The organism is Thalassoglobus sp., assembly GCF_048270125.1.
In the GTDB taxonomy this organism is placed as follows: Bacteria; Planctomycetota; Planctomycetia; order Planctomycetales; family Planctomycetaceae; genus Thalassoglobus.
On sequence record NZ_JBLWTN010000007.1, the window covers coordinates 115344 to 173014 of the forward strand.

General features: G+C 51.1%; 31 protein-coding genes and 1 tRNA gene (2 of these 32 cut by a window edge). 17 read left to right on the plus strand and 15 right to left on the minus strand.

All coding sequences use genetic code 11. The features are described from left to right. From ACN0YR_RS10740 to ACN0YR_RS10750, 3 genes are all read right to left on the minus strand, one after another. Nucleotides 1-228 carry the beginning of a DUF1501 domain-containing protein gene (locus ACN0YR_RS10740; RefSeq protein ID WP_417849215.1) on the minus strand. The gene continues 1293 nt to the left of window position 1, outside the view, so the window shows 228 of its 1521 coding nt (coding positions 1-228); it begins with the start codon at nt 226-228; the stop codon falls past the left edge of the window. 236 nt (nt 229-464) lie between these two features. After that, nucleotides 465-1904 (minus strand): DUF1501 domain-containing protein, encoded by a 1440-nt coding sequence (locus ACN0YR_RS10745; RefSeq protein ID WP_417849216.1) that lies wholly within the window; start codon nt 1902-1904, stop codon nt 465-467. Further along, a complete protein-coding gene (locus ACN0YR_RS10750) occupies nt 1901-4948 on the minus strand; it encodes a PSD1 and planctomycete cytochrome C domain-containing protein (protein ID WP_417849217.1) in 3048 nt (1015 codons plus the stop codon). Before ACN0YR_RS10750 ends, ACN0YR_RS10745 begins: the two co-directional genes overlap by 4 nt. Nucleotides 4949-5254: 306 nt before the next feature. Here ACN0YR_RS10750 and ACN0YR_RS10755 point away from each other — a divergent pair, with 306 nt between their 5' ends. The 6 genes from ACN0YR_RS10755 to ACN0YR_RS10780 all read left to right on the plus strand — a co-directional run bounded on the left by ACN0YR_RS10755 (nt 5255) and on the right by ACN0YR_RS10780 (nt 16483). Further along, nucleotides 5255-6613 (plus strand): neutral/alkaline non-lysosomal ceramidase N-terminal domain-containing protein, encoded by a 1359-nt coding sequence (locus tag ACN0YR_RS10755; RefSeq protein WP_417849218.1) that lies wholly within the window; start codon nt 5255-5257, stop codon nt 6611-6613. Nucleotides 6614-6848: 235 nt separating this feature from the next. After that, the gene (locus ACN0YR_RS10760) at nt 6849-8318 is read left to right on the plus strand and encodes a circularly permuted type 2 ATP-grasp protein (RefSeq protein WP_417849219.1); all 1470 of its coding nucleotides are present in this window, start codon (nt 6849-6851) and stop codon (nt 8316-8318) included. A gap of 110 nt (nt 8319-8428) precedes the next feature. Continuing rightward, nucleotides 8429-9421, plus strand: coding sequence for an alpha-E domain-containing protein (locus tag ACN0YR_RS10765; RefSeq protein WP_417849220.1), 993 nt, complete (start codon nt 8429-8431; stop codon nt 9419-9421). Between the two features lie 249 nt (nt 9422-9670). Continuing rightward, nucleotides 9671-13021 carry a DUF2126 domain-containing protein gene (locus tag ACN0YR_RS10770; RefSeq protein WP_417849221.1) on the plus strand — a complete coding sequence of 1117 codons (3351 nt, stop codon included), beginning with the start codon at nt 9671-9673 and terminating at the stop codon, nt 13019-13021. 58 nt (nt 13022-13079) lie between these two features. Then, the gene (locus tag ACN0YR_RS10775) at nt 13080-15608 is read left to right on the plus strand and encodes a circularly permuted type 2 ATP-grasp protein (protein ID WP_417849222.1); all 2529 of its coding nucleotides are present in this window, start codon (nt 13080-13082) and stop codon (nt 15606-15608) included. Further along, complete coding sequence (locus tag ACN0YR_RS10780) at nt 15605-16483, plus strand: transglutaminase family protein (protein WP_417849223.1); 879 nt, start codon at nt 15605-15607, stop codon at nt 16481-16483. Before ACN0YR_RS10775 ends, ACN0YR_RS10780 begins: the two co-directional genes overlap by 4 nt. A 389-nt stretch (nt 16484-16872) precedes the next feature. On the opposite strand, the gene ACN0YR_RS10785 is transcribed toward ACN0YR_RS10780, so the two are convergent. Next, a tRNA-Leu gene (locus ACN0YR_RS10785) sits at nt 16873-16954 on the minus strand. Nucleotides 16955-17180: 226 nt separating this feature from the next. On the opposite strand from ACN0YR_RS10785, the gene ACN0YR_RS10790 reads away from it, so the two are divergent. Beyond that, nucleotides 17181-19169, plus strand: a complete 1989-nt coding sequence (locus ACN0YR_RS10790; RefSeq protein ID WP_417849224.1) for a sigma-70 family RNA polymerase sigma factor — start codon at nt 17181-17183, stop codon at nt 19167-19169. A gap of 109 nt (nt 19170-19278) precedes the next feature. On the opposite strand, the gene clpB is transcribed toward ACN0YR_RS10790, so the two are convergent. From clpB to ACN0YR_RS10805, 3 genes are all read right to left on the minus strand, one after another. After that, a complete protein-coding gene (gene clpB / locus ACN0YR_RS10795) occupies nt 19279-21918 on the minus strand; it encodes an ATP-dependent chaperone ClpB (RefSeq protein ID WP_417849225.1) in 2640 nt (879 codons plus the stop codon). A 237-nt stretch (nt 21919-22155) separates the two neighbouring features. Further along, nucleotides 22156-24090 carry a polysaccharide biosynthesis/export family protein gene (locus ACN0YR_RS10800; protein ID WP_417849226.1) on the minus strand — a complete coding sequence of 645 codons (1935 nt, stop codon included), beginning with the start codon at nt 24088-24090 and terminating at the stop codon, nt 22156-22158. A gap of 158 nt (nt 24091-24248) precedes the next feature. Continuing rightward, nucleotides 24249-24731 carry a hypothetical protein gene (locus ACN0YR_RS10805; protein ID WP_417849227.1) on the minus strand — a complete coding sequence of 161 codons (483 nt, stop codon included), beginning with the start codon at nt 24729-24731 and terminating at the stop codon, nt 24249-24251. 460 nt (nt 24732-25191) lie between these two features. Between ACN0YR_RS10805 and ACN0YR_RS10810 the strand changes: the two genes are divergently transcribed. Then, nucleotides 25192-27486 carry a serine/threonine protein kinase gene (locus tag ACN0YR_RS10810; protein WP_417849228.1) on the plus strand — a complete coding sequence of 765 codons (2295 nt, stop codon included), beginning with the start codon at nt 25192-25194 and terminating at the stop codon, nt 27484-27486. A 234-nt stretch (nt 27487-27720) separates the two neighbouring features. Continuing rightward, on the plus strand, nt 27721-30567 hold the full coding sequence (gene gyrA, locus ACN0YR_RS10815; RefSeq protein WP_417849229.1) for a DNA gyrase subunit A: 2847 nt from the start codon (nt 27721-27723) through the stop codon (nt 30565-30567). A gap of 417 nt (nt 30568-30984) precedes the next feature. Here the strand turns inward: gyrA and acs are convergent, their stop codons facing one another. Further along, on the minus strand, nt 30985-32931 hold the full coding sequence (acs, locus tag ACN0YR_RS10820) for an acetate--CoA ligase (RefSeq protein ID WP_417849230.1): 1947 nt from the start codon (nt 32929-32931) through the stop codon (nt 30985-30987). 367 nt (nt 32932-33298) lie between these two features. On the opposite strand from acs, the gene ACN0YR_RS10825 reads away from it, so the two are divergent. Together ACN0YR_RS10825 and ACN0YR_RS10830 are read left to right on the plus strand one after the other, a co-directional pair. After that, complete coding sequence (locus ACN0YR_RS10825; RefSeq protein WP_417849231.1) at nt 33299-35401, plus strand: hypothetical protein; 2103 nt, start codon at nt 33299-33301, stop codon at nt 35399-35401. 93 nt (nt 35402-35494) lie between these two features. After that, on the plus strand, nt 35495-36649 hold the full coding sequence (locus tag ACN0YR_RS10830) for a right-handed parallel beta-helix repeat-containing protein (protein WP_417849232.1): 1155 nt from the start codon (nt 35495-35497) through the stop codon (nt 36647-36649). Nucleotides 36650-36736: 87 nt separating this feature from the next. Here ACN0YR_RS10830 and ACN0YR_RS10835 read toward each other — a convergent pair whose 3' ends face one another. Further along, complete coding sequence (locus ACN0YR_RS10835; protein WP_417849234.1) at nt 36737-38296, minus strand: nitrilase-related carbon-nitrogen hydrolase; 1560 nt, start codon at nt 38294-38296, stop codon at nt 36737-36739. Nucleotides 38297-39031: 735 nt separating this feature from the next. Here ACN0YR_RS10835 and ACN0YR_RS10840 point away from each other — a divergent pair. Further along, on the plus strand, nt 39032-39430 hold the full coding sequence (locus ACN0YR_RS10840; protein WP_417849235.1) for a hypothetical protein: 399 nt from the start codon (nt 39032-39034) through the stop codon (nt 39428-39430). Between the two features lie 297 nt (nt 39431-39727). Here ACN0YR_RS10840 and ACN0YR_RS10845 read toward each other — a convergent pair whose 3' ends face one another. Together ACN0YR_RS10845 and ACN0YR_RS10850 are read right to left on the minus strand one after the other, a co-directional pair. Then, nucleotides 39728-41239: a sulfatase gene (locus ACN0YR_RS10845; RefSeq protein ID WP_417849236.1), complete on the minus strand. Its 1512-nt coding sequence runs from the start codon at nt 41237-41239 to the stop codon at nt 39728-39730. A gap of 108 nt (nt 41240-41347) precedes the next feature. Beyond that, a complete protein-coding gene (locus tag ACN0YR_RS10850; RefSeq protein WP_417849237.1) occupies nt 41348-42826 on the minus strand; it encodes an aldehyde dehydrogenase family protein in 1479 nt (492 codons plus the stop codon). Between the two features lie 345 nt (nt 42827-43171). On the opposite strand from ACN0YR_RS10850, the gene ACN0YR_RS10855 reads away from it, so the two are divergent. Then, nucleotides 43172-43513 (plus strand): hypothetical protein, encoded by a 342-nt coding sequence (locus ACN0YR_RS10855; RefSeq protein ID WP_417849238.1) that lies wholly within the window; start codon nt 43172-43174, stop codon nt 43511-43513. Nucleotides 43514-43686: 173 nt separating this feature from the next. Here the strand turns inward: ACN0YR_RS10855 and polA are convergent, their stop codons facing one another. Both polA and ACN0YR_RS10865 read right to left on the minus strand, forming a co-directional pair. After that, nucleotides 43687-46377 (minus strand): DNA polymerase I, encoded by a 2691-nt coding sequence (gene polA / locus ACN0YR_RS10860; RefSeq protein ID WP_417849239.1) that lies wholly within the window; start codon nt 46375-46377, stop codon nt 43687-43689. Between the two features lie 123 nt (nt 46378-46500). Further along, complete coding sequence (locus tag ACN0YR_RS10865; RefSeq protein WP_417849240.1) at nt 46501-47301, minus strand: TerC family protein; 801 nt, start codon at nt 47299-47301, stop codon at nt 46501-46503. Nucleotides 47302-47498: 197 nt separating this feature from the next. On the opposite strand from ACN0YR_RS10865, the gene ACN0YR_RS10870 reads away from it, so the two are divergent. Beyond that, the gene (locus tag ACN0YR_RS10870) at nt 47499-48731 is read left to right on the plus strand and encodes a lactate racemase domain-containing protein (RefSeq protein WP_417849241.1); all 1233 of its coding nucleotides are present in this window, start codon (nt 47499-47501) and stop codon (nt 48729-48731) included. 69 nt (nt 48732-48800) lie between these two features. Here the strand turns inward: ACN0YR_RS10870 and ACN0YR_RS10875 are convergent, their stop codons facing one another. Beyond that, nucleotides 48801-50804, minus strand: a complete 2004-nt coding sequence (locus ACN0YR_RS10875) for a BPSS1187 family protein (RefSeq protein ID WP_417849242.1) — start codon at nt 50802-50804, stop codon at nt 48801-48803. A 251-nt stretch (nt 50805-51055) separates the two neighbouring features. On the opposite strand from ACN0YR_RS10875, the gene ACN0YR_RS10880 reads away from it, so the two are divergent. The 3 genes from ACN0YR_RS10880 (at nt 51056) to ACN0YR_RS10890 (ending at nt 57128) form a co-directional block, all read left to right on the plus strand. Then, nucleotides 51056-52951 carry a DUF1592 domain-containing protein gene (locus ACN0YR_RS10880; RefSeq protein ID WP_417849243.1) on the plus strand — a complete coding sequence of 632 codons (1896 nt, stop codon included), beginning with the start codon at nt 51056-51058 and terminating at the stop codon, nt 52949-52951. Further along, the gene (locus tag ACN0YR_RS10885) at nt 52948-54303 is read left to right on the plus strand and encodes a DUF1552 domain-containing protein (RefSeq protein WP_417849244.1); all 1356 of its coding nucleotides are present in this window, start codon (nt 52948-52950) and stop codon (nt 54301-54303) included. The genes ACN0YR_RS10880 and ACN0YR_RS10885 overlap by 4 nt, the downstream gene beginning before the upstream one ends. Before the next feature lie 452 nt (nt 54304-54755). Next, the gene (locus ACN0YR_RS10890; RefSeq protein ID WP_417849245.1) at nt 54756-57128 is read left to right on the plus strand and encodes a HEAT repeat domain-containing protein; all 2373 of its coding nucleotides are present in this window, start codon (nt 54756-54758) and stop codon (nt 57126-57128) included. Between the two features lie 27 nt (nt 57129-57155). Here ACN0YR_RS10890 and ACN0YR_RS10895 read toward each other — a convergent pair whose 3' ends face one another. Further along, on the minus strand, nt 57156-57671 hold the final stretch of the coding sequence (locus tag ACN0YR_RS10895) for a sulfatase (RefSeq protein ID WP_417849246.1). The gene runs 948 nt beyond the window's last position; only the last 516 of its 1464 coding nucleotides appear in the window; the start codon falls outside the window, past its right edge; the stop codon is at nt 57156-57158.

A 57671-nucleotide genomic window follows, 5' to 3' on the forward strand; every position in this document is an offset into this window, starting at 1 on the left:
GAAGATGCACGCTTTGGCTGGCCCTTCGAAGTGCGGTTTCTTCGCTGCCAGTGGAGAGGAGAACTCTGGTTCAGCAGCAGCGAGAGTTGCAGGCCCTAACAGGCCGTCTTGTGCCAGCATCGACCCGAGACCGATTGCACCGATGCCTGATGCTGACGAGAGCAGGAAATCCCTACGGGTTCGGGAGACGATTTGCTGTTGAAGATTGGCAACTTCTGAAGGTCTCATTTCTGTTCACCTGAGTTTGCGAAACGTGCGATATCAGCGCTGAGACCGCGACGTCGTTTCTAGAACACTTTCGTGTTTCTTGTGTCCGCGAATCGAGCGTCTTGTCAGGTGATTGGCTGTGTGCCACGAGACAGGACTGCTACATCTTTATCAAAACCGCTCTAGTCAATCATTCATCGAGCAACTGCTGCTCACGAACCGGTGTTCACCTACTCATGATTCTCTACGACTGATCATCAGCCCAATATCTTATCAATTCGATGTCCATGCACATCTGTCAGCCGGAATGGGCGACCCTGGTATGTGAATGTCAGTCGTTCATGATCGATGCCGAGCAGGTGTAATATCGTAGCCTGAACATCGTGAACATGCACGGGATCTTCAACGACTGAGAAGCCGAGTTCGTCGGTTTTTCCAACAATGGCCCCCTGTTTGATCCCTCCCCCCGCAAACCACATCGTGAAGGCTTGAGGATGGTGGTCACGACCGTTTGTCCGACCCAGAGCGGCGCTCGCTTCGACCATCGGCGTTCGACCAAATTCCCCGCCCCAGACGACGAGCGTATCTTCTAACAGCCCTCGTTGCTTCAAGTCCTGGATGAGTGCTGCTGCTGGTTGATCCGTCATCCCGGCGAGCCGTTTGACTCCCCCTTCCACATTCGAGTGGTGATCCCAGCCAGATTGGTAAACCTGAATGAAGCGAACTCCACGCTCAGCGAGTCGGCGAGCAAGTAAACAGTTACGGGCGAATTCGTTCGGTTTCTTCTCGTCAATTCCATACAGATTCAGCGTCTCTTCTGTTTCTTTTGAGAAGTCCATTAACTCGGGGGCAGCGGACTGCATTCTCCAAGCCATTTCATAGGCACTGATGCGTGTCTGAATTTCGGGGTCGCCGACTTTTTGAAACTGCTTCTGGTTGAGTTTTTCGATCAAATCGAGAGAGGCTCGTTGTGCTTGGTCATCGATACCGGCGGGATTCGAAACGTGAAGAATGGGGTCTCCCTGACTCCGAAATGGAACACCTTGATGAGAAGAGGGCAAGAATCCGGGGCTCCACATTGAGGCTCCCCCGCTGAGGTTTCCGCCACTTTTGAGGACGACAAAAGCTGGCAAGTCTTTCGATTCGTTTCCAATTCCGTAGCTCAGCCATGCTCCAATGGCAGGACGTCCTGGAATCGGGCTACCGGTGTTTAAGAAGAGTTGAGCGGGGGAATGGTTAAACTGCTCGGTATGAACTGAGCGAACCATCGCAATCTCATCGACAACTTTCGACAGATGCGGCAGGACCTCTGAGAGCTCAGCGCCGCTGCTTCCATGTTTTTGAAACTTGAACCGGGGTGCCAGGATGGCTGCGTTCGATTGAATGAATGCGTATCGCTGTCCTTTGATGACCTCGGGGGGAATCGGTTTACCTTCGAGTTCAACCAGTTTTGGTTTGTAATCAAACAGTTCCAATTGGCTGGGAGCTCCCGCCATGAAGAGGTAGATCACGCGTTTGGCTTTTGCGGGATATCGATACGTTCCAGCACTCGCAGCGTTTAATGTGTTCGCTACGGCAGTCCCCTGCCCCGTAGCCTGTTGTGCGAGCAATGAACTGAGTGCAATCTTTCCCAGCCCGACTCCACAATCGGAGAAGAATTGTCGGCGTGTTTGCGAGACGAGGTGTTGATTGATCATGGCTTTGTCACCGTTTCATCGAGATTCAGAATCACGCGTGCGGTCATCATCCAGGCAGCCAACTCGGGAGTTGCCGTCTTAAGTTGAGTCCACTGTTTTGGGTCGAGTGCTCCGCTTTCAAATCTCTCTTTCTGTTCTTTTTTAAATGTCACCAGTGCGGTCACTTCCTCGTCGGTTGGCGGTCGAGTCAGAATCCTGAGAAACATCTCCGAGACAATTTCTCGATCGTTTTTAGGCTCGGACAATTCTTCTTGCGCGATTGCTCGAGCTGCATCGAGAAACATCTCGTCGTTGAGCAAAGTCAATGCTTGAAGCGGGGTGTTGCTGCGGTCTCGACGGACGATGCAATTTTCGCCAGTCGGAGCATCGAAAACTGTGAAGGCTGCGAAAGGAGCGGTTCGCTTCGAGAAAGTGTACAGCGACCGGCGATAGCGGTCTTCACCTTTGGAAACAGGCCATTTGGGACTTCCGTAAGCTGCTGCGTAGACTGTTGCAGGTTGTGGCGGATAAACACTTGGGCCGCCCAGTTTCAGCGAGAGAAGTCCACTGCTTTGTAACGCGAGATCACGAATCATCTCGGCGTTCATCCGAAATCGTGCTCCTCGGCCGAGCAGCAGGTTCTCAGGATCTTTCTTTAACTGATCGGCAGAAATTGTTGACCGCTGACGATACGTTGCGCTCGTCACAATGAGTCGATGAAGTCGCTTTCTCGACCAGTTCAGGCCGTTGGCGCCTTTGTCGGTGAATTGAACAGCCAACCAGTCGAGCAATTGAGGATGTGTCGGATAGCTGGACTGCGTCCCGAAATCTTCGCTTGTGCGGACAAGACCACGGCCAAAAATTTCCTGCCAGTAACGATTCACGGTGACTCGTCCCACCAGCGGGTTCTCTTCGCTGACCAACCATCGGGCAAACTCGAGACGATTGCGTGGAGGAGATTTGGACGAGCTGAGAATCGCTGGCAGGTTTGGCTCGACAACTTCTTTCGGGGTCAGGTATTCGCCGCGATGATGACGGTGGGTGATGCGCGGATTGTCCTCAGGGCGTTCCCGTAGAATCATCGTGGTCGGGTAGCTGGCAAGTTGATTTTGCAGTTTGGTGATCGGCTTGCGCGCCTCAGCCAGTTCGGGAGTTTCTTCGAGGAAGAGATCGAGAAGTGTTGCCTTCAATTCTTCGTGAGGTTCGCCATTCAGTTTCGCGAGCGAATCAATGACATCAATCGGCAGCCGCACCGCCTTCGCAATACCAGGCTCAGTGGAAACCGAAAAGCGAAACCGTCCCAAGCTCGCTGCGAAGTGACGCTCGAAGATCATTTGCAATTCGAGCAGGTGTTGAGGCTGCACAGGCTCTTGAAAGTTCAGGACCAGATGATGCGGTTGCCCTTCTTCTGTGGAGGTTGACCACCCTGTTGAGCCATCGCCATCGAACACGTTGGCTGCCTCGGCAGTTCCGTTTCCGATACTGATTTTTCCAAAAGTGTGCGACGCCTCATGGAAGCTGATCGATTGTTCGCCCGATTTTGCAGTGACCTCACTGAGGAAGAAGTCACCTTTGCGACCTTCGTAGTACGCGCGTCCCGGTCCCTGTGCAGGAAGGCGTTCATCTGGGAGCACTTCGAGACGAATGGCCTTGATCGGTTGTGTGAAGCTTGCGAGGTCGAATTTCAAGTCGAAGACATCTCGCTTGGTGATATCGCCGGTCGAGAGGATTGAGCCGTCTTCGAGTAGTTCCAGTCGTGGAAGATTCGTTGTCATCCTGGCTGGTGTGATGACTTGCCAATGGCGCGCGAGTTCTTTTCTGGACTTTAACCACGCAGCGAATTTAGTTTCGAGATTCCGTTTTCTGCGCTCCTCTTCGCTCCCCTCCCCTTCTGCGGGGGGAAATTTCGAAGCCAGTTCAGATTTCAGTTGTGTGATTTGGTCAAGTGTTTTCTTTCTGGCCTCCTCGATGGCATCGTCGTGAACGAACAGGTCTGGCTCATCCGCATTGTTAAGGAGAGCCATCATCGCGAAATATTCGGTATGCGTAATCGGGTCGTACTTGTGGGTATGACACTGTGCGCATCCAATCGTCATTCCCATCCAAACTGTTCCCGTTGTCGCAACGCGGTCGACCATCGAATAGAACCGGTATTCGAGCGGATCGATTCCCCCCTCTTCGTTAATCATGGTGTTGCGATGAAAACCGGTTGCTATCAGTTGGTCCGTCGTCGCGTCGGGAAGCATGTCTCCTGCGAGTTGCTCAATCGTGAACTGGTCGAAAGGCATGTCATTGTTAATCGCATTGATGACCCAATCACGAAAGGGCCAGATCGAGCGGGGGCGATCTTTTTCATAGCCGTTCGTATCGGCATAGCGAGCCAGGTCGAGCCAGTGACGCGCCCAGCGTTCGCCGTACTGGGGTGATGCCAGCAGTTCGTCGACGAGTTTTTCGTAGGCCTGTGGATCAGAACTGTTGACGAACTTATCGAGTTGTTCGATGGTCGGAGGGAGTCCAGTTAAATCGAGATAGAGACGTCGTGCGAGACTGTTTCGATCTGCCTCGGGGGACGGGGCGAGATTCTCTTTTTCCAGCTTTGCCAGGATGAAGAGATCAATCGGATTTCGCGACCAGTCGGCTTGTGAAACCATCGGAAGTTTCGGCAAGGTCGGTTCAACAAACGCCCAGTGCTGTTTGTACTGCGCTCCTTGCTGAATCCACTTTTTGATCGCTTGAATCTCCTCAGGCGTCAGTTGCAATCCTGAATCGGCGGGTGGCATGCGATCATCATCAGACTCACTACTGATCCGGGCGAACAGCTCACTTTGCGAATGGTTCCCCGGAGTGATTGCCTTGTAGCCTCCACGATCTTCAGTCGCCCCCCGAAAAGTGTCCAGCCGCAAATCAGCTTCTCGAGCCGCTTCGTCTGGGCCGTGGCACTTGTAGCATTTCTGAGAGAGTATTGGCCGAATCTCTTTTTGGAAATCGACCGTAGTCTCATCCGCAACGACGATCGAGACGGAAAGACAAAAGAGAAGCTGGAATGTGATTAACAGGCGGGGCATATTCGGCAGATTCTAAAAGGTGGGTTATCAAAAAGTATTATCAACCGTTAAGTTGGCTGCGTCAAACGGCACGCCTAAGTGCGAGGGGCAACCTCGCGTTGATGGTCATTAAAGTGTCACGTCGGAATGTCCTTTAGAGTGTCCCTTTTGGTATGTTGAATCACGAGAGTTGAGGGGACAGGGAGCTGGCTTTGCCCCTCTTTTTTTCGGCTCACGTTTTTCTTCTCGGTTGAAGTTACGAGGACATTTTTCACGTCAAGACGATAGATTCTTTGCAAATATTTATTGAATTGAATGGAGAGTAAGATGCGAAAGCTTTCGCAATGGATGAGTCTTCTGGTCTGTTTTTTTGTGGTTGTGGCTGACGTTTGTGGTGAAACAAACTGGACTGCCGGTTCGGACTTTGCCGTCATCACTCCAGAAAAGTCAACGTGGATGGCGGGCTACGCGTCCCGCAAGAAACCGTCAGAGGGAGTTGCCTCAGATCTGTACGCAAAGGCTGTTGTGCTGGACGATGGTGAGGGGCATCGAGCTGCGATTGTGACGTTTGATCTCATCACGGTCCCACGTGAACTCCGAGATCGCGTCGCTGCCAAAGCTGAGGAGCTGTATCAGATTCCCTCTGAGTCCGTCTTACTGAATTGTTCGCACACGCACTGTGGTCCGGTTGTCCGTGTTCCAGAAGAGATTGTGATCGACATTCATGAACAGAAAGTTGCTGATGCACGCGATTACAGCCAGAAGTTGGAGCAGACGCTGATCAAGCTGATTGGCGGTGCGATTGAGAACTCAGTCCCATCCAAATTGACGTACCATCGCGCACGAGCCGCATTTGCAATGAATCGTCGTTTGCCTTCAGGAGGGACCTATCGCAATAGTCCCAATCCTGCGGGGCCAGTCGATCATGATGTACCTGTTTTAAAGATCACAGATGCTGCTGGGAAATTGACAACGATTCTGTTTGGCTACGCCTGCCACAATACAACGTTGGGCATCTTCGAGTTTTCGGGAGACTATGCTGGTTTTGCTCAAACGGAAATTGAGAAAGCGAACCCCGGCGTGGTCGCCATGTTTGTGATGGGTTGCGGTGGAGACCAGAATCCCTACCCGCGTCGACGTCTCGATTTGGCGATGACGCACGGGAAAACCCTGGCGACTGCTGTTGAAGCTGCTATGGAAACGCCGGCTATCTCAGTGACAGGACCACTTAAGTCGAGCTTGAGTCAAGTCGAAGTGAAATATGCTGCAGGACCGAAACGGGAAGAACTCGAAAAACGTCTCACAACGGGGAATCAGTACACGCAACTGCATGCGAAGAGGCTTTTGCATCAACTCGAAACTGAAGGCAAACTTCGCTCAAGCTACACCACACTTGTCCAAACATTCCAGTTTGGAGATTCACTGACGCTGGTCGCCCTGCCGGGAGAAACGGTCGTCGATTACGCCTTGCGACTCAAACGAGAGTTTCCGGATCGAAACATGTGGGTTGCAGGTTACAGTAACGACGTCTTCACCTACCTTCCGAGTGAACGAATCCTGAAAGAGGGGGGCTATGAAGGTGGCGGTGCGTTGATTTACACCTCTTCAATCCTCCATCCCGGACCAATCGCCGCTGGCATCGAAGAACGAATCATTCAGCCAGTGCACGAAGCACTCGGGAAATGATGCTGTCAAAGTTTCAGGTGCTGCTTTGACCGAAGGTGGGCACTTCGGTCTTTTAAGAACTGATCCTGAAGTCTCAGTGGTGTTTCGTTCTTTTTTCAAAGAACTGTTCTCTTTGGTTTGTACTTTTCTCTTGCTGGAATTGTTTTAATTGTGTATTGCTCATCAACCTGCTTGACATACTCGCGCTGCGCAGAAACTCCTGGCAACCATGATCGTTGAAATCGGAAGATGAGGCATGTCGGCACAACTTGATTTTTCGGGTTACGAAACGGATGGCTTTTACGACGAGCTGTTTGATGAAAACCGCCAGCCCCGCCCAGGTGCGGAACTGCTTGCGAACTCGATTGCCAGTCTCGCTCCGGGTGAGTTGCTTCGACGACAAGGTGCGATTGATCATGCGATGATGCGTATGGGGATCACGTTCACCGTCTATGGGGATGACCGTGGCACCGAGAAAATCTGGCCTTTTGATATTATTCCTCGCATCATTGGTCCGACAGAGTGGGATGTCATTGACCGAGGTTTGAAACAGCGAATTCAGGCGTTGAATTGTTTTGTCAATGATATTTACCACGATCAGAATATCATTCAAGACGGCATTCTTCCCCGAGAGCTGCTCGAAGATGCAGCTTCATTTCGACCTCAGTGTGTTGGACTCAATCCCCCTCGCGGAGTGTGGGTTCATATCACCGGAACGGACTTGATTCGGCATAACGATGGGCAGATTTACGTCTTGGAAGACAATTTACGCTGTCCGTCAGGCGTCTCGTACGTTTTGCAAAACCGGCTGTTGATGAAACGGAGTTTTCCGCAAATCTTCAAAGCCTCTCGAGTTCGACCGGTCATCGATTACCCGAGTGACCTTCTACGAACGTTGCAGTCACTGGCACCGGATATTCTGGAGCCAACAATTGTTCTGCTGACTCCAGGCGTTTTTAATTCTGCATACTATGAACACTCGTTCCTGGCCCAACAGATGGGCGTGGAGCTTGTCGAAGGACGTGACCTGGTCGTGAAAGATGGCTACGTCTTCATGAGGACAACAAGAGGTTTTCAACGTGTCGATGTGATCTACCGTCGAATTGACGATGACTTTATAGATCCCCACGCATTTCGTGAAGATTCGGTCCTGGGAGTTCCGGGTATCATGGAAGCGTATCGGAACGGTCGTGTTGCTCTTGCGAACGCACCGGGGACGGGTGTCGCTGACGACAAGGTGATCTATTCATTTGTCCCCGACATGATCAAGTATTACCTCAACGAAGAAGCCACTCTGCCCAACGTGGAAACGTATATTTGCCATCGCCCGGAAGATCGCAAGTATGTGCTGGAACATCTTGATGAGCTTGTCGTGAAACCCGCAAATGAATCGGGTGGATACGGGATGCTGATCGGTCCTAATTCAACATTGGAAGAACGAAAGAAGTTTGCGGAGCTAATTAAAAATAATCCGAGAAATTATATCGCTCAACCGACGTTATCGCTGTCACGCGTTCCGACTTTAATCGACAATCAATTCGAAGGGCGTCACGTCGACCTGCGCCCTTACATCCTGTACGGAGAGTCAATCAAAGTCCTTCCTGGAGGACTCACACGAGTCGCCTTGCGAAAAGGGTCGTTGATTGTGAATTCGTCGCAAGGTGGCGGAAGTAAAGATACATGGGTCGTGGCTGCGGATGATGTCGAGTTACCAGAGTCGACTTAGTGCAGCCTTTTGACCACCGGGTTCGAGACCGGAGAAGAAGCAAATTTGTTTTCTCATGAGCGACATGATACGTACGAGTCTCTTTTAAGAGCGAACGCGAAAGACCATCAATGCTAAGCCGCGTTGCTGAAGCGATCTATTGGACAGCCCGATATGTTGAACGAGCAGAAAACCTTGCTCGCTTTGCGGACGTCACTCTGCATATGACTTTGGACCTGCCGTTGGAAGTTCAACAGCAATGGGAACCACTCGTACACGCGACTGGCGATCAAGACTACTTCAAAGAACACTACGCATATGCATCAGCAGAAACTGTGATGCAGTTTCTTGTGTTCGACAAGGAGTACCCGAACTCGATCATTTCATCACTTCGGGCTGCCCGCGAGAATGCACGATCCGTTCGCGAGGCAATTCCCTCTGAGATGTGGGAGCAGTTGAATTCATTCTACCACTTGGTTCGTGATGCGAATCAAAACTTCTCCTCAATCGATTCCCCGTCTGAGTTCCTGCGCTCGATCAAAGAGAGTAGTCACCTTTTCAACGGAATTGCCGATGCGACAATGTCGCACGATGTCGGTTGGAACTTCGCGAATTTAGGACGAGTTCTGGAGCGAGCTGACAAAACGTCCCGGCTTCTGGATGTGAAGTATTTCATCCTGTTGCCAAAAGTGACGGATGTTGGAACCCCGATTGAAGATTTGCAATGGGCGGATGTGCTGCGTTCGGTGAGTGGATTTCAAAGCTATCGCAGGCACTATCATGGCATCACCGTTGAGCGAATTATTGAGTTTCTTGTTCTGGATCGAAACTTCCCGCGCGCCATCAATTATTGCATCACGAATGCGGATGAATCGCTTCATGCAATTTCAGGAACCCCATTAGGGATGTTTCAAAATCCAGCCGAGCGGATTTTAGGACAACTTCGATCCGAACTGGCGTACAATCATGTCGAGAGCATCGTGGAGACCGGACTTCACGAATTTATCGATTCATTGCAGTTGCGGCTGAATCAGGTGGGGGAAGCGGTGCATGACACATTTTTTGCACTACGTCCGGTTGACCATCCGACTCCTCCGCAGTCTCAATCTCAAATACAGTCCTAGCGCAGCCAATGTGGCTGCTGGACATGCGACAAAGGATCTAGAGCATCTTGCGGATTGGTTTGCAGGTTCTGCCTCGTGGCGAACAGCATTTTTCCTAGAGAAATGCGTTCTTCACGGGCACACGGTAGAGCAAACTGCTCTAGAGCATTTTCAATGCTTGTCGTGCCCGTGAAGGTCACTTTCATGACTTCATCAACTGCTCGCCACGATTAAAATTTTCTGTCTTCACCATCTCACTAGAGCATCTCCATGCCGATTCGCGTTGCGCTTCATCACGAGACGAGCTATCAGTACGACCGTCCAATTTCCCTCGGACCGCAAACTGTTCGACTACGCCCTGCCCCGCATTGTCGGACTCCCGTACAAAGTTACTCGTTGAAAGTTGTTCCTGAAGAGCAGTTCCTGAATTGGCAACAGGACCCTTTTGGAAACTTTCAAGCTCGATTGGTCTTTCCAGAGAAGACGGACGAGTTTCGTGTCGCTGTCGATCTCATCGCGGAAATGACGGTCATTAATCCGTTCGACTTCTTCATTGAAGAGTATGCTGAAGAGTTTCCTTTTGAGTACGCTGCCGATCTGAAATATGATCTCAGCCCGTATCTGATCTGCTCGGAATCCAACGCGAAATTTCTTGAGTTCGCAAAATCGATTGACGTCAGCCCGAAGCGTCCAGTCACGTTTCTGGTCGATTTGATTGCGACTTTACAGTCCGAGATCAAATATCTGATTCGTATGGAACCAGGCGTCCAGTCTCCGGAAGTGACTCTGTCAAAACGTTCGGGGAGTTGTCGCGATTCCGCTTGGCTGCTTGTCAACTTGCTGCGTCATTTTGGATTAGCCGCCAGATTTGTTTCCGGTTACCTGATTCAGCTGGCCGCAGACGAAAAGCCATTAGATGGCCCGGGAGGGACAGATGTCGACTTCACGGACCTGCACGCCTGGACAGAGGTTTTCCTTCCCGGAGCAGGATGGGTTGGATTGGACCCGACCTCCGGACTCTTTGCTGGTGAGGGGCATATTCCGTTAGCTGCCACGCCGACTCCTCAGTCTGCCGCGCCGATTTCTGGTGCTGTTGAAAAGTGTGAATCCGAATTTTCGTTTGAAATGACTGTCACGCGGATTCACGAAGATCCGCGAGTCACAAAACCTTACACGGAAGAGCAATGGCAGCGAATCAATTCCGTCGGAACTCTGATTGATAATCGGCTGAAAGAAAACCGCGTCGAACTGACGATGGGAGGCGAGCCGACATTTGTTTCGATTGATGATATGGAGAGCCCTGAATGGAACACAGCAGCCGTCGGTGAAATGAAGCAGAAGAAGTCGATTGAATTGATTCAGCGGCTTCGCAACCGGTTTGCTCCGGGAGCATTGCTGCACTTCGGACAGGGAAAATGGTATCCGGGAGAATCATTACCTCGCTGGGCATATTCGTGTTTGTGGCGCAAGGACGGAGAGCCGATTTGGTCTCATCCCGAGCTGCTGGCCGACGTCTCCACTCAAGGATCAGAATCCGTCGACTCAGCTGCCACCTTTATTGTCGAATTTGCTGAACGCTTAGGTGTCGGAGATGAGTGGATTCGCCCCGCTTATGAAGACGTCTGGCAAACCATCGAGAACGAACAGAAACTTCCAGTCGATGTTGATCCTCAGAAATTTGATTTGGATGCTTCTGAAGAACGACGGCGTCTTGCGAGAACACTGGAGAAAGGAGTCTCGACACCTACGGGATATGTTCTCCCCTTGAAGAAGGCCTGGTGGCAAGCAAAAGCCGCATGGCAAAGCGGGCCGTGGCCGTTGCGGACCAAGAAGCTCTTTCTGATCCCGGGCGATTCCCCGATCGGCTTGCGTCTGCCGCTCGATTCGCTTCCTTCGGGAGTCAGCAAAATCCTGTATCAAATTGATCCTTTCGCTCAGCGTGATCCCCTTCCCCGCTATCAGGAACTTCGTCACTCGGCCCAGGCACAATTGACCTCACCAGAAACACAGATTACCGAACAACGAAGAGACTTTCGTGCGACAGCTGAGTCGCTTGAGCAGAATGGTGCTGCCGAAGCAGAGGAAGTCTCTCCTGAATCGTTGAGCAAAGTGCTGAATACGGCGATGTGTATTGAGCCTCGTGGCGGTCGGCTCCATGTCTTCATGCCTCCGGTAGAGCGTCTCGAGGACTATCTCGAATTGGTGGCGCTCGTCGAAGAGACCGCTCTCGACTTGCAAACTCCTGTTGTTCTCGAAGGGTATCTTCCGCCTCACGATGAACGACTCGAAATCCTCAAAGTCACCCCTGACCCGGGCGTGATTGAAGTCAATGTTCCGCCAGCTCACAACTGGGAGCAACTTAAGGAGATCACCGAAGGTGTTTACGAAGAAGCTCGGCAGTCTCGGCTCGGGACTGAAAAGTTTGAGCTTGATGGAAAGCATACCGGAACCGGAGGGGGAAACCATGTCGTTCTGGGGGGACCAACTCCAGAACGGAGTCCTTTTCTGCAGCGACCAGACATTCTCAAAAGCTTGATCGGATACTGGAACAATCATCCGGCACTTTCGTATCTCTTCTCAGGCCAGTTTATCGGGCCGACGAGTCAAGCTCCGCGCGTCGATGAAGCGCGGCGCGATGCGATTTACGAAATGGAGATTGCTTTCTCACAAGTACCGACTCCGACCGACTCACAGTCGGTCCCACCATGGCTTGTGGATAGGATTTTCCGGCATCTTCTAGTCGACCTCACCGGAAATACTCACCGAGCTGAATTTTGTATCGACAAACTCTTTTCTCCAGATTCCTCGACCGGGCGACTTGGGCTTGTCGAACTGCGTGCATTCGAAATGCCTCCTCATTCCAGAATGAGTCTCGCTCAACAGCTCCTTGTACGATCGCTGGTCACACGGTTCTGGGAAGAACCGTACAACGGAAAGCTGATTCGCTGGGGAACCGAGATTCATGACCGATTCTTGCTTCCTCATTGGCTCGAAACCGACTTGGCTGCGGTCATTGAAGACTTAAGAGCATCCGGGATTCCTTTTGAAAAAGAGTGGTTTGCCCCACATTTAGAATTCCGCTGCCAGTACATCGGCGAGATTCAAAAAGGAGACATCCAGCTTGAACTCCGGCAAGCCATCGAGCCCTGGTACGTTTTAGGAGAAGAGCCAGCAGGCGGCGCGACGGCGCGATATGTCGATTCGTCGTTGGAGAGGTTGCAAGTCAAAGTTCAGGGACTCACTGACCAGTACACCATCTGCTGCAATGGTCATCAACTTCCATTGACCCCAACTGGGCGAAATGGAGAGTTTGTCGCAGGTGTCCGCTATCGGGCATGGCAGCCGCCGAGTTGCCTGCATCCGACAATTCCGATCGATGCTCCACTCACAATTGATATTGTTGATCTATGGAACAAGCGGTCAATCGGAGGATGCCAATATCATATTGAACACCCCGGTGGGACGAATTCCTCAAGCTATCCGGTGAACGCACTTGAAGCTGAAAGTCGGCGAGCTTCGCGATTCTTCACAACGGCACATACAGGGGGTAGAATCGAACCCGCTCCCCAGATTGTCAGCAATGAGTATCCCTGCACTCTGGATTTAAGACGAGCTCGATAACCTGCCCCTTGAAGCGGAGGTTGACGAACGACGTGACCTCACATGATAAGCTCCCTGGATGTCCCCACCACTCGTGATTGATAAAAAAATGTCTGCATCGTACACCGCACCAGAAAAGGTGTTCGACGAAGCTTACTTCAAGGGGGAACCGAGGCCGCATTGGAAAAAGTTCTGGAGCCAACTCGATCAACTCGGCCGAGAAGAGCTTCATCAGCGTTCGCGGCAAGCTGACGAAATTCTCGACGAGAATGGAGTCACTTACGGCGCGACCGGAGAAGATTCGACCACTGCCAGACCGTGGAAATTGGATCTCATCCCGATGATCCTGGACGAATCCACGTGGAAAGTCATCGAAGCAGGAATCGATCAGAGAGCGCGATTGTTCAATCTGCTGATTAGTGATCTCTACGGTGAGCAGCGAACCATCAAAGAGGGGCTGCTGCATCCCGAAGCAGTTTTTGCACACCCCGGATATTTGCGTGCCACCATTGGAATGCATCAGCAAGAGCGTTCCCTGATTTTTTATGCGGCCGAGCTTGCCCGTTCTCCCGATGGTCGCATCTGGGTGATGGCTGACCGTGCCGATTCGCCAGCAGGTGTTGGCTTTGCATTAGAAAATCGAATTACAGCCAATCGATCATTGCCAGTTTTGAGCCGGTCACTTCAGGTTCGCAAACTTTCTCCGTTTTTCGCTCAATTCAACGAGACACTCCGCTCGCTCTCTCCTAGAAAAGTCGAACATCCCCGTATTGCATTACTGAGTGCTGGTCCGAGCAATCCGCACTACTTTGAGGATGTCTATCTGGCACGTTATCTGGGGTACGATTTAACACAAGGGAGCGATTTAGCAGTTCGTGACGATCAGGTCTTTATCAAGACTCTGGCGGGGCTCGTTCCCGTTGATGTTCTGATGCTACGCGGAAATGAATGCGGAATTGACTCTGTCGAATTCGGCGGTCGATCTTCACATGGTGTTGCGGGACTTCTGCATGCGATCCGGCAAGGAAATGTTGCAGCGGTCAATATCCCCGGTTCCGGGATCATCGAAGCCCCTGTTTTTCAGGCACAACTCCCCGGAGTCTGCCAATTCCTGCTGGGTGAAGAACTCAAGTTGCCATCGATTGCGACATGGTGGTGTCAAAATACAGAAGATCGAAAGTACGTTTTTGACAACCTTCAGAATTTAGTTGTAAAACCAGCTTTCAGTGCCAGTGGCAGCGAAGAAGTGATTGGAGCCGATCTCTCAGCAAGCGAAATCGACAAACTGAAAAAACGGATCATCGATAAGCCCTATCACTTTATCGCTCAGGAACTGATTGCACGGTCCGCTGTACCGATGGTCGGACCTGGCGGCGATTTACAGCCGGGGCATGTCGCCTTCCGAGTCTTTGCTGTTTCCGCCGAACAAGAGTATTCCGTCATGCCCGGCGGTTTGGTGAGAGCATCAGATTCTTCAGGGCCGATGGAACTCTCCATTGCAGGAGGAGAGACGAGTAAGGACTTATGGGTTCTGGCATCGGAACCGGACGAAGCTCGCTCTCTGCTCCCAGTTGAGCACACAGGAATCTCACTGAAACGTTCGAGCGCGATGTTTCCAAGTCGTGTTGCCGATGATCTCTTTTGGCTAGGGAAATCTCTCGAGAAATCTGATCAGTTGGCAAGAATGATGCGGTTTCTGGTCACTCGGATAGAATTGACGGGGGATTCAGACTCGTCTGCAACGTCGAGTCTGGCTCGTGTTCTCGCCGATATTGGAGCGATTAAGTCGACCGTGGAATTGACGGACCTCTCTGCGAATATCTCGAAGCTTTCAGAACTGACAGCTTCGATTCTTCCAGAAGCAGATCAGTCTCGAGGTTTGATTGCTTCGATCTCAGAAATACTTCGACTCGGTTCGTTAGTTCGAGATTGGATTTCCCCAGAAACCTGGCAACAGTTTAACCGGGCGGGGTCAAAATTCCTGTCGTCCTTAAATGCTTCAAAAGACCTGGCGCATTTAGCGGACGCCTTTGACGACCTGATTCTTACACTCGCATCAGCGATGGGGTTGATCGACAACGGCATGATTCGTGGGCCAGCCTGGCGGTTCTTGGACATCGGTCGTCGGATTGAACGCGCCAGAACAACGTCGTCACTGGTGCGAAGTATTGTAAAAAATGGTCAGTATCAGGATGTGGCGACCCTCAAAATGCTGATCGAAGTCTCCGATTGCAGGATGACATACCGTTCCAGGTATCTGGATGATGTTCAGCAAAATGCTGTCGTCGATCTTTGCATGACAGACGCAACAAATCCGCGTTCGGTCATCTCTCAACTTGAAGTCATCTCCAACCATGTCGACGCACTTCCGAACTCTTCAAGTGAAGCGTTACATTGCGAGGAAAAACGTTTAGCCATGACAGCACTCCATCATGTGAGCCTGCTGACATCAGAAGAATTAGGGCGAAAACATTCAGTCGCTTTAGAGAGTGTGACGGTCTTTGTCGAACAATCCATGAAGGAACTCGCTGCGTTGCTCGAACGGAAATACTTGTTGCACTCCGGTGAACCGAGACAATTTGCGGAAATTCCAGGAGTGATCGCTTGAACTATCAAATCACGCATGTCACTTCGTATTCCGGGTCCTCCCCCGTTTCAGTTTGTCATAATCAAGCCTGGTTAAAGCCACGGGAACTCGCGAATCAGCATTGTTCAAATTTTGAGCTGCAGATTTCCCCAGAGCCATCCATTCAATCTAAACGAATCGATTGCTTCGGAAACAGCATCCACTATTTCTCTTTCAACAAGGGATACGAAGTCTTAAAGGTCATTGCCAAGAGTTGCGTTTGTGTGAGTCCAAAACCGGAGACCGATCAAGCATCCCCGGACTGGGAACTTGTGCGGCGAGAAATCACGACTGAGCGAACCGAAGAGGCAATCGCAGCAAATCAGTTCATCTATGACTCACCAAGAATCCGGACCAATTCCGATTTTGCTGCGTATGCGCGACTTTCGTTTCGGCCGGGAGTCGCGATCCTGTCAGCTGCGATCGACCTGACAAATCGGATCTTCACAGAATTTCAATTCGATGCCCGGGCAACAACAGTCACGACTCCCGTTGAAGAGGTCTTTCGAAATCGACGCGGCGTTTGCCAGGATTTTGCACATTTGCAAATCGCGTTGCTCCGCTCATTACGGCTTCCTGTTCGATACGTCAGCGGGTACTTGCGAACGATCCCGGCTCCCGGCAAGGAAAGACTGGTCGGAGCGGACGCCAGCCATGCCTGGGTCTCTTTGTACTGTGGAAAAGATCTCGGCTGGGTTGACCTGGACCCCACGAACAACCTTTTGCCAAGTACCGATCACATCACAATTGCCTGGGGTCGCGATTACAGCGACGTCCCGCCAGTCCGGGGAGTCTTTCTCGGCGGAGGAACTCACTCGCTGACCGTCACTGTCGATGTCGAGCCGATGGGAGATTAAGCCTCAGGTGGGCGACCCGAAGAAATTCGAATTCCAGATGTCAGCGAGTTCAATGCATCTTTAAGGAACTGCTAAACGTTGATTGTTCAGAGCGTCATTAAGCAGAACGCGAGCACTCATTCGAAAAGTTGCTATCGAGAGTGCGATTTTAGAGATGCCCGATAAAAACTGCTGGTTCCCGGAGACACGAATCGTGCCCACTCAGAGAACGGCTTTCGGGGCCTTATCACAAATTGACAAACCCTGACCGATGTTTCGGTCAGGGTTTGTCTTCGTGAGTCTTAGAGCAGTTTGCTCTACCGTTTGCCTGTGAAGAACGCATTTCACTAGGAAAAATGCTGTTCGCCACGAGGCAGAACCTGCAAACCAATTCGAAAGATGCTCTAAAATGCGAGAGACAGGAATCGAACCTGCACACCCGAAGGTACTGGAACCTAAATCCAGCGCGTCTGCCAGTTCCGCCACTCTCGCGTGATGGTGGTTATAGAATTTTCGTCTGGCTCTGGCAAGTCGATTCGTGATCATTGAGTCATATCAACATTGACCGAGTCGGCACGCTTTTCCCTGATAAAATCTGCTCAGGACGTCATTAAGACACATCTCGGGGGCTGATTGGCTCGCGCTTGTTTCAAGAAAATTAAAAAAAATTAAGAAATGAGCGCCCGGAATTGCCTTTCCGGGGGACTAAACTGGTGTCATGTCTCTTCTTTCACATCCAAAACAACCTGCTAATCACCAAGACCCCGAGCCTGATGCTCTTGCGTCGGATGCGGAATTGCTGTCTCAATTTTTGAAGTTGAAAAACGAGGCAGCCTTCACAGCTCTGGTAGATCGCTATGGAAACATGGTTTTCGCCGTTGCTGTCCGTATTGTTCGTGATCGGCATTCCGCGGAGGATGTCGCTCAAGCGACGTTTTTGTTGCTGGCGAAGGATGCAAAGAAGATTCGGCGGCGAGAGAGTTTGAGCTCGTGGCTGCATGGCGTGGCAATTCGTCTTGCGAAAAAGGCACTGAAGCGTCGATCCCGTGAAAAGGTCAACGATGTGGTGACAGAACTTGAAATCGCTGAAAAAACGTTCGAGGAGATCCATTCGACTTTCGAGCAGCAAGTGCTTGATGAAGAGTTGCAGGGGCTTCCGACGCAGTATCGTGATCCGTTGGTTCTACATTTTCTGCAAGGCAAAACGTATGAAGAGGTCGCCCAATTGTTGGGCGTGACCTTGGGGGCGATCGAAGGGCGAATGAAACGCGGAAAGCGTGAACTTCAACTTCGAGTCACCAAACGGGGCGTTGGATTGGGAGCCGCACTGACTGCTTTGAGTTGGTCTCAGGCAGAAGCGGCGGCTGCAATTCGGCCAGAATTCATTCACACCATTGCACAAAACGGATTGGCAGCGTTTCAGGGGACAGCGTTCACCCCTGCCTGCTCTCCCGAAGCTGTGTACCTCGCCGGAAAGGAAGTGACAATGTTCACAACAACCAAGATTGCGTTTTTCACCTGTAGCCTGGCCATCGCTGCCGGAGCGGGTTGGATGTCCCATGTCGGATTCGCTCAGGATGGAAGCGGGGCCGCCGGAAATGCTCAAGGTGTCGTGATCGACACCGCCGTTGCACAACCGAATGAAGCAGGATCGGAGCAACCGCCGAAGCCGACCATCAAGCAGCGCATTCAGGCCCAGAAGGCGCGAAATTCTTTCCGCAATACAGCGGGCTATGGGGGTGGCGGAGTTGAGGGTGCTGGTGGTGGTTTTGGAATGGGGGTAGATGCCTCACAAGAAACCAGGCAGAAACTCTTGAAGATGCTCCAGTCAATCGAGGAGACCAAAAAGCAGGTCGATGAGTTGATGCGGCAATCGTCAACGGAACTCGACCCAAATTTTGTTGAGAAGAGTGACTTGGCAAAAACGTTAAAGCTCCTCACACAACTCGAAGCAGACTACAAAGCGATCTTTGAAGCGGGTGACGCATCTGGACTAGCCGGCATGGGGGTCGAAGGTAATCTCATGATATCAACCCAAAACAATGAAAGTCTGGAGTCTAAGCTTGCTGTCGAAAAAGACCAAAGCCCGGCTGAAGAAAAGATTGAGGCAGCACTGGAAACGATTGTAGGTTTTGAGTTTCCTGGAAATCCACTCTCGGATGTCGTTGCATTGCTGAGCGAGCAACATGAAATTCCGATTCTGATTGACGAGGAAGAGCTTTCGAATGAAGGACGCTCGGTGGATGATGAAGTCAAAATCGTGACCAGCGGGGTCTCAATGCGAAACGGATTGGCTCTGATGCTGGAACCGTTGCAGTTAACATACGTAATCAAAAATGATGTCATGATGATCACCTCAAACGTGAGGGCTGAAGAGCTGACTGAAACACGAGTCTACGATGTTCGACCACTTCAGATTCACGACCCGGAAGCTTTGGCAGATGTTTTGTTGCACACCATCGATCCAGAGTCTTGGAGCGAAATGGGTGGGAATGGCGACATCAGTTTTCTGAACGGCAGTTTAGTCGTGATACAGAATCAGAAAGTGCATGGCCAAATCGAGAAACTGTTGAATCAGTTGGCACGTCAGGCTCAGAAGAGTTCACAAAACCCAGACTGGCCTGCTAAGAATCGCCCTGTCCCAAGCGGTTTCGGTCCCGGAGGAAGTGGAGGGGCCATGGGAAGTGGAGTCGGATTCGGGAACTAAATGAAAATCGAGTGCATTAATGAGATAAGACAGTTCTGCCGGACACTTTAAGTGTCCGGCAGAACTCGTTTTGATGTAGCAGATTTGTTCAGACTCTCGCTTAAAAGTTTCACATGCTTGCGAACGTGAACTCTTCGTTCTGGCTATCAACTTTAATAGTTGAACCTTCGGGGAATTCCCCGCTCAGGATGGCATTCGCCAGTGAGTTTTGCAGACGATTCTGAATCACACGCTTAAGTGGACGGGCTCCGTATGTTGGATCGTAACCTTCATTGGCAATGAGCATTTTCGCATCATCTGTCACTTCCAGTTCGTAACCATGCTCGCGCATCTGGGCAGCGAGGCGGCCAATTTGAAGCTCGACAATTTTACGGATTTCAGTTCTCTGAAGCGGTTGGAAAACAATCACTTCATCCACACGGTTCAGGAATTCCGGACGGAAGTGCTGCTTCAGGGCACCCAGGCAGGTCTCGCGAATTTTCTCTTCTTCTCCCTGCTCGGAGAGTTCAAGAATCGCTTGTGAACCGATATTGGATGTCATCACCACAATCGTATTCGTGAAATCGACCGTTCTCCCCTGCCCGTCTGTCAGGCGACCATCATCAAGGAGTTGCAGCAGGACGTTGAAAACATCCCGGTGCGCTTTCTCGATTTCATCCAGCAGAATGACCGAATATGGCTGACGCCGCACTGCTTCTGTGAGTCGTCCCCCCTCTTCATATCCGACATATCCGGGAGGGGCTCCAATCAGTCGAGCCACAGAATGCTGCTCCATGAATTCGCTCATGTCGATGCGGACCATATTCCGTTCGTCATCGAAGAGGAACTCGGCGAGAGCTTTACACAATTCCGTTTTTCCGACACCTGTTGGTCCCAGGAAAATGAACGATCCAATCGGACGATTCTTGTCCTGCATTCCCGATCGTGATCGGCGGACGGCATTGGCGACTGCCGAGACCGCTTCGGACTGATTGATCATTCGCTGATGGATCAAATCTTCCATCTGCAGAAGTTTTTGCCGTTCTGTCTGCAACATTCTGCTGACCGGGACTCCCGTCCAGGCCGAGACAACCAGCGCAATTTCTTCAGGGCCGACTTCGGTTCGAAGAAGTTTCGGCTTCGCATCATTCTCTGGAGACTCATCCACAGGTTCGACTTCTTGTTCGTCAACCTGTTTGCGGAGTGCCTTACGTTGGCGGTCTAACTCGTAAAGCCTTTGGTAGTCTGCCTCATCGACCAACTGCCCACTCGATTGCTGGTCGCGGACGGTCGCTTCGAGTTGTCCGTATTCGAGATCGAATTTTTCAAGCTCTTCACGAACGTTGGCGACATCACCCAGCCCAAGCCTTTCGGATTCCCACTGCTCTTTCAGGCTAGCCAGCTTTTGCTTGAGGGACTGGGTTTCTTCGTTAATTTCGGCGAGTTCTTTCTCCACGCTCTCGCCAGATTCTTCCGTAAGTTGCCGACTGGCAAGTTCCAGTCGAGTCAGCCTTCGCTGGATTTCGTCGATCTCCGTCGGGACTGAATTCAACTCCATCGAAACTCGTGAGGCGGCTTCATCGACTAAATCGATCGCTTTGTCAGGTAAGAATCGATCATTGATATAGCGGTCCGAAAGTGTCGCAGCCGCTTCCAGAGCAGCATCACGAATCTTGATTCCGTGGTGTTTCTCGTACCGCTCTTTCAGTCCTCGCAAGATTCCAATCGTATCTTCGACTGAAGGTTCGTTGACTTTGACCGGTTGGAAACGTCTCTCAAGAGCTGCATCTTTTTCGATGTACTTGCGATACTCATCGAGTGTGGTCGCTCCGATACAGTGAAGTTCACCGCGAGCCAATGCTGGTTTGAGAAGGTTCGAAGCGTCCATCGCTCCATCGGTTTTTCCGGCACCGACGACGGTATGCAATTCGTCGATGAACAGGACGACCTGACCGCTCGCTTGTTCGACTTCTTTGAGAACAGCTTTCAAGCGATCTTCGAATTCCCCACGGTACTTTGCACCGGCGATCAAGGCTCCCATGTCTAGAGCGACGACACGCTTGTCCTTCAAGCTTTGTGGAACATCGCCGAGGACAATTCGGTGTGCCAGACCTTCCACGATCGCAGTCTTTCCGACCCCCGGTTCACCAATCAGGACCGGGTTGTTTTTTCGTCGGCGAGCAAGAACTTGTACGACACGACGAATTTCGCCGTCACGACCAATGACCGGGTCGATCTTTCCTTGTCGAGCCATTTCGACAAGATCTTTCCCGTACTTTTCGAGAGCTTGATATTTGTCTTCTGGATGCTGGTCGGTTACCTGATGTCCGCCACGGACTGACTTCATTGCCTCCAGTAAATCTTTCGTTTCGACACCATTCAAATGCAACATCCGCTTCGCTGAGCTCTCAACTTTTGTGAGAGCCAGGAAAAGATGCTCTGTCGAAACGTATTGATCCTGCATCGAAGAGGCGGTCTTTTGAGCATCTTCGAAGAGTTGAACAGATTCCGGTGAGGGCCCGATTTCGAGGTTCGAACCGCTCGACGACGGAAGCCGGTCGAGTTCGCTGTCGACCATCGTTTGGATCTGGGAGACATTGACTCCCATTTTTTCCAGAATTGCTCGCGGAATTCCATCAGACTCTGCCAGCAGAGCCTTGAGAAAATGTAAAGGGGTCAGCTGTCGATGCCCTTTTTCTTGAGCGAACGAGTGTGCGTTCTGGACAGCTTCCTGCGCTTTAGTTGTGAATTGATCGAGTCGAATAGCCATAGAATTGATCTCCTTTCGTGAGAGATGAGATCATTAAGCAATCGCCGTTCCTGAAATGCATTTAATCTGTAAAGTGAATTATAACAGTCCTTTAGGGGCAAGCAACGTTTTTGGTGTGTGCCATAATGGCACTTCCTGCGTGCGGGTGCAATAAGACGAGGTGTGCCATTTTGGCGGGTTGCGTGTCTTAGCCGCACACTTCAAGCGTGCGGCTAAGATTTTCTAGCGAGATTAATCTCACTTCGTATTCATCTGTGCGGCTGCGAGACTGAAGAGGGCTCCTTCGAGCAGGTAGCGTTGGGTGAAGGCAGCTATGGCTTCACCGGCAGTATATTGCAGCATGAGGATGTCGCCCGGTTGAACGAGGATGTTTTCCTCCTGATATCGCATCGCCTTGTGGAGGTCGACTTCCACGGTGATCCGCTGACCGGTTGGCAATGTGCGGAGGATGATCACACGGCTGGCACCGATGGAGACATCGCGATTCAATGCTGAGACCCCACCGATGGACCGCGAATTTCCACCACTGCCGGAGTTCCGACCTTCTGCAATAGAGATCGCTTCGAGGACTCCCAGATCGTATTCACGCGGAAGAGTATACTGCCCTCCGCCGAGAAGACCGCCAGTATAGAACACGTCCGTTTCGCGGGACTCGATAAAGACGATGTCCCCATCTTCAAGAGTGATCATCTCTTCGTTGATGTTGGGGATCTCCCCGTCTGCCAGTCGAATCGGAATTCGAATGACGTTCGGATTGTCGATTGTCGGATCGAACTGCTGGAGCGCTGTTGACCAGTGAAGGTTGTCATCCGGGATCGGCTCTAATCCGATTGGACTGTCAGGAACTGGAAGTGGTGTCCTCGTTGCGCCAGCTGGTTGAACTTGTTGATGTCCAGGATTTGGATAAGCAGCCTGAGCTGAGGAGGTCTGGATGGGCGAGACGTTCATTTGAGGCGTCGCGTTCGGTAGTTGATGCCCAAACTGATGTGCTGCCTGTGCCTGTCGTTGCGGTACTGGATAGCCACCTGTCGAACGGTTCATTCGCGGCTGAGTGGTTTGGGAAGGTTGTACCCTATGTTGATTTGAACCATGTTGATATGCATATGGGGAGTGCTGGGCTCCTCCAGTATTGGCGAACGAATGTCCGACGGTATGGACGTGGTACGGCGCGGCGTTGCTTTCATTCTCAGCGATGCGGTAGTCCGCAGTCATCAGCCCGGACTGCGGTGCACGATTCGTTGCACTTGCAAGCTGAATGTTCTGTTGATTTTGATTTCGGGCATTGTTGCCAAATCCGCCTTGATACTGGCTTGGAACCTGCTGTTGCGGTGGGAGTGCAGGAGCGTATTGGGCAGGTGGGCAATGTGGGTTTATTGCCGGTCCACCTGCACCGAAATTTTGGTTTCGGCGTCGGATGATGTAGATTGTATTCTCGGCGTCGAGACCGGGGAGTCCGTCGACCCCTTCAACGGTTGCCAGTGCGTGCAGCACATCATTTTCGTAGGCATTTAATGTGACGATCCGGGCTGTGCCACGTTTCGACACACCGATGTTGATTGTTCCAGTTTCTCCGCCACTGGCCAGTTCGTTTCCGGTTTCCTGCCGAACAACGAGGACGCGATGAACCCGAGGTCTTTGCAGGCTGACCAGAATCATGGCTTCTTCAGGTTTCAGAATATCGAAATCTTCGGTGTACGTTCTGCGGACCGCTTCTTCGACCTCAGCGAGCGTCATTTGATTGACATTAATCGGAGGAATCTGCGGGAGCGAAATTGTGTTGTCATCACGGACCGTGATGGGGTATCCGATCGTTGGAGCATCGTCTGGGGTGTAGGGCTGATTGATCGGAGGCTCGACCCCGACTTGACGGACTTCTGTATCCTTACGCCCAAGAACACCGGGAATATAAATTGACAGGACATCACCAGCGGCGACGCGGTGCTGAGCAGGCGGCGTTTGCACAAGCAAGCTGGGGTTGATGGTCCGCTTGCCGTTGCGGCGCGGGCCTTCAAACTCATCTGGCAAATACGATGCCGGGACTCCGCGGACTGGATGGAGTATGGAACAGCCTGTGGAGCATGTGAGGACCATGCCGATCAAAACAAGTTGCAGCGGACGAGGCCACTTACAAGTTCTGAGTGGGCGACCAACGATGTTCGCAGAATTATTCATCTCACCTTCCGTGGCGGTGTTGTGATGCATAGAACACTTTTGTGTTTCCTGTGTCCGTGAAGAGTGCTTTTCGTGTGCTGGAGCACTCGTTTCCACGAGACAGAATGCGTACATCATTTCCGAAAATGTTCTAGGACTTTTGGTTTTCTGTTGGTTCATCAGTAGTACGTCGACGGCGGAGCGAATTCAGTTCGGCATGCATGGCAAGACCCAGAGGCGACGTCAAGGAATCGCTGCGCACCAATATTTAAGGCAACTTGCGAACCTGCAGCGTACCCTGCAAACCATTGGTCAGCCCGTGCATGCCCATTGCATGTGCGGTTTTTTTCTTTCCAGTAGGGCTTAGGAGGCAATGGAGGGACTTCTCCTGAAGCTCCCATCGCGACATCCTCGAATGCTTGCCGGAAACCTGATTTAAAGTCGCGTGAATGCACGCCTTCGGGCATACTTTGGTTTGCAAGGCTGTGGGCGACTTGCTTGGTTTTCCACTTGTCTGGACCCACGCAAACTTTTACGCCTTTCCCAAACATTCCAGCATTTTTATGGGGCTGGACCTGTTCGATATCACAAGAATCACCCGACCAGCCTGCCGTATGGCAGCCGGTCAAGAACAGGGTTAAAATGCAGAGGTGTTTTCTCATAGGTCGAACATCTTTGAGTGAAACCGTGGACGATTTCCTTTTAAAGCGAGGACGTCCTCTCGCTTATCGTCACGCAATTTCGGCAACATCAAAGGAACCAACAACTCCCGTACGACCGGCTTGATGCACATAAGTCTCTTCCCTTACCCATTTGCCGCATCTTTCCTGTTTGTGAATTTAGGGGCAGAGGCGAAGGAGATTTGCGGGGAGTGGAGGCCTGGCGAAGGGGGCTTTCGAATTCGATGTTGTGTTGAATCGGCAAAATGTGCCATAACATCTTGCCGTGATTGGTAATAACGATTCAATCTGTGACCTCGGAACGCAGATTTTCTTTTGCCCAGCGGAGACTGTATGGCCACGAATTGGAACTGATTCGAAGACCTGGATTTGGCTTCTCACCCATGCCAGCCAGCAGGTGGTGGACATACGAATTGCAGCACTTAACCAGAGATTTCCACGGATGGAGCCCCCCTCGGCAGAATTGATACAGGCATTGCAGACGCTGAAGATCGCGAATGACCGTGAGCTTCAAAAGTGCCGTACGCGCGTACGGAGACTTTCTCAAGGATTGCCCGCTTTCGATTCCGTCTGGATTGATGCTCTCGTCCATATCGGAGTGATGACACCGTTTCAGGCCCGCTATTTCGAGCAAAAGCGATGGTCTGAACTTCAGTTGACGGAATCGCTGATTCTGCGGGATCAGGTTCACTTCGATCCTGTGATGCCGGTGTTTTTGGCTGTCGATGTCGAGTCGAATACTCGCTGTATGGTGACGCGATGCGATGTAGATCGAGCTGATTTTGAAGCCGTAGCGATCCGCCTTAGAACTTTTCGCCAAGCCAGAAGTGATTCTCACTCAGCTGGTACATTCTTTCTAGATCCGGAAAAACGATTTGTTGCTCAAACAAGGCTTGCGATTGAAGGAGAATCTTTAGAACGGTTGCTCGTACGTCGCGGACGGTTTCCTGAGGCGGTCGTTCGATCGATCGCAGTTGGGGTCTGCGATGATTTTGAGCAGAATGGTGAATCGCACCTGCACGGAGACCTGAGGCTGTCGAATCTCTGGCTCACAGCATCCGGACGGCTGGAGTTGTTAAACGCCGGGCTGTTCAATCTCGTTTCTCCAACCCCGACGATACATACAAAGATCCCGATTGATGCATACAACGGGATTGCCCCGGAACGGTTTGAGAGTGGTCAAGGAGTCACTGTCTCGACTGAAATGTATGCTTTCGGATGCCTGCTCTGGCAACTTCTTGCTGGACGTCCTCCACACGCATTGGCTGATCCACTTGCGAAAATCGCTGCTCACCGCCAAAAGTCGATTCGAGATATCCGCGAAATTGCTCCGGATGTCTCTGATCAGTTTGCGGAATTCATTGCAAAGTTGACCCACCGCCAACCACTGAAGCGTCCGAAACGCTGGGCTGATGCAAGGCACATGGTTGCGGGGATGGCGAAAACGCCACAAGCCAGGCTGAAATCGTTTCTGCATTCCTTTGAATCTGCTGCCCCCCGGAATCTCGGCCAGACTCGTGAAAAGTCCTCGGTTCCATACGCGAAGATCTCACTGACGCTGAGCTTGACGATCATTGCGTCGATCTTGTTCTGGAATCGCGATCAGTTCAATCTCCCTGCACTTTCGCAAGTCGGCGCAGCGGTTCAACCTATGTCACCTGAAGATTTCAAGCCTCTCGTCCCGCTGCAAACGTCCACTTTGGAGAAGTCCGAAGAAACAAGGACGACCGAAATCAGGACAGCCGAAACCAGTCTCGACGAAGAAGCACTTCCGACGTTCCCAGTCCCGAATCAGGAAGGCGTCGTGCTGCTGGATCATGTCGGTCCCTTCAAGGCGACTTCATTGCATGCCGACGAAGTTCTCATCATTCGCGGGCAGGCAGGCATTCGCCCGACGATTCGAGTTCAAGGGAATAATACGATTCTCGAAGCGAAAACAGTTTTGCTGGAGAATGTCCAACTTGAATTCATACGCAGTGGTGAACAGGAAGGAGCGCCTCGTTCCGTTCTACAAGTCGTGGCAGATGAGTTTCGACTCAACCAGTCTCTTGTCGATGGACCTGAAGAGGCATTGAATCAATCCTTGTTCAGCTGGAGAGCGAACGGTGCGGATACGATGGCTTCGGGACGGCTACTTGTTTCGAACATCGTCGTGAAGTCTCGGCGACCGCTCATCGAGTCAACCACGCCTCTCACGACGGCACTCTTCGATAACGTATTGCAGCGATTGAATGGCCCTCTCCTCTTCTTGCACGGAGGAGTTCATGCAGGTCTGCGGGTTCCCATCGTTTTGAATCACTGTTCGATGGTCGGGCCTGGACCGGTCGTCAGTGTTGATCGTCTGGGCGAGACCGCCAGCTCTGGGCTGCTCTCTCTGCAAGGTAAGGAGTCATTGCTCAGGACATCCGGAGATGTGCCATTGATCGGGTTTCATGGAGACGAGTTGAGTGAGGTGTGGTCAGACCATGTTGAAATCGCCGCTCAGGGCCTGATTGTTCCTCAAGCTGGAAAACTGTTCGGGCATCGTTCCGGGCCGCAAGAGCCTTGGGGCGAGCTTTCTAGCCAGTTGGTTCGTGTCGATGGTTTACTTTCGGGAGAGTTTCATTTCACTGAACCTGGAGCCGGGAACGGGGAACTGTTGCCTGTTCCACAGGCGGTGATTGACCACCTTCCTGTCCGTCTTTCAAGTGAGAATCCCGGGTTCAATTTCGAGCGGTTTGAGGCCTCGCCGAATTGACTCTAAGTCTGTCCCTGAAAATCACTTGCGATTTTCGGGAACGACTCTGTTCTTGATTGTCGGAGCCAGCGAATTCGACTACAATTGTCATTGCAGAAATGATCTATCGCGACGTGTTGCAAACTGTTTGACTAAAAGAGTTTGTGGCGTTTTCGGGAGTCTGGTGGAAGACCGGGTTTCATAGTTGTTCGTCGTCGCACAAGTTTTTCAAGACAATGCCAGGAGCAGATATCCTTGTCGAACGATTTGACACCCCCCGAAGATCCTCACAACGACTCTCAATTCTCATCGGAAGGGCCTGTACCGGGACGGATTCAGAAGCTCGATATTCGCGATGAGATGAAGGAAAGTTATCTCACCTACGCGATGTCGGTGATCGTGAGTCGTGCCTTGCCGGACGTTCGTGACGGGCTGAAACCCGCTCAGCGGCGGATTCTTGTCGCCATGAACGATTTGAACCTTGGTCCATCCTCCGGGCGGATCAAGTGCGCAAAAATTTCCGGGGATACCTCTGGAAACTACCACCCGCACGGTGAAAGTGTGATTTACCCGACCCTGGTCCGTATGGGGCAGGATTGGGTGATGCGAGAAATTCTCGTTGATAAACAGGGCAACTTTGGTTCACTCGCTGGTTTGGGCCCAGCTGCGATGCGATATACGGAAGCCCGTCTTTCGGCCGCAGCCTCTGAAATGCTGGACGACCTGAACAAAGACACAGTCGACTTCGTCCCGACTTACGACCAACGGAATGAAGAACCGGTTGTTCTCCCGTCGCGCTTCCCCGGCCTGCTCGTCAACGGCTCTCAGGGGATTGCAGTCGGGATGGCGACCAGTATTCCTCCGCACAACCTCTCTGAGGTCGCCAGTGCCGTCCAACTCCTCATCGACAATCCTGAAGCGACGATCGATGAAATCATCGATGTCCTGCCCGGTCCCGATTTCCCGACCGGCGGAGTCATATGTGGCCGCTTTGGAATTCGTCAGGGATATTTGACGGGACGTTCGACGCTTACGCTGAGGGCTAAAGTCGAGTTTGAAACCGAGAAAAATACCGAAGTCATCGTCGTCAAAGAGATCTCTTACCTCGATACACGTGACCGCGTGAAATCGAAGTTGGAAGCCCTCATCAAAGATGACAAGATCAAAGGGATCTCTCGCGTTGTCGATTACACCGACCGCAAGACTCCCAGCTGGCAGGTCCGTTTACATATTTATCTGAAACGGGATGCCGACCGAGAAGTGGTTCTCAACCAGCTCTATAAATTTTCACCGCTGCAATCGACGGTTTCGGTGATCCTGCTGGCACTCGTCGGAAACCGTCCTCAAACGTTGAGCATCAAGCAACTTCTTGATGAGTTCCTGCGACATCGTGTGACGGTGATTCGCCGTCGAACAGAGTACTTGCTCCACGAAGCTCGTAAGCGAAAACATACCATTGAAGGTCTGTTGATCGCCCAGATTGACATCGACGAGATTATCAGAACAATTCGCAACTCTCCCAGCCGGGCAGAAGCGAAGGTTCGCTTGCAGGAGATTCAAGTTCCGTCTGAACTCATCGAACGTGCGTTGGGTGAAGGTGGCTTCGAGATGTTTGTCGAAGAGAATGGCGAGCAGCAAAACTACTCGCTTTCTGCGAACCAGACAGAAGCGATCGTCAGTATGCAGCTTGGTTCGCTCGCAAATCTGGAGCGAGAGAATCTTCAGGGCGAACATCGTGGCTTACTCGAAGATATCACCGGATATCTGCAGTTGCTCTCCGATGAAGGAAACATCCGTGCGATGATTCGCGACGAGATGGAGCAACTCAAGGAGAAATTCCCGAACAAGCGTCGCACCGAAATCTCAGAAGAAGAACTTGGTGACGTCGACAAAGACGAACTGATCACCGAAGAGCCAATGGTGGTGACGCTGTCGCAACGTGGTTACGTCAAGCGAACTCCGCTCTCGACCTATAAAGCCCAGAACCGTGGCGGGAAAGGGATTAAAGGAGCGAAGTCTGACGACGAAGATCCAACAGAACATCTTTTCGTTTCCAGTACGCACAGCTACCTGCTCTTCTTCACAAACTTCGGGAAAGTGTACTGGCAAAAAGTCTACGACTTACCGCTTCAGGGACGCACAGCCAAAGGTCGTGCACTGGTCAATCTACTGCGATTGTCCGAAGGCGAGCGAGTGCAAGACTGTATCGATATTCGGGAATTCGACGACGAACGCAGTTTGCTGATGGCCACTCGTAAAGGGTACATCAAGAAGACTCTTCTCTCCGCGTATAGCCGCCCAATGAAAGGGGGCATCATCGCGATCAAACTCGAAGAGGATGATCGACTCATCGATGTCGTCAAAGTCTCACCGGACGAGAATGTCGTTCTCAGCACAGCATCCGGCATGGCGATTCGGTTTTGTGAATCAGATGCTCGTGCTATGGGAAGAAACTCTCGCGGAGTGCGGGGAATCAGACTCTCGAAAGATGATGAAGTCGTCGGCATGGTCGTTTCCAGCGAACAGAAGACCTTGCTCACTGTTTGCGAAAATGGTTACGGAAAACGGACACCGTTCGGGCCTGTCGTCGTTGAAACCAACGAGGACGACGAATCCTCACCGAGCGGCGGAATGCGTTACCGTTTGCAGAAACGTGGCGGCAAAGGTTTGCGAGATATCAAAACGACCGCACGCAATGGCAAAGTCATCGGAACGCTCGCAGTCGAAGATGGCGACGACATTCTGCTGATGTCCGCACAAGGAAAAATTCAGCGTCTGCGTGCTATCGATATCAGCACCATTGGTCGAAACACTCAAGGTGTAACGATCATGAAGATGGACAGCGACGACCAAATCGCTGGCATCGCCTGTATCCCGGCTGAAATCGTCGACGAAGAAGAAGGCGATCCAGTCGCCTCTGCGGAAGTCGTGGAAGGTAGCGAGCCTGCATCTGATGTCGTCAACGAAGCCGACGGAACTGAGCCGTCTCCAGCAGTTGAAGATCAGCCAGCGGCTCCAGATGATTCTGCTGAGGACCTCAACGATACTCTGGAAGATGAAAACGCTGCAGACGACGAGTCCGCAAGCGACGAAGATGAGTAAGATGACAACAAGTCCCATACGCCGGGGCTCTGAACTCGGCGTATGGCAGCTTGATGTGCGAAGCGAGTCCGCTGGCCACATCTGCGGCAACGCTTGACTTCAAACGATCGAGGCAGCGTTGACCTTGTTCGCAAGGCCATAGCATGTTTCATTTAAAGCATCTTTAGAATTGGTGCTCGGATTCTGCCTCGTGGCGAGCAGCAATTTTGTTGATGAAACGCGTTCTTCATGGGCTCACGGTCGAACAAACTGCTCTAAAAAATGATAGCCGGACACTTCGAAGCGTCCGGCTATGCATTTTTCGAACAGGTGTTCGCGATTTATCTCGTGGTCAACAGCAATTTTACTGCTGAAACGCGTTCATCATCGACACACGGTAGAGTGAATGACTCTAACACTTTTCGTGAGTTCGACTCTTTACCCTTCTTGTCGGAGCTTATCCAGGATGCTCTGGTCTTCCAGAGTTGATGTATCCTGATTGTTTTCTCTTCCAGCAGCGATGTCTTTGAGGAGACGTCGCATAATTTTTCCGGAGCGAGTCTTCGGAAGGGCTGGCGTGAAGCGGATTTGGTCCGGGGTGGCGATGGCTCCGATTTGGTGACGGACATGCTTGATGAGTGTGTTTTTGACTTCGTCTATGGGGATGTCTCCCTTGGGGATCACGAAGCAGCAGATGCCCTCCCCTTTGAGATCATGCGGGTAGCCAACGACGGCCGCTTCTGCGACGAGGTCGTGTGAAACCAGCGCCGATTCAATTTCCATCGTGCTCAGGCGGTGACCCGAAACGTTCAGGACATCGTCGACGCGACCCATGATCCAGTAGTAATCGTCCTCATCTTTACGTGCTCCATCGCCCGCGAAGTAGTACTTGCCGTCGAATTTGGAGAAATACGTCTCAATAAATCGCTCATGGTCGCCATAGAGTGTACGAAGCATGTGTGGCCATGGCTGAGTCATCACAAGCAGGCCACCTTGGTTCGCTTCAAGTTCTTTGCCTTCTTCGTTGACAATCGCAGGCACGACGCCGGGAAGCGGTTTTGTGCAAGAACCGGGCTTCGCTGGGGTAACACCCGGCAGCGGACTGATCATGATGCCACCGGTCTCGGTTTGCCACCATGTGTCGACGATTGGACAGCGTTCACCACCAATCAATTTGTGATACCACATCCAGGCTTCAGGATTAATAGGCTCTCCTACGCTTCCGAGCAGACGAAGTGAAGAGAGATCGTACTTCTGCGGCCATTGATCGCCCCATTTAATGAAGGCACGAATGGCTGTCGGAGCGGTGTAGAAAATATTGACGCGGTATTTCTCAACGACTTCCCAGAATCGACCTTCGTCTGGCCAGTTGGGGGCTCCTTCGTACATCACCGACGTCACACCATTTGCGAGTGGACCGTAAATGATATAACTGTGGCCGGTAACCCAGCCGATATCAGCGGTACACCAGTATGTGTCTTCGTCTTTGTAGTCGAAGACCCATTTCGAACTCATTTTTGTTCCGAGCATATAGCCCGCTGTGGTGTGCAGCACACCCTTCGGTTTTCCGGTTGACCCAGAAGTGTACAGGATGAAGAGCGGATGCTCGGAGTCGAGTTGGGTTGCTTCACGGTCTGCGGAGGCGTTTTCCATCAGATCGTGCCACCAGTAGTCACGGTCTGGAACCATCTCGATATCGCCGCCTGTTCGCCGAACGACAACCACTTTTTCGATGGAGGTCGACTTCTCGAGTGATTCGTCGACAGTTGATTTCAGCGAGATCTCTTTCCCGCGACGCCAACCACCGTCGGCGGTGATGACGAGTTTCGATTGTGCATCGTTGTTGCGATCAGAAATGGCGTCTGCACTAAAACCACCGAAGATGATGGAGTGTGTTGCCCCAACACGAGCACAGGCCAGCATTGCGATAGCGAGTTCTGGGATCATCGGCATGTAAATTGTGACTCGGTCGCCTTTTTCGACGCCGAGTTGATCCAGCACGCTGGAGAATTTGCAGACTTCGCGATGCAATTCCTGATACGTTAACGTTCGTGTATCACCAGGTTCTCCCTCCCAGATCAGTGCTGCTTTGTTCTTTCTCCACGTTGTCAAATGCTGGTCGAGGCACTGGTACGACGCGTTAATTTTTCCACCCTGGAACCATTTGGTGTCCGGCATGTCTCCTTCCATCACAGAATCGAATGGTTGGAACCATTCGAGTTCTTCCCTGGCCAGATCGCCCCAGAATGTTTCGGGGTCGTCTTTTGCCTGTTGCCACATTTGCTGATATTGCTCCTCAGAAGAGATCAGCGCATTGGCAGTGAATTCAGCGGGCGGAACGAACTTGCGATTTTCCTGAAGAATGGATTCGATGGCGTCGGACATGGTAAAGGAGCCTTTTTCTATTGAGCGTTTGGCAAAAAATATTGTTTTGTTCTAACAAAACCTGACTTCGTGATCTCACTTCTCCTGAGTCAGGAGCGCGAAATCACCAGCCATCACAGGGGTACTAAAGACTGTCGACCTCGAACGTGAATTCGAGGTCGAATGTGTGTTGATGTTGATTTGAAACGTTGATGCTAAGACTCCCCGCTCCTGAGTTCAACAGAACCGCCAAAAGTTCTGATTCGCTCACACTGATTTCACTTGGTAAGATATACTAGTTGCGCAGGTTAACGGTCTGGTCAGGATTCTGATGAGTCATCTGGTTGTAGTAGTCAGTCCGCGATCACCATGGAGGAGCAAAACCGAGATGTTTGGAAAAAAAGCGACAAATTCAGAGACGGACGCGAATTCGCCCGAAAAATCTCGGAAGAAGCCACCAAGCTTTCTCCGACTGGTCCAACGCTCGATGACAACGATGGGGATCATCGTCCTGGTGGGACTTTTTTGCCTGCCTTGGCTCGCTTCCTCATTTCTGAAGCAGCAAACAGCGGAAAAATGGATTTCTGAGAGTCTTCCAGGAAATATCAAAATTGGAGATGCCTCCGTTGGCTGGAACTCTCCAGTCATGCTGAATGACGTTGTCTTCGAAGATGAGGCCGGAAAGAAGCTGGCCGAAATTAAGGCTGTGACGTCGAATCAAACGATGCTCGACCTGCTGCGGAATCAATCTCGTCCGATGGAATTGGAATTCGAAGGGATGCGAGCCACTTTTGTGGTCCCACGCTTGAAAGCGGCTCAAACGTCGAATAAGCCAATCGATATTGAGTCAGTCGTGGAAGATCTTTTCAAACAGAAAGTTCCAAAACCGGCTCGCGATATGACCATTCGTATCGTTCGGAGCGAACTGACCTTAACCGATGCAGAAGGCAAGTCACTTGCCCGCTGGAGTCCCATCAAGGCGACATATGAATCCAGCAGCGCGACTCCACCGAAACAGAAGCTGAAGATCGATGCACCAGTTGCTTCGCTCGTTTCGAGCGATACAAAGTCTGAGGCAAATTCTGGAAATTTAGGGTTCGTCGCCGACTGGACCGGTTCAACCTCCCCGACGACGAAGGAGTCTCTCTCGCTGACACTCGATTGTGCTCAGCAACCACTTGCGGTCTTACAGCCGTTAGTCGAAACATATTTTCCAGACATGATTCCCGGGGCTCCAGTCACTTTTCAAATTGGCGGTTTACTTGAACGTGTCGGGCAGGAAGAGTTGTTGTTGAAGCTGGACACTCAATTGACGGATCATCAGCCTCTGAGTACCTCGCAGTCTCCCCTCAATTTTGATGTGGAAGCGAGCTACTCACAAAAGGAAGATCGGATTGACGTCCCCCGTTTGTTTGCACAAGTTGATGAAACTTCAGTCGATCTGCAGGCGGAAGTAACCGACGTCTCTGGAAAACAGGTCGTCGACGCGCAAGGGCAATTTCGCTCGCCCGCCGAGGGACTTGCGAATCTGCTTCCGGAATCAATGAAGGAAAATGTCCAGTTCAAGGAAATCGAAGTTTCCGATTTGTCGATCAAAGGTCCGTTACGCCCAGACCCTTCGAAGCCATTTGACCTGAAGTTTGAGCTTTCGACCATCGTCTCCTGGAAAGAAGCAACTGCTTACGGAATCACTTCGAAGGATGGCAAAGTCAAGTTAACTATGGCCGGGAATGACTTGTTGCTGACTCCAATTGAAATTCCAGTCAGCGGTGGACATATTCGGCAGTTGCCAAGTTTTGACCTGTCGACAACTCCGCTCACTGTGAAAATTCAGGAAGGACTCACTCTCGATAAAGTCGCCTTGACCGAAGAGATTTGTCACGACTGGTTGCGATATGTCTCCCCCCTGCTTTCCGATGCAACCCGACCGAGTGGAACGTTTTCACTGGTGGCCTCTCCCGCGACATTCCAGCTGGAGAAAATGAACGAAGCGAACCTCTCCGGGAAATTGAATATTCACAAGGCTCAGGTTCGCCCCGGTCCGCTCGCTGACGAAATCATCAACATGGTCTCAGCCGTTCGAGCTGCGAAAGGACCTGGTCAGCAGGAAGAGATTATTTTTCTGGAAATGGAAAACCAGACGGTTGATTACCAGGTTGTCGATGGTCGGGTTTATCACGCTGGTTTCAATTTCAAAGTGGGAGACTTCGACTTCTCCAGTAACGGTTCAGTCGGATTTGATGAAACGCTTGATCTCGTCATTTCCATGGCATTTCCCGATGAGCTTGCAAATCGTGGACCGATTTTGCAATCGCTTCAGGATGAAGCATTGGTCTTCAAGGTGACAGGGACCATGGACAAGCCGGTGATCAAAGGAGATCAGTTGAAAGACGTCGGGAAACGCATCGGCATTAAAGCTGCAGAAGGTCTCCTCGAACGAATTTTAGAACGCCGTGGTAACCGCGGGGTTCGTCCCAGACGTGGACGATAATCGACGTTCCTTCGTCAATGACGAGGCTCGGAGATCCCATTTTTCCCTCAGTTGACCTGTGAGATACTATTTTCATTACCGTGGGCAAGCTTTATGAAATTGTTATTTTCCTCGCTATTCGTCATCACCACTCAGTTCGCGATAGTGGAGGCCGTGGAGGTCAACATCATTGATCATGGTGCGATTCCGAATGACGGCAAAGACGATACGCTGGCGATTCGCAAAGCCTTCGACGCCGTCGCGAAAGCGAATGGAGGGACCGTTGTGATACCGAAAGGTCTCTTTCTCGTCTCTCGGCAGAAAAGTGAGACACCCATTCTGAGCATCCCCTCAGAGACAACTGTTCGGGGGGAAGGCAACCAATCGATTTTAAAATACGATTCCAAAGTGAACGAGTCCAACTTCTGGCGGATGTTAGGGTCTTCAACGAGTTGCAAAAATATTGTCATTCACAGCTTGCACTTCGATGGCAGCAACACGTTCCCAAAGTATGAAAAAGGAAAGACACCAGAGCAGAATCACGGCATCTTCTTTTATTGCAAAACCGGTCCCATTGAGAACGTCACCGTGCGCGACTGTTCTCTCGAAAATTTCAGTGGAGATTGCGTCAGTTTTTCCCAGGGCTGTCGAAACTTTACGATTCGCAACGTGACCGTGAAGAACTTCATTCGCCAGGGAATTCAAATGGGTGGAGGAGTTGGCGACGGCGGTCATCTGGTGACAGAGTGCAAGGATCTTGAGCACACGGTCCAGCCGGGTGGAACGACGATTCATGTTGAACACGCAGAAGGTGCGAAAGACTTTCGCATCATAAACAATCGCTGCCGCAAATCGTTGCTCGCTGGCGGCGGAGCGGAAGGGCTGGTCGTGCGGGACAACATAATCCATGGAAGAATCGAAGGGAACAGCATCAAAAACGGCCTGTTTGAAAACAACACGCTCACAGCTGGCGACGGCAAACGTCCTCTGATGCAGTTTGGATACGCCAACGGACTAACCATTCGAGGCAACACGATCAAAGCTGCCGACTCAGAAGCGACTGGGATCTATGTTTGGGGGACATCCCGCTACAACCCGGAACCTTCAAAGAGGATCACCATCGAGGACAACAGGCTCGAACTCAAGGGCCAACCGATTTACCTCAACGGCGTCCGCGGCTGCAAAATTCAAAACAACACCATCATCGGCAGCGAAGCGAAAACCGAAGTCCGCAAGAGCCGCACCGAGTGTGAAGTCGGCTTCGAATGATGGTGCAGAACAAGTTCAATCCCGAAGAGATTATCTGGAAGTTCTGAGTACTCCCCTTGAGCGACTTTCTCAGGCATTGAAAATCCTCTAAACCTCTTTTTCTTCTCCGTCTTCCTGGTAGACGACTTTGTAGAGGTCTCTTCTGCGGTCGTTCCAGTTTTGGACACTGCCGCTTTCTTTGTGGCGGCGGAGCATTTCCAGGTCCAGGTCGTGGATGATCATCGTTTCGATATTGGCGTTGCATTCCGCAGCGACCGCGTCTCGTGAGAACTCTGCATCCGCCGGGGTGAAGATGGCGGACTGGGCATAGTGAATGTCTGAGTTTTCGACGAACGGGAGGTTTCCTGTGCATCCCGAAACGGCGACGTAGAGATGGTTTTCCACACAGCGTGCCAGTGCGCAGTGTCGGATTCTCAGGTAGCCATGTTTCGTGTCGGTGTTGAACGGGACGAAAATTAATTGTGCCCCTTTCTGGGCTGCGATGCGGACCAGCTCGGGGAATTCGATGTCGTAACAGATGAGGATCGCGATGGTCCCGCAGTCGGTGTCGAAGACTTCAACCTTATTTCCGGGCGAGACGCCCCACCATTTTCGTTCACTCGGAGTGATGTGGAGCTTGTACTGTTTGCCAAGCGTTCCATCGCGTCGGAACAGATAGGAAATGTTGAAGAGCTCTCCCTGTTCGACGGCAAAGTGAGAACCACCGATAACATTGACGTCATACTTGACCGCCATCTCTGTGAAGAAGTCGAGGTATTGCGGTGTGAATTCAGAGAGTTGTCGAGCTGCCTGACCGGGACGTGAGGTGGGGACGCAGGAGAGTAATTGAGTTGTGAACAGCTCTGGAAAGAGAACGAAGTCGCATTTGTAGTCCGAGGCGACATCGATGAAAAATTCACACTGCTGTGCCATTTCGTCGAAGCTGCTGATGGGTCTCATTAGATATTGGACAGCAGCGATGCGGATCGGCTCGACAGGGTTGTGAAAACGACGCTTGGCCCCCTTTTGGTAGTCGAGGTTGAGCCATTCGAGAAACGTTGCGTAGCCACGCGAAGCTGTGTCGCTGGGGAAGTAATCGGAAATCAACCCGCGAAGTGAGAAGCCGTTCGAAATTTGTGCTGTCAGAACCGAATCAAATAGCGATTTGTCAACGATCGCTTCCACGTACTCCCGGGCTGTCATCTTGTCCGCGTGCTGTCCATAACCGGGAATTCGACCACCGATGATGATCCTGGCCAGGTTCTTCTTACGACAAAGTTCCTTTCTGCCATCATAAATTCGGCGAGAGAGTTTCAACCCGCGAAACTCGGGATCAACCATAATCTCGATTCCGTAGAGCGTATCTCCTTTGGGGTTGTGATTCCGGATGTATCCTTCGTCAGCAACTTTTGTCCAGTCGTGCCAGGACATCTCTGCGCGATAATCGAGCATGAGGCTGCTAGAAGAGGCTGCGAGTTTTCCGTCGATTTCGATGCAAATTTGTCCTTCAGGGAAGGTCGCAATTTGAGATTCAATCTGGTCTCGCTTCCACAACGTCATCCCGGGAAAACAACGTTCCTGCATCGCAATGAGGTCTTCGAAGTCGTCCATCGTCAACTGACGGAGGTTGATTTTCCACTCATATTCCTTGAGATCAATCGGTACCATGTCACATCCAGAGAAGATCAAATAAGGATAGGCTCTAACAAAACCTGAACATGCGATCGTTATTCCAGCGAATAACTTCGATTCCGGAAGTGATGTTAGCGGTTCTGAATCGTCGTTTTTGACGACACCGAATCGATTATACAAAAAATACGAATCCAACATCAGCGACCGAGAGGCTGATAATTTGCATGTTGAGGAAGATGTTTGAATTGATTCAAAATTGAACGCGGATTTTCGAGAAGCGGCTGAGAGGTTCGTTGAATAGTTGTTTCATACCGGGAGGGCCGGCGCAAATTCTTTCTCTCTATTTTTGGGCAAGTGCTTGGGAATCGAGTGAACCGAAGCGATATCAGATGAGTCGTTCAGGAATCTCAGGTGAGCGAAAAAGAGTTTCTGGCGAGTTCAGTTTTGCGACTTGACATCGGTCCGCACTGAAGCTTCTCGGAATATCCCCCTACAAAAAATTGCAGGAGTCTATAGAATCTAAGAAGTGGAATGAGAATATTTTGGAGTCCAACGCAAAGTTTTGCGTACAGGCAGCGTGAATGATTGCGAAGGATTTATGAGTCGGGGTTTAGGTTCGAACATTCGATTCAAGATTTGGATTTTAGGTCCCTTCGTCCTCGTCCCTGATTCATTGCCCCTTTGCTCAGCGGTCTCAGTTGCCCTGTGCAAAGAACGGGGTGCCAAAGTGATTGTTCAATACCAAAACAGCAACGAAATGAAGGTCACATAATGTCAGACGAAACAAGGTCAATCGACCATCCAAGAGGTCGTGCTATTGCAGTGTTGGATTCTGCTGAGCAAGGGAACGCTGCGAAGAAAGCGTTGATTCAGATAGGTGTGGAGGCTGACAGAATCTATGTCCTGAGTTCAAGCGAAGAGGCTGCCGACATTCACACCTCAGCCGATTGGTTTGCGGACACCGATGAGCTGGTTGAGCAGTATCAGAAAAAGTTAGCTGCTGGCGCCACGTTGATTTCTGCACCAGTGAAAAACTCCACTCAGCTCAAAGAGGTTCAGTCGATTTACTATTCAGCCGGCGCCCACATGATGACCCACTTCGGGACATTTGTGACAAGGTCCGTTGATTTAGATCAACCGGAACGAGAGCAACCCATCGATGACAAGTAAGCCTGAAATTCGGGTTTGTGAGCAGTTTGGAGTCAGGAGTATGGACAAGTTCTTTTCAGCACTTCTTGGCCCGTGAAGAACGCGTTTCATCAATAAAATTGCTGTTCGCCACGAGAGAGTACCTGTACACCAAATCGAAAGATGCTTTAAGAGGCAAAACGCGAAGACCAATCATTCCGTTGGATCAGAAGCCTTTTGCATTTCAAGAATATCCCGCAAAGACGTGGGCACATTATGTGAACCTATCCGGGGGATGGATGATCCGGATTCACATTCTTTCTTCAATTTCCGCCCGCATCATTCTGGTGCTGGAGCAATCATTCGATCAGGGAATTCGGCTCGCTTCGCACCTTCCGGACTCCGTTGATTTGAGCCATGATTCCGTTTGAAGCCGAGAGGAATGGCGAGGCCGTTAGTTCGTTTGAGTTCTTCGTAGAGTTGCTTGCGCATTCTCTTGACGATCGGTTGCATTGCTGGCTGAAAGATCAGGTTCTTTGTTTCTTGAGGGTCAGCTTTGATGTCGTAAAGTTCATCGATGTCGTACACACCTTGGTACTGAATCAGCTTGAAGTTGCTGTCGCGCAGGGCAAATGTCGTCGGTGTTTGAGGGAAGCTCGGTTCCCAGTAATATTCATAGAGAAACGTTTTGCGGGTGTTACTGAAATTCTCTGGCTCTTGTAACAGCGGTGCGAAACTCACGCCGTCGATCTCCTTCGGAATGGAGGAGTGACTGAGTTCCAGTACGGTTGGTGCCAGATCGATATTCGAGACGATCGCATCACATCTCTTTCCCCCGGCGACATACTTCGGAGCGAAGGCGAGCAGCGGAATCCGGATCGATTCTTCATACGCGCATCGCTTGTCGATGAGGCCATGCTCCCCCCACAAGTGACCACCATCACTGGTGAAAAAGATGATCGTGTTTTCTTCAAGCCCCTGCTCTTTTAACGACTTGCGGACTGCTGCGAGGCTCTCGTCAATTGAGAGGATCATCTCGCAATAATGCTTGTACATCTCCTCAATACTTTGGCCGGATCGCCCATGATAAGGAAACTCCACACCGTGCCAGCTATTGCGTTGATCGAGGACCCACATCGGTTTGTCGAGTCGGTTTGCCAAATTGTTCGCCATTGTTTGTGGCGGTCTCCAGGAAGCCTCTTTGTAGCGATCACGATGACGTGGAGCGGGGTCGTAAAGTCCGTGGACTCCTTTGTGTGACAGGTACAGCAGGAAAGGTTTCGCTTTGTCTTGTTGTGCCAGCCAGTCAATGGAATAGTCCGTCAATTCGTCTGTCATGTACTTCTTTCTGGCGACACGTTCTCCATTGACGTTGATCTTTTGTTTTTCGGGCTGATAGGTCCCCTGCCCTAAAAAACTGACCCAATGATCGAATCCGGGACGCGGGGCGTCGCTGGATCCTCCCATGTGCCACTTCCCGATGAATGCGGTTTCGTAACCATTCGTCTGTAAAATTTGAGGGAAAGTGATTGTCCCTTTTCGCATCAGATCGGCGTTGTCCACGACCTTATGGTTGTGCATGTACTGACCAGTCAGGAACGACGCTCGTGACGGAGAACATAATGACGTCGTGACGAACGCATTTGTAAACTGCATCCCCTCTTGAGCCATCTTGTCCAGAGCCGGCGTTTCGATAAAGGGGTGATCCATGAAACCAAAGGTGTCATACCGTAAATCATCGATGAGGATGACCACAAAATTGGGACGCGAAACTTCGCCAAGTGTTGGTTTTGCGGTAACACATTGAAGAAGAACCAGCGCAGCGGCGAGTGGGTAGAGTCGAGATTGCATGAAGAATTTCACAAGCAAGCCGAATCGTTTGGCGACGCACTTTCAGTGCGTCGCCAAAGTCATCGTTGAGTAAGATTGAAATACTTATTTCAGAATCTATTTCAGAATCTATTTCAGATTCATTGTCACGGTTTTGAGTTCCGTGTAATTGGCAAGTGCCGCTTCGCCAAGTTCTCGTCCAGTGCCAGACATTTTGAATCCCCCGAATGGAGCGGCTGCGTCGAAGACGTCGTAGCAGTTGATCCACACGGTTCCGGCTCGGACAGAACCTGCAATGCGATGAGCTTTCGCGACGTCCCTTGTCCAGACGGCGGCTGCGAGGCCGTAGAAAGTTTTATTCGACCGCTCAATGACCTCGTCGATATCACGGAATGGGAAGACGCTCAGAACAGGGCCGAATATTTCGTCGGTGGCGATGTCCATATCGTCGCTGACGTTGTCGAAGATGGTCGGCTGAATATAGAAGCCTTTGTCCCCTTCCTGAGCTCCGCCTGTGATACAGTTCGCGCCTGCTTGCTTGCCGCGCTCGATGTAGTCCATGATCTTGTTGAACTGATCCGCATCGATTTGTGGGCCTTGTGTGGTCGAGGTGTCAAACGGGTTGCCAAGTTTTCGTTCTTGAGCGCGTGAGACGAGTCGTTCCACGAATTTTTCGTGGATTGATTCTTCAACAAACAAACGGCTTCCCGCACAGCAGCACTGTCCTTGATTAAAGAACAATCCGAATTCTGATCCCTGGATCGCTGCGTCGATGTCACAATCGGAGAAGACGATGTTCGGTGACTTGCCACCGAGCTCGAAAGTGGTTCTTTTCAATGTTTGAGCAGCGTCAGCCATGATCCGCTGTGCTGTTTCGGTCGATCCGGTGAAGGCGATTTTGTCGACGTCAGGATGCTTGACGATGGCTGCTCCGGTGTCGCCGTATCCGGTGACAATATTAATGACTCCCGGTGGGAAGCCTGCCTCGGTTGCCAGTTCTGCCATCCGTAAGCAGGAGAGCGGAGTTTGCTCTGCCGGCTTCATCACAATGGTGCAGCCAGCTGCCAGTGCAGGAGCCCACTTCCAGGAGACCATTAACGCTGGGAAGTTCCAGGGGATAATTTGACCGCACACTCCCAGCGGTTCCCGGCGGGTGTAACAGAAATAGTCTCCACGAATCGGAATCGTGTCGCCAGTAATTTTGTCTGCCCAGCCAGCGTAGTAACGCAGGCAATCAATCACGAGCGGAATGTCCGCAGCCCGGGCATCGATGATCGGTTTCCCGTTGTCCAGAGTTTCTAACGCTGCGAGTTCTTCGGCGTTTTGTTCAATGAGATCCGCGAGTTTGTACAGCAGTCGTCCACGGTCTCGAGCATCCATTTTCGGCCACTCGCCCTCTTCGAACGCCTTCCTGGCCGCCTTGACTGCTCGGTCGACGTCCTCTGCATTCGCTTTGGCAACATCGGTGATTTTCTCTTCGGTTGCCGGGTGATAGGTTCCAAAAGTCTCCCCACTGACGGAGTCGCACCATTCTCCACCAATGAATAGTTGTGACTTACGAACTTTGGGAGTAGCAACGACGGATTCAGGGGATGCAGCGGGCGACATAAGAGCCTCCATGATGGATCAATAAACGAATAGGCCAGCGTTGATGATAAGTATCGCAGATTGTGGATACAATTTCACCTGCCGAGAATTGATCGGTCGACCATCGATCTGGTTGCTCTCATCTCGGTAAGATAATCGACGCTTGTGTTCGAATTGAGTGCGCTGGATTCAATTCCGCGACAGTCTTTTAAGGGCATATTCGCTTGAAGGTGTGCTGAATCGGCAATATTTGCTGGTTTTAACAGCTGTTCGGCTTTTCTTGCCGGTTTGGCATTGTAGCTGCATTATCAGATTGAATCAGGCAAATGGTTGCCTTCAAAAAAAACTCAATCAGAGGACAAGACAATGAAACGTTTCATCGCATTGACAGCAGTTGTTGCTACGTTGGGCTTGGCCGGAACGTCCGCTGAAGCTGGTGGAGTCCGGTTCTACTTAGGTGGCGGCAGCGGGTTCAATTCTGGATACCGTTCAAGTTATCCATCTTATGGCCACAACTACAATCGCGGTTATGGGAATAGTCATAGGGGGCATGGTGGCTACTATTGGCACAACACCGGACATTATGACTACCATCCAGGCGGATATGTTCCCCATGGAAACCACTACGATTACGTTCCCGGTCATTACGACTACCACAACACCGGGCACTGGGATCGTTACCGAGGACATGGTGGACATCATCACTAAGAAATTTCTCGAACAGTCGTGCAGAATCTGTCCGGTGGAGGTGAGCGTTTTCTCGGAGAGAATCGTTTCTTCATCGGTTCAGAAAGTACGACCTTCTACTCAGATTAATCACAAATTAAGCCGGGCAGTTAATCTGTCCGGCTTAATTTTTTGATTCAGTTCAATGACTGCAATTACTCGGCATCGAGCCAGTTGTCGCCGGTTTTGCAATCGACAATGATCGGGACACTTAAATCGAGTGCTGATTCCATTTCTTCGCGAGCCAGTTGGATGAGCGAATCGACCGCTGCTTCCGGGGCTTCGAAGACGAGTTCATCATGAATTTGCAGGAGCATTCTGGCGGGGTGTTCTTCTCGTTGCATCCGGTGATGAACGTTGATCATTGCTTGCTTAATTAAGTCAGCAGCTGAACCTTGGATCACGGTGTTGACCGCTGTTCTCTCAGGCGTGTTTAAGTTGCCCCAACGCTTTCCTCGAATTCCCGTGATCTCGCGTCTTCGTCCGAGAATGGTGGTCGCGTAGCCTTTCTCTTTCACATCATCGAGCGTCTGTTCCATGAAGGCTTGCACACCCGAATACTTCGTGAAGTAGTCCTCGATGAACTGAGCCGCTTCATCTTTCGGGATTCCCAAAGATGCAGCCAATCCAAATGATGACTGTCCGTAGATCACACCGAAGTTAACCGCTTTAGCAACGCGGCGCTGCGACGAGTCGACCTCCTCTTTCGAAACGCCATAGACCTGTGCGGCCACGGCTGTGTGAATATCGACACCGTCACGAAAGGCGCTACACATCTCGTCATCACCACAGAAGTGGGCGAGCATTCGCAATTCAATCTGAGAATAGTCGAGACAAATCAGCTTCCAGTCCGGCTCGGAAGGAATGAATGCTTTGCGGATCAATCGACCTTCTTCAGTTCGAACCGGAATGTTTTGCAAGTTCGGATCGCTGGAGCTCAGACGTCCGGTCGCTGCGGTTGTTTGGCTGAAGGAGGTATGAACTTTTCCCGTAAATTTATTGACCAGATTCGGGATCGCATCAAGGTAAGTTCCCTTCAACTTGGAGAGTTGACGGTGTTCGATAATTTTCGCAGGGAGCGGATGCTCGGATGCCAGCTTCTCCAAGACTTCCTGATCAGTACTGATGCCGGTTTTTGTTCGTTTGATGATCGGCAGATTCAGATCTTCGAAGAGGATTTTTGAGAGCTGTTTGGGAGAGTCGATGTTGAATTCGCTCCCGGCAGCTTCGTAGATTTCTCCCATCAGTTGTGAGAGTCGCAACGTGAGGTGATCGCTTTGCCGTTTCAGTTCATCGACGTCTACACGAATCCCGTTCCATTCCATTTCAGCAAGCACAGGAATCAACGGACGTTCGAGATTCCAATAGAGGTCCCACAAATCTTCTTCGTGGAGTTTTTCTTCGATCACCTCCGTTAGTTGCCAACAGACGTCGGCATCTTCACTGGCGTATTCGGCGGCGTCGTCGACATCGACTTCAAACATCTTCAGTTGCTTCTTGCCTTTTCCAATCAGGTTGCTGATCGGGATCATCTGGCGATGCAGATACTTCTTGGAGATGTCATCGAGACTGTGAGTTCGTGCCCCGGCGTCGAGCAGGTAATCGCCGACCATGCTGTCGAGACCCAGATTCGCAATCAGGACTCCGGCGCGTCTGAGGACGAGCATATCGTATTTAATATTCTGGTTGACGATAGTGCGCTGGTCGTCTTCAAGAATCGGCTTGATGGCTGTCAGAACCTCGGCAGGATCGAGAACAGCTGTCCCTTTGGGACCGTCGACAGGGATGTAAAATGATCGCCCACTCTCCCAGCAGAACGCCCAGCCAACAATATCTGCCTGTAACGGGTCGATGCTTGTCGTTTCGAGATCGACACAAAATTTCTCTTGATCTTTTAACTCACTGAGGAACTCTGCAAATTTGTCCTTGTCGTCGACTTTGGTCCATTCTCGTTTTGGTGAGCCGGTCTCTTCAATTTTTGTCTGGGCGAGTGCGGTTTCCATTTCGTTGGCGTAGCGACGAAATCCAAAATCGGTGAAGAGTTCAAGCAGTCGCTGGTGATCGGGCTTTGAGACACGGCACTCTTCCCAGGTCAACTCAATTGGGAGACTGATGTTCAACCGGACGAGTTCACGACTCATCAGTGCCTGTTCACGGTACGTTTTCAGATTCTCAGACAGTTTTTTCCCCGGAGCCTGATCGGCATTGTCGAGGACTTGTTCGAGTGTCTCAAATTTTTCGAGGAGTGCTTGCGCCTTCTTTGGTCCGACAAGTGGCACACCTGGCACATTGTCGACGCTGTCTCCTACCAACGATTGGAAATCGACCACCTGGTCTGGGCGCACACCCCAGTCATCCCAAAGGTTTTCTTCGTCATAGAGTTGCTTCTTGCGAATGCTGTAGATTTTGATTTTCGGGGCGAGAAGTTGCCGAATATCCTTGTCACTCGTCACCACGCGCACGTCGAAACCTTCGGCAGCAGCGCGAGTTGCCACTGTGGCGATCACATCGTCTGCTTCCCATCCCGGGTATGAGACAATCGGAATTCCAAACGCATCGACGACATCGAGAATGAGCGGGATCTGCGGTTGTAACTCATCAGGCATGGCGTCGCGATTCGCCTTGTAGTCTTCGTAAATTGCGACACGTTCCTGCGGCGTTTGCGACTCCATTGCACAGATGATGTGCGTAGGTGATTTCTCTTTCAGAAGGTGCTGAATGTCTCCGGTGAAGCCGAATACGGCATTCGTCGGTTGACCACGCGTGCCGGTCATCGGTTGCCGGATCGCGTGAAAGACCTGAAAAATCAGTGAGAACGTATCGACAATATAAAGCGTGTCCGCCATGGATGATCCGCGAATGGGTAAGTCTGTGAATGAATTCGAGTGTTGGTTTTCCCCGGTCGAAGATCGGGGGCCGGCCAAGTGAAAGCGGTCGCTGACCGGCGGTTCATGAAATTGTGAGAGAACTTAATGCTTCGCGGTTTTACTGGATGCGAGTTCCCGCATGAGTGCGATCTTTTTCTGGTAACGACTTTGAACAATATCGACAATGACCAGCACTGCGAGGACGAAGTAGAAGGTGGTTTTCGTCATCGCGTGGACTTCATAACTGAACAGCTTGATGTGAGCCAGATGCCCACCTTCCGAAATCAGCATCACCCCGACAATAAACAGGATGAATAAGCCGAGGACTTCGTACATGCGGTTTTTCTTGAGAAATTCAGCGACGTGATCAGCCAGGAAAATCATTAGAAGACCGCTCACGATAATTGCAACCGCCATAACGATGGTGTTGTCGGTCAGAGCCATCGCGCTGAGGATGGAATCGAACGAAAAGACCAGGTTCATGAGCACAATCCAGAAGATCGCTCCGTTGACCGAGCGTTTTGCATCAGATTGATGCTCTTCCAGATGTTCAATCGCCAGCATGTGGTTGATTTCTTTGACCGCTGTGTAAAGGATAAACCCACCACCCGCGATGGTAATCAGAGCGTGAAGGTTGAACTCTCCTTCGAAGACTTTCTTGATGTGGATCTCAAAAAACGGATCTTTGAAAGATTCGAGCATCTGAACGACGATGATCAACAGCAGAATTCTCAGGCCAATCGCTAGTCCGATTCCCAATTTACGGACATACCTTTGCTTGTCCTCCGGAACCCGTTTGGATTCAATCGAGATGTATAACAAATTGTCAAAACCCAAAACTGCCTGAAGCAGAATGAGCATGAGCAATGTCATGAAATTGCCAATGGTGAAAAGGTCCGCCATGGATGTTCTCAAACTCTGAATTTGTGAATAGATTCAATCGAAGTGAACCGTAGAATAGACAGTGCGGGCAGTTGTGGCTAGAAACTCACTTGGATGAAGAAAGAAGCTCTGGCTCATTAGTTACGGCAAGAACCCGTAGCCGGACACTTCAAGTGTCCGGCTACATTTTTGGACGTTCGAAACCGAGAAGATATTTTATGTCGCATGAACTGATTCAACTGAATACCCCTTACGGACGTGATGCACGGTTTCAGGGAGAAGTCCTGGGAAAACGGACACTGTTGCACTTTCAGCCCAAAGAGGACTTGCGGGATCTCGCAACCGGATTGCGGGAGTCACTGGCGAATCCATTGGAACTCCCGGAATTGAAACTTGCTTGTGTCCCGGGTGATCACGTTGTGATTGCCCTGGCAGAGGAAACACCGCGTGCCGATGCGGTCGTGGCGATGTTGTGGAAGCAGCTCGCTGCTGGGGGAATTCAACCGGAAGACTTACTGATCTTGAAGCCGGGAACATGGGGAGCCACCTCCTCCGTTGACCCTCGTTCGCTGTTGTCGAAAGAGCTGCAAGAGAAAATTCAGCTGAAACGTCACGATCCGACCGAAAAGGAAGTCTGTGGCTATCTCGCCTCGACTGCCTCTGGAGAACGGATTTATCTTGCCAAAGAGATTCTCGAAGCGGACCTCGTGATTCCTGTTGGACCGGCGGGCTTTGATCCTGTGCTGGGATATCGGGGAGAGGCAAGTGTCCTCTATCCCGCATTCTCCGAAACCAATGCGATTATGAAATCGATTGGGCATGGTCACGATGAGCTGTCACCTTCAGAGAGTCGTCCATTACGCCAGCAGGCTGAAGAAGTCGGCTGGCTGTTAGGGATTCAGTTTGTGATCAGCATCATTCCGGGGCGTGGAAAAGAAGTGCAGTCGATCTTTGTCGGTTCTGCAGATGCGGTGGCTCGTAATGTTCGTGCCGAGTTGAACTCGACATGTCGCATTGAGTTGGAGGAGCGAGCCGAGATGGTGCTCGTCGCTGTCGAAGAGACAACAACACCACAAACCTGGGAACAAGTGGCCCATGCGATTGACGTCGCTCGGCGAATTGTCTCTCGCGATGGCCGAATTGTTGTTCTTTCACAACTGACTCAAAAACGTGGACCGGGACTTGATATTCTGAAAGAAGCCCGCACGCCGAGTGAAGCTCTCAAGCCTATTCAAAATGTCAGCCCGCCAGATTTCCTCGCTGCCACTCGAATCGCGAAAGCGGTTGATTGGGCGAACGTCTACTTGCTCAGCGATTTGCCGGCAGAAGAAATCGAAGACCTGTTTATCATCCCGCTTGCATCGGAGTTGGAGGTTCAGAAACTTCTTCAGGGCGATGAAACAACTGTGATCATCGAGTCTGCTCAAAAAGTTTACGCAAGTTGCGAGTAAGACAACATCATGCAGTCATTCAGCCGGACACGTCGATGTGTCCGGCTTGATGATTGTTGCTGACAGGAATTAATTGAATTCGATATGAACTCTTTTACAACTCGGGTCTTCGTCAGTTGCTTCACCAACCTTGTCCACCGGATGCGTGTACAGATATTTCCAGACAGGCTCAAACAGGTATTCGCCATCGGCATTCTTCGGTGACGCTCCACCGGGGCCAACAGACGAGTGAGCTCGCTTGGGGTCTCCATTGACATCAGCAGAGGATATCAGTCGGCGTGTGTTTTGATATGGGGCTGCTTCGTCGTCCACATTGACGATGGGGCCGAACTCATGCATTCCCAAGAGCTCCCATGATCGGCAATAGTGATCCCCACTCCAACCACCATCGAGAACATGGCTGAATCCGAAGTAGCGGTTCGCTGGAGTTGCTGATCGGTTCGCTTGCCAGTCTTGATCCTGATCGCGTGGACCACAAAGCATGACGACACGATCCACTCGTTGATGTTTCGCAAAGCGAGCGGCGGTGGTAGAACCGTGAGAGCTTCCAGAGATGATCACTTTATCCCACTGAAGTCCTTTGCCGTCACTGCTGAGAAACTGTTCCCAGTTTCCTTGAGGGTTCTCTTTGGCAAGCCACTTTACAAACTGGAATGCACGCTCCGCCATTCCGTCAGGACGAGCGAGGTCGAGTTCATCGCTGAAGTCTTCCCCTGTCGCTGCTTCGAGTCTGACGTTCCCCCGCGCCTGTGCGTCTTTGGGTTGTGGTCGACAGAGAGTTCCAAACCATTTGTTGGCATAGCTGACTTGAATGGCATGCAAGCCGTAATTGTTAAGTCGTTCAAAGAGTCGATCGTTATGGCCCATGAGCCAGATGACCAGTTTTCCCTCCGGAGCGACGCGAGTGTCGACTGATGCGTTTTCGAGATCCTGTGGCTTCTGATCTGTCCCGAACTCGAATTTAATTTCAGGGTATTCTTTCGTTCTTGGATCAATTTTGCTGGCACGTGCCTGTAATTTGTATCGCTGAGGATTCGGGTCTTTGAATTTTTTCTGGACAGGAGAAGTTCGCTGATTCTGGTTTTTGGCGACTGCTTGATGAGCTGTCTTCTGCAAGAAAAGAGCGTACTCTTTGCCGAGCCCCTCAGGGTAATATTCGTTTCCGACACAACTTTCATTGAAGAGAGTTTCATACCAGACGCAAGCTCCCAGATACTCGCCCGCTGTGTTGGCATGATGGCCATCCATTCGCAAGACCCATTCCGGCTTTGTGCCCTTTTGCTTTCTCCACTGCCAACCAACATGCAGCGAATTCGCCTGGTCCGGAAGTTGAGGATGTTTGGCACTTTTTATGTCGAAGGATTGGTCAGGGCGATAACCAAATGCATTATCCGTATCTGCGATGTAAAACGCATCACCGACAGGAATGCGACGGACGCCAAGATCGGAAGCGATCGTCTTGTAAGCATGCGAGAGCATTTCGTACATCTCCGCTTGCGTCGCTGGTTCTTTTTCATCACTTGAAGGTTTCGTGAAACGTGGGTCGTCTACGCGATAAGCCCAAGTCTGATGAACGAGTAGTTCCGCACCGGGAGCATAGCGGCCAATGATGTTTTGTAGCTGCGAGGCAAACGGACGATAGTTCTCGATGTTGTGACTTTTGAAACTTGCCTGCTGAATGGTGACATAGTCCCAGTCGTCTGACTGTAAAGCCTGTTGCAGGCTCGACTTGTTTGAATACAAACCTGCCGCTGCTTGCGGATCTTTCTCATTGTTAAGTGCTTTGTTGGCGTGCAACTCCATCGAGGCACCACCCACAGTGACCGGTCGGTGAGTCAGTTGATGTCCGCCAGCTTTAACGAGATCGTCAAGATGGTTCGTCGCGTTTCTTGAAAAGCTGTTTCCAATTGTCAATAAGCGAACATGCTTTTGACTTAAAGATGCGTTCTGAATAGGGTTGGAAAGCCGTTGCTGCCCGTTTTCTGCTGATGCCGTCTGAGAAGTTTCGACGATACAAAAGATAAGACTCAAACAGACTCCGACTCTAAACAGAGGCGAAAATAACTTTAGCATTGGAAGTATTCTCCGCAGAAGGTAAGATTCTAATACGGCGAACGCGCCGTGATCCCACCCCAACAGACCCCGACAGATTCGATTTCACACACGATGACACAATCGTTCAATTGATATCACTCAATTGAGGTGAGATTAAACATCCTACCAAGACCGCCTGACATTCAAAACTCTGCGATGACTCGGCCTCGTTCCATTTGTCGTCCGATCCATTGCGATTGATGAATGCCACCTGCCAAAGTCGATTGTTGATGAATCATTCCTTTTCATACATCATTGCCATTCTCATTCCGATGACGGCTCTTACGTTCGGTCACGAATGTTACGCTCTGGAACCGCAGGCAAGCGTTCCTGGCGAATCTCATTTTGTGACGAACATCGTACCGTTCGTGAACGAATACTGTATAGATTGCCATAGCGGTGAAGGTGCCGAAGGTGGAGTCGATTTCGAGCGGTTCTCGAAGAGCTCAAAGATTCAGGAAGAATACGAACTTTGGGAGCATGTGCATCGACTCATCAAAGAGCAGCAGATGCCTCCATCTGATTCTGAACAGCCGACTTCAGCTCAGCTCGTTTCAATCCTTGATGCGATCAACCTGGAGTTAGCGAGTTTCGATTGTCATAAAGAAAAACATCCCGGGCGTGTGACTCTGCGACGACTGAATCGTGTCGAATACAACAACACCATCCGAGACCTTTTGGGATTAGATCTCGACCTTGCGAAAGACTTCCCAGCTGACGATGTCGGAAGCGGATTCGATAACATTGGGGACGTCCTCACGATCCCCCCTGTCCTGGTTGAAAAGTATCTTGCAGCCGCCGAAACAATCGCCAAGCACGCTTTCGAAAATCCTGAATTACGCAAGCGAATCGAAGTTCACACCGCGGAATCGGACGACAAAAAAGTTGAAGTTGCGATTCGTAACATTCGTGAATTCGCCGAACGTGCTTACCGTAGACCGCTTTCCGAGGATGAGGTTCAGCGCATTGCGGGCGTGATGAAGAGTGCAGCGCAACTGGATGGCGGCATTGACGAGATCTTCCAAACAGTCGTGACAGCAATCTTAACGAATCCAAATTTCCTCTTTCGAGTCGAGCAAGATCCGAAAGATGGCGAAGAGATTCGAACTTTGAACGACTTCGAACTGGCGTCTCGGCTCTCCTATTTTCTCTGGAGCAGTATGCCTGACGAAGAACTCTTTGCACTCGCCCGCAAAGGGGAGCTTTCGCATCCGGATGTCATATCTGCTCAGGTCACTCGGATGTTGAGTGATCCGAAATCGAGGGCACTGGTCAATAATTTTGCGGGGCAATGGTTGCAGCTTCGGGATGTTACTCAGCTGACTCCTGACTCCAAATCGTTTCCCAGTTTTAATGCGGACTTGCAGCGAGCAATGCGGAAAGAGACAGAGATCTTTTTCGAAAAACTCCTGCACGAGAATCGCAGCCTTCTGGAATTCCTCAATGCCGATTACACATACCTGAATGAAACTCTTGCCCATCACTATGGAGTTCAGGATGTAGAGGGTGATGAGTTTCGCAAAGTGAATCTTCCCGCCGGAAGGCGGGGCGTGCTGACACACGCAAGTATTTTAATGCTCACGTCAAATCCAACCCGAACTTCGCCGGTGAAACGCGGCAAATGGATTCTTGACAATATTCTGGCAGAACCCCCTCCCCCTCCTCCACCAGATGTGCCAGTTCTTGAAGAGGGAGGTGAGGCACTTGGATCGTTCCGAGAGCAACTCGAACAACACCGTGCAGACCCGTCCTGCGCATCATGTCATCGGACGATGGATGCGCTCGGTTTCGGGATGGAAAATTTCGATGCCATTGGAGCTTGGCGAGACCGCGAGGGACGCTTCGATATCGATGCTTCGGGACAAATGCCAGGCGGGCAAAATTTCGATGGAGCGTCCGAATTGATGGACATTCTTGTCGAAGAAAAGAAAACAGAGTTTAGCCGCTGTCTGACAAAAAAAATGCTGACCTACGCCCTCGGGCGAGGATTAGAATCGTATGACCGATGTGCTGTTAACAAAATTGTTGATGCCCTTGAAAGGGACGACTATCGGTTTCAAACACTGATCTTTGAAATTGTAATCAGCGAACCATTTACAATGCGAGAAGCAAGGAGATCTCAATGAGCCCGTTCACGACGAATCTTTCAAGACGAAACGTTTTACGCGGACTTGGTGTTTCGATGGCACTCCCCTTCATGGAGTCGATGACGTCACGCCCTCTCTTGGGAGCGAGCGCCCTGCCTGCTCCGCCGAAACGGATGGCCTTCATCTTTGTCCCGAACGGAGTCAATCTTGCCGATTGGACTCCACAACAGACTGGCTACGGTTTCGACTTACCTTCGATTCTACAACCACTGGCACAAGTTCAGGATGACCTTCTTGTGATCAGCGGATTGACACACGACAAGGGGCGAGCCAATGGAGATGGACCGGGTGATCACGCTCGAAGTGCTTCCGTGTTCCTGACCGGTGCTCAACCTCGTAAAACAGATGGAGCCAACATTCGTTCCGGAGTTTCGGTCGATCAGGCTGCTGCTCAGGCGGCGGGGCATCTCACACGATTGAGATCGCTGGAATTGGGATGTGAACCTGGACGAAGTGCCGGAAACTGTGATTCCGGTTACAGCTGTGCTTATTCCTCCAGCATTTCCTGGGGATCATCATCCACACCAAACGGGAAAGAGACGAACCCGAAACTGGTCTTCGAGCGACTCTTTAGCAACGGAAAGCAGCAAGAGACCGACAAAAACAAACTGCGTCGAGAAGCACTCAAGAAAAGCATTCTTGATTTCGTGAGTGACGATGCAAAGCGTTTACAGGCGAGTCTGGGAAGGAATGACCAGCGTAAACTCGATGAGTACCTGACAGGAGTTCGAGAAATCGAACGCCGGCTGGATCATGCGAGCAACGATCCTGCTCCAATCGTTGATCTTGATTACCCCGTCCCGGAAGGAACTCCAAAGGATTATGGCGAACACATTCGTTTAATGTGTGATATGATGGTCCTCGGTTTCCAGACGGACACCACTCGCATCGCCACTTGTATGTTCGCGAATGCCGGGAGTAACCGCAGTTACCAGAATCTCGATATTCCGAATGGTCACCACGCGTTATCTCACCACCGCGGCGATGACGAGAAGCTAACGAAGATCAGCAAAATCAACCAGTTCCATGTTGCGCAGTTGGCCTACTTGCTGAAGAAAATGAAAGCCACGCCAGATGGACATGGCAACTTGCTCGACAACTCCATGGTTTGTTACGGCAGCGGTCTCAGCGATGGGGATCGACACAACAACGAAAACTTGCCGGTTCTCCTTGCTGGTCATGGTGGTGGAACAATCACCCCCGGCCGACATTTAAGAATTCCGACCGAAACGCCAATGTGTAACCTGTTCATGTCAATGCTTGATCGATTCGGAACTCCGATTGATTATATTGGGGATAGCACTGGCAGACTCTCTGGTCTCGATATTTAATCGAGTCGTCATTTCAAGGCACTGAGAACTCGATTCGTGATAAAGAGCCTTTCGTATTGCGAAAGGCTGAAGCAGTGGTGTGTGACGTTCAGGGCAATCTTCTGGACGTTACCCGACAAAGTAGAACCAGTCCGAAAACCTCTGGAATAGCCACTTTCCTCAACGTTTGAGAGAGCAATTTCAAGTTTCAGGATCAGTTCTAATGAGTGCTTGTCGTGAAACCGATCACGCAAAATCCGTTTTAAGGATCTCACCGAAAACCTACCTCGAAGACGAAGAGGTGGCTCAGTGCACGAGAGGCCAAATTCAGGTTTTCAGATCAGTTCTAAGAAGTCCATGAAATGAACTCGAACATGCACACACGCAACTTGCACCCGGTAGAGCAGCCTACGGAATCGTCTTCGCTCTCAGCCTCTTGGCGAGAATTCTTTGACGTTCTGAAAGTGAGCTTCATGAGTACGAGAAGTATTAAGAATGCTTCAAACTGCTGTGTTCTCATGCTTCTCGGAATCTTCTTGTCTTGCCAGACACTTCAGGCTCAAGAAAATACTGCCGCTGATAGCCGTTCTGCCGATGAGCATACTGTCGAGGAACTTTCCCAGAGACTGACTGATGGAGAACTCGACGAACGTCGTGAAGCTGCGTATGAACTTGCAGCGTTGGGGGCAAAAGCAGAACCGGCTCTGCCCGCGTTGATCAAAGGTCTTCGAGAGAAAGACGGTCAAGTCTGGGTGCAATCGGCGACTGCTATTCAGCGTATCGGTCCGCCAGCCAGTGCAGCCGTTCCAGTGCTTGTTGAGAGCCTTAGTCATTATGCCGATCAAAGGCGATACCGAGCGGCCTGGGCCTTAGGGGCAATTGGCAAAGAGGCCATTCCTCCTCTTCGTGAAGCGATGAAAAGTCAGCAGGTTCGAGTCCGGGCCGGTGTGATGGATTCCTACGGTTGGATGAGCGATTCTGCGGCAGAAGTCGTTCCAGAGTTAACAGCAGCCTTGAAAGATAGTGACGCAACTGTACGTGAGCGAGCCGTCAGCGCACTGCTCCGCCTGGGACCAGCTGCTGAGGACGCATTGGTGCAGGCGATTCAACATGAACAGAAAGAAATTCGAGCCCTTGCTGCTCACGGTCTGGGAAAGATCAATGATTTGAACCCAGACAGCCAGGCGAAACTTCTCGCAGCGGCGAAAGATTCTGACGCAACGACGCGTGCCGCTGCCATTGTCGCGATTGCATCGGTCAACCTCCCTGAGGAAAATCGAACTCCCATTGTTCTGGCTGCTCTGAGTGACCAGGAAGCGACGGTCCGGAATAGTGCAGTGCTTGCTGTTGGACAACTGGGACCGAATGCAAAGGCGTTGATCCCATCGTTAAGGAAGATGCTGCAAGACGAGGACGCCTCACAGCGATCATCTGCTGCGGTTGCGTTAGGGGCCATGGGAGCAACTGGAGAAGTTGCGATTCCAGATTTAATCTCAGCATTGAAGCAACCGGGAAGCTCAACCGAGGTCGCGAAAGCTCTCAGTCGCATTGGAGTTCGAGCGGTTTCAGACATTCTCGCCGTGACTACAGAGCCCGATCAGCCTCTGGAGCAAATTGCTGCCGCACTGGCGGACATGGGGCCATCTGCTACACCAACTTTGATCAGTTCGTTAAATCACGAGAACGAAAACGTTCGAGCTAGTGCCGCACGTGCACTTGGACTGATGGGGACAACTCCCTCCTCAGCGGAATCTGCTCTTCGAAAGTTATTACAGGATGACTCCACCAGGGTTCGGCTTGCTGCTGCTGAAGCGATTGAAAATCTACAGAGACCAGATCAAGACACGGTCGCAGCACTTTATAAAATCTCTGTTGATTCGACTGCAGAGATTCGAGCTGCGAGCATCTCTGCACTTGCGAAGCATGAGAAGGACCCTTCCAAACTGGTCCCGGTAATTCGGACGGGACTGTCTGATCCTGCATCAGTCGTTCGCGCTGCCGGTATCGAAGTTGTTGGGACTCTCGGAGAGGCGGCGAAGTCGCTTCAACCCGAACTGATTCCTGCTCTCGATGATGAGGACGCAAGAGTCAGAGCGCTCGCTGGTGAAACGTTAGGATTGATCGGTTCTGCCTCCGATGAAGTGATTGCCAAGCTGATTCGAAATCTCAAAGATGCCGACCCAGGCGTCCGCCGATCTTCCGCATCGTCACTAGGAAATCTGAAACTCAAAGGGGACATCGTTGTAAGTGCGCTGATCCCTTTATTGAGTGATTCAGAGACTCTGGTTGTCCACGCAGCGATTGATGCCCTCGCTCAATTCGGAAAGTTAGCTTTGGACTCTAAGGCTGAGATTATCGCTTTACTTCAGCACGCAAATTCAGATTTACGAGCTGCTGCTGTTCGATGCCTGGCAGCCATCGAGGCAGATTCAAAAATCAGCGTCCCGATTTTTATTGAAGTTCTCAAGGACGAAGACTGGATCGTTCGCCGCGACGCAGCAACCGCATTAGGTAAAATTGGTCCACCTGCTAAAGATGCAGTCCCTGCCCTCTTTCAACTTCTCGATAGCGACGAGGACATTGCCGTTGCCAAAGGAGCACTCAAGTCGATCGACGCAGCCAGTCCAAACGCAATTCCTATTTTAATTGAAGGGATGCAGTCAGGAGATCCGCGGAAAAATTACTACGCTCTCTACCTCATTGGAAAGATCGGCCCGGAAGCCACCGAAGCTCTCCCCGTCCTCAAAAAACTACACGCCGAAACCGACAACAATCGCTTCAAGGAAATGGTCCAAAAAGCGATCGACCAGGTTGAGCCACCTGTTGAAGAGAAAAAGGGCAAGTAACGAAGGCTCGCCAGTCGGGACTGGCTATCATTTTCCGCGGTATGAGGGCCATTCGATTCTCTGGCCTTCATATCGGGGCCAGGTCCAAGCGGGCCAGGTGGGGCCTTCTTGTTGGACTTGAGTGTAAATCTCGGTCATGGCGGCGACCATTTTGTTGAGTTGCTGCGGGTTCGTTTTGCTCAGGTCTGTCGTTTCGTTGCGATCTTGCTTGAGGTTATAGAGTTCAAAGCCTTGCAGCTTGGCTGTTTTGAATTGTTGCATCTGCTGATCTGTGATGTCAGTTAAGTTCCCCTGGTCGTTGAGGTCCAGTTTCGAGAGGAGTTTCCAGTCACCGTCTCGGATGACGACTCTCGGGTCGGACTTTGCATAGTTAAACTGCCAGTAGAGTGGTTTCTCGCGAGTCACATTTTTTCCGTGGAAAACTGGCAGGACGCTCGTTCCATCAAGCACGCGATCAGTGGGGGGTGTGGTCCCTGCAACTTCACAGAGTGTCGGGAGGAAGTCGACTGCGCTGACAGGAACGTCACTGGTTGTTCCCGGTTT

What these genes read in the sequence shown, in the direction of transcription:
- ACN0YR_RS10885 (WP_417849244.1), top strand. Translation starts at nt 52,948, where the DNA reads ATGAGCCCGTTCACGACGAATCTTTCAAGACGAAACGTTTTACGCGGA.
- ACN0YR_RS10755 (WP_417849218.1), top strand. Translation starts at nt 5,255, where the DNA reads ATGCGAAAGCTTTCGCAATGGATGAGTCTTCTGGTCTGTTTTTTTGTG.
- ACN0YR_RS10790 (WP_417849224.1), top strand. Translation starts at nt 17,181, where the DNA reads ATGTCTCTTCTTTCACATCCAAAACAACCTGCTAATCACCAAGACCCC.
- ACN0YR_RS10745 (WP_417849216.1), bottom strand. Translation starts at nt 1,904, where the DNA reads ATGATCAATCAACACCTCGTCTCGCAAACACGCCGACAATTCTTCTCC.
- ACN0YR_RS10875 (WP_417849242.1), bottom strand. Translation starts at nt 50,804, where the DNA reads ATGCTAAAGTTATTTTCGCCTCTGTTTAGAGTCGGAGTCTGTTTGAGT.
- ACN0YR_RS10840 (WP_417849235.1), top strand. Translation starts at nt 39,032, where the DNA reads ATGTCAGACGAAACAAGGTCAATCGACCATCCAAGAGGTCGTGCTATT.
- ACN0YR_RS10870 (WP_417849241.1), top strand. Translation starts at nt 47,499, where the DNA reads ATGTCGCATGAACTGATTCAACTGAATACCCCTTACGGACGTGATGCA.
- ACN0YR_RS10760 (WP_417849219.1), top strand. Translation starts at nt 6,849, where the DNA reads ATGTCGGCACAACTTGATTTTTCGGGTTACGAAACGGATGGCTTTTAC.
- ACN0YR_RS10765 (WP_417849220.1), top strand. Translation starts at nt 8,429, where the DNA reads ATGCTAAGCCGCGTTGCTGAAGCGATCTATTGGACAGCCCGATATGTT.
- ACN0YR_RS10845 (WP_417849236.1), bottom strand. Translation starts at nt 41,239, where the DNA reads ATGCAATCTCGACTCTACCCACTCGCCGCTGCGCTGGTTCTTCTTCAA.
- polA (WP_417849239.1), bottom strand. Translation starts at nt 46,377, where the DNA reads ATGGCGGACACGCTTTATATTGTCGATACGTTCTCACTGATTTTTCAG.
- acs (WP_417849230.1), bottom strand. Translation starts at nt 32,931, where the DNA reads ATGTCCGACGCCATCGAATCCATTCTTCAGGAAAATCGCAAGTTCGTT.
- ACN0YR_RS10880 (WP_417849243.1), top strand. Translation starts at nt 51,056, where the DNA reads ATGAATCATTCCTTTTCATACATCATTGCCATTCTCATTCCGATGACG.
- ACN0YR_RS10810 (WP_417849228.1), top strand. Translation starts at nt 25,192, where the DNA reads ATGGAGCCCCCCTCGGCAGAATTGATACAGGCATTGCAGACGCTGAAG.
- ACN0YR_RS10750 (WP_417849217.1), bottom strand. Translation starts at nt 4,948, where the DNA reads ATGCCCCGCCTGTTAATCACATTCCAGCTTCTCTTTTGTCTTTCCGTC.
- ACN0YR_RS10865 (WP_417849240.1), bottom strand. Translation starts at nt 47,301, where the DNA reads ATGGCGGACCTTTTCACCATTGGCAATTTCATGACATTGCTCATGCTC.
- ACN0YR_RS10835 (WP_417849234.1), bottom strand. Translation starts at nt 38,296, where the DNA reads ATGGTACCGATTGATCTCAAGGAATATGAGTGGAAAATCAACCTCCGT.
- ACN0YR_RS10830 (WP_417849232.1), top strand. Translation starts at nt 35,495, where the DNA reads ATGAAATTGTTATTTTCCTCGCTATTCGTCATCACCACTCAGTTCGCG.
- ACN0YR_RS10800 (WP_417849226.1), bottom strand. Translation starts at nt 24,090, where the DNA reads ATGAATAATTCTGCGAACATCGTTGGTCGCCCACTCAGAACTTGTAAG.
- ACN0YR_RS10770 (WP_417849221.1), top strand. Translation starts at nt 9,671, where the DNA reads ATGCCGATTCGCGTTGCGCTTCATCACGAGACGAGCTATCAGTACGAC.
- ACN0YR_RS10890 (WP_417849245.1), top strand. Translation starts at nt 54,756, where the DNA reads ATGAGTACGAGAAGTATTAAGAATGCTTCAAACTGCTGTGTTCTCATG.
- clpB (WP_417849225.1), bottom strand. Translation starts at nt 21,918, where the DNA reads ATGGCTATTCGACTCGATCAATTCACAACTAAAGCGCAGGAAGCTGTC.
- ACN0YR_RS10855 (WP_417849238.1), top strand. Translation starts at nt 43,172, where the DNA reads ATGAAACGTTTCATCGCATTGACAGCAGTTGTTGCTACGTTGGGCTTG.
- ACN0YR_RS10850 (WP_417849237.1), bottom strand. Translation starts at nt 42,826, where the DNA reads ATGTCGCCCGCTGCATCCCCTGAATCCGTCGTTGCTACTCCCAAAGTT.
- ACN0YR_RS10825 (WP_417849231.1), top strand. Translation starts at nt 33,299, where the DNA reads ATGTTTGGAAAAAAAGCGACAAATTCAGAGACGGACGCGAATTCGCCC.
- ACN0YR_RS10775 (WP_417849222.1), top strand. Translation starts at nt 13,080, where the DNA reads ATGTCCCCACCACTCGTGATTGATAAAAAAATGTCTGCATCGTACACC.
- ACN0YR_RS10805 (WP_417849227.1), bottom strand. Translation starts at nt 24,731, where the DNA reads ATGAGAAAACACCTCTGCATTTTAACCCTGTTCTTGACCGGCTGCCAT.